This window comes from Paenibacillus alkaliterrae (assembly GCF_021532375.1).
In the GTDB taxonomy this organism is placed as follows: Bacteria; Bacillota; Bacilli; order Paenibacillales; family Paenibacillaceae; genus Pristimantibacillus; species Pristimantibacillus alkaliterrae.
The window spans coordinates 57672-115342 of record NZ_JAKGAP010000023.1 but is presented as its reverse complement, the minus strand read 5'-3'; the positions used below and the strand labels follow the sequence as shown (position 1 = coordinate 115342).

Below are 57671 nucleotides of genomic sequence, written 5' to 3'. Positions count from 1 at the left end.
GTATTCCGATCTTGGCGTTCATATGTTCACCAACGAACACCCGTTTCAAAGCATTGCAACAGAAGTCGTTCTTCCGGTCAAAGGACGCGTATTGTTGTACGATGCCTTCCGCAATGTCCTTTCAGAGTCAGGTGGTGTGGAAAGCGGGGACGGTACGAGCATGTCCTTGCGGCTCAGCCCCTACGAATCGGTGATCGTCCTGACGGGAACGGGGATGCTGGACATTCCGGCATCGAAACGGAGCGAAGAATCAATGAATGAAACGGTAATCGAGGGACCGTGGACGATTGCAACGGCGACTTCGGAGCAATATCCGTCCTTCGAAACGTGGGGGGAGGCTGAAGGACTGTCTGATATGAGTCTGCCGGGTAAATTGCCAACCTTCTCGGGAACGTTCCGGTATGAAATGAACTTCGATTGGATGCAGCAGGCGGACCGTGTCTTCCTTGATCTTGGAGAAGTCTTTGAAACCGCTGAGGTGCGGGTGAACGGACAATCGGCGGGCATTTGCATTTGTCCGCCGTACCGGTTGGACATCGGAGACTTCGTTCATACAGGAACGAATACGTTGACCATTGAGGTGACGAATACCCTGGTGAAGGAGCAGCGCGATTTCCTTTCCCATATTTCCCAACAAGAGTCGAGCGGACTTTTGGGACCCGTTCGTTTATGGAGAGGAGAAAACTAAAAGATATGGTTAAATTACCTTACTCCCCAGATGATCGACTGTTAATCTTAAACGCTGACGATTTCGGGATGTGCCATTCCACAAATCAAGCGATTAGTCATTTGTTGCGGGAAGGAGCTATTTCATCGGCCTCAATGATGATGACCTGTCCTTGGACATTGGAAGCGGCCTTGATCGCAAGCCGTAATTCTTATTTCGAGGTCGGCGTACACCTGACATTTACGAGCGAATGGGAAAACTACAAATGGGGGCCGGTCAGCCGAGGGAATGTAGATACGTTGGTAAATGATTTCGGCCATTTTCCTCCCGGTACTCTAACTGTGGAGACGAAAGCAGACTTCGAACAGGTGAAGCATGAAATCATTGCGCAAATCGAAATTGCCCGGCGTTTAGGTATAGATCCTACGAATCTGGATAATCATATGGGCTCACTTCAGGGCATTTTTACCGGAAGGCACTTTATGGAGATCGTAATGGATGTATGCGCGGAATATGGTCTTCCGTACCGATTCTCCAAGATTCCTCTTCCTTTCTTTAGCAGCGAAGAAGACGGGATAATCGTAGAGCTTGCGGAGAGAAAAGGTGTGAGAATCGTCGATGAGATCGTGGTGCTGCCTTTCATGCTTCAGGAAGGAGAAAATTATTCATCGGTCAAGCAAAACACAATTCAACTGCTTCGCGGTATAAAGGCGGGTATAACGGAGATGGTGTTTCACCCCTCATTGGATACGGATGAATTGAAAGCCATAACGGATACATGGCAGTCACGCCGTTATGAATTTGATTTATTTCAGGATGAGGATATTAAAGCAGTCATTCACGAAGAGAAAATCAAAATCATCGGGTGGCGTGAGCTTCGCGACTTACAACGAAAAGGTTGATTCAAAACATCGAGGAAGGGCCTAAACCATCTGCTCCAGACTCCGGTACGCTCCGGGCGCCATTTCGTACTTCTTTTTGAATACCCTATGGAAATACGGATAAGCGCCGAAGCCACAGCTTTCGGCAATCTGGTCGAGCGTCATCGAAGTATATTTCATCTGCTCTACTGCGGCGGACAACCGGATCATGCGCACATTCCATACAATGACCATGAATGTTGGGAAGACGTCTCCAGTGATACTGTTAGCGCAGTAACACGATTTTTGGAGGCGTCTTTTCCTTTCCCAGATTAACATCATGGTCATTATATCGGTCAATTGTTGGACATCTGAACCGTCAACTTACGACTAAATTAAATTGGCAGAAACACTAATTTCACATGCCTTAATGGAGCAGGGATTAAATACGGTAGTAGTAGAGAAGCAAGAAGTTGGGAGTGGAAGTACATATTCTGGCGCGAGATTGTTACAATTTCAGAATGATAAATCGCTGACGTCTTGATATGAAGACTTTTGGCAAAGAGAAGATAGGCTATAGCTAAAAAACTATCAATATATTATATTTTCTATTTAATAGTGGTATATTTTATAGAGGGACAAGACGGAAGGATAAGCTTGGTTGTACGAAGTATCGAACAACGTCACGAAGGAGGCGATTAAAGATGCTTGTGAGGCTTTCGATAAATTTTTCCAGAAGAAAGCCGGCTTCCCAAAGTATAAGAGCAGGAAGAAGTCTAAACCTGCATTCTATAATGATACGGAGAAGCTCAAAATCAACAAAGATCTTGTCCTCATCGAAAAGGTGGGATGGATGCCATGCAGTGAACCGCTGCCTATGAACACGAAGTATAGAGAATTGAACGCTGCAATCTTAGATTTTATGTAACGGAACGGTTGGCTACGATTAAAGATATAGCTGAGAAAGCAAAAGTGTCTATTGCGACGGTGTCACGGGTGCTTAACTACGACCCCGGTATTTCGGTTGCAGATGAGACACGCAAACGTATATTTGAAATTGCGCAAGAATTGAATTATAAAACGCTGCGTCAGCGAAATGGTCAAGCTGTGAAGGAGCGTTACAGGGTTGGGCTCGTGAACTGGTATTCTGATCAGGAGGAAATGCTCGATCCTTGGTCCGGTGAAACGCTCGACGGCGTGATTGCGATCGGCCGATTCGAGAAAGATGATTTGGAGCGTTTTCCCGAAGGCTTTGACAACATTGTCTTTGTCGATTCATCTCCTGACGACAATCGGTTCGATTCCGTTGTCATCAATTTGCGAAAGTCGGTTTCCGAACTGATCGATTATCTCATTGGCCTCGGCCATACGGCGATCGGTTATATCGGCGGGCATAATATCGTCAATAACAAGCGGGTGCAGGATGAGCGCGAGCTTGTATTTATGGAGCGTCTGTCTGCTCACGGGCTATACGATGCAGGGCTTGTTTTCACGGGAGATAATCTATATTCCGAGGACGGCTATAAACTGATGAAGACGGCGATTAGCGGAGAAAAGCTGCCAACGGCGTTTTTTATCGAAAATGATTCCAAGGCGGTCAGCGCGCTGCGTGCGCTGCATGAAGTGAAGCTGCGGGTGCCGAACGACGTTTCCATCGTCGGCTATAGCGACATCGCGATTTCTGAATTTTTGCAGCCGCCGCTTACAACCGTGAAAGTTCATATGGAGCATATAGGCGAGACGGCTGTTGAGCTGCTCGCGGATCGCATGGCGGCCAAACGGGAAATTGCCAAGAAGATCGTATTGCCGACCCGTCTGCAAGAGCGCGAGAGCAGCGGGAAGCCAGTGTAGAAATAAACAAGCCATTGCTATTGCGGAGAGCTGAAGTATTCAAGTGGAGCGTTAGTATACGCACGGAGGTGGCAAACTTGTCGTTATTATTGAACGGGCAAAACGTATTGCCGGCTGTGCATAAGGTTAAGGATGTGGAGGCGGTGCTGACCTCCCCTTTTTCATATATGGTGCTGCTCGGCGGGCATTTGGGTCAGCTGAAGAACATCGTGGACTTAGCCGGTCAGCATGGCAAAAAGGTGCTGCTTCACGCGGATCTGATCGACGGCTTGAAAAATGACGAATACGCGGCTGAGTTTCTATGCCAATCGATTCGGCCTGCGGGCATTATTTCTACCCGCGCCAGCGTGATCGGAAGAACGAAGCAGAACGGACTTATCGCCATCCAGCGCTTGTTTCTGATTGACTCGGATGCGCTGGAGAGAAGCTACACGGTTCTGGACAAGAACCGTCCCGATTATATCGAGGTGCTTCCGGGCGTTATCCCGGACATCATACGGGAGGTAAAGGAACGGAGCGGAATTCCGATTATCGCGGGAGGACTCATTCGGACGCAGGACCACGTCAGACAGGCGCTCGATGCGGGAGCTTCGGCCATCACGACATCGCGCAAGGAGTTGTGGCTGTCTTAGCATTTACAGATGGAAGAGGGGGAAATGATGGACACATACATGTTAGCGTTAGACCAAGGTACGACGAGCACAAGGGCACTGCTCGTTGATCGCAGCGGCTCGATTGTCGATATGGTTCGCGAGGAGCTGCCGCTGTACTATCCGCATTCGGGCTGGGTCGAAGCGGACGCGCTGTTTATTTGGGAATCGGCGAAGAAGGTGATCGCGGAGCTGCTTACGAAAACAGGCGTCACGGCGAAGCAGATTGCCGGCATCGGCATTACGAATCAACGCGAAACGACGGTTGTATGGGATAAGGCGACGGGCGCGCCGATTCACCCCGCGATCGTCTGGCAGTCTCGCCAAACGGCCGATATTTGCGAACGTCTTAAAGCCGGCGGCTATGAGCAAACGTTCCATGAACGCACGGGTCTGCTGATCGACGCTTATTTTTCGGGAACGAAAGTCAATTGGCTGCTGGAGCATGTCGACGGCGCGCGAGCGAGAGCGGAGCAGGGTGAGCTTCTGTTCGGCACGATCGATACGTGGCTCATCTGGAAGCTGACGGGCGGCCTGGTCCATGTGACCGACGTGACGAATGCATCCCGGACGCTTATGTTTAATATTCACGAGCGAAAGTGGGACGATGAGCTGCTGCGGATTTTGGACGTTCCCAAAGCCATGCTCCCGGAGGTTCGTTCCTCTTCGGAAGTATATGGCGAGCTTGATCCGGAGCTGTTCGGCTGCTGCATACCGGTGGCAGGCGCGGCTGGCGATCAGCAGGCGGCGCTTTTCGGCCAAAATGCGTTCCAAGAGGGAAGCACCAAAAATACGTACGGTACGGGCTGCTTTATGCTGATGAATACGGGTACGAAAGCGATCGTATCGGAAAAAGGGCTGCTCACGACGATAGCGTGGGAGGTTGACGGCAAGCTCGAGTACGCATTGGAAGGAAGCGTGTTTGTAGCGGGCGCCGCTATTCAATGGCTTCGCGACGGTATCCAGCTGATTGAAACCGCGGCGGAGACAGAGGTTTTGGCTGCAGAGATCGAGTCCACGGATGGCGTATATGTCGTTCCGGCATTCGTCGGGCTAGGCACGCCATATTGGAACAGCGACGTTCGAGGCGCGGTATTCGGCCTAACAAGAGGCACGTCGAAAGCCCATTTCGTACGGGCGGTTCTGGAATCGCTGGCGTATCAGACGAAGGATGTATTGTCGGTCATGGAGGAGGAGTCGGGACTGCCGCTGCAATCGTTGTCCGTGGACGGCGGAGCTGTGGCGAATGATTTGCTTATGCAATTCCAAAGCGATCTGCTCGGCGTACCGGTCGAGCGGCCGGTCGTGGGTGAATCGACGGCGCTGGGCGCGGCCTTTCTGGCGGGACTCGCCGTCGGCTTCTGGTCAAGTCGTGACGAGCTAGCCAAGCTGAGAAAGATAGATCGCGTATTTGCGCCATCCATGGAAACGGAAAAACGAGACGTTTTGTACGGCGGCTGGCATCGAGCGGTTAAAGCGGCTATGGCTTTCGCGCACTAATTATGATATACTGACGACAAGTTAATAACGGTTGGAGATTAGGAGAAACCACGAAGACCGCTTTCGATCCCGATTTGGGGAGAAGGAAGCGGTTTGAGTGGTTTTTTGTATATTATGATGAATAGAGGGCTGGGAGGCTATAAATATGACAGGGAATATAAGGAGAGAAGTTATGGGGTTTGGAGCTGGAAATCGGGTGGAGCTGCTTGCCGCGATGCAGATTTCGCCGATAGATGTATTAGTCATCGGGGGTGGAATTACGGGGGCGGGTATCGCTTTGGATGCCGCATCGCGCGGGATGAAGGTTGGGCTCGTGGAGATGCAGGATTTTGCCGCGGGGACTTCAAGCCGTTCGACGAAGCTTGTACACGGCGGCCTGCGTTATTTGAAGCAGCTTGAAATCGGCGTCGTTGCAGAGGTCGGCAAAGAGCGGGCGATCGTTTATGAGAATGGACCGCATGTCACGACGCCGGAATGGATGTTGCTTCCGCTTTATAAGGGGGGTACTTTCGGAAAGTTTTCGACTTCGATTGGCTTGCGGGTGTACGACTTTTTGGCAGGGGTGAAAAGAAAAGAACGGCGCAAAATGCTGAGCGTGGCAGATACGCTAACGAAAGAGCCATTATTGAAGCGCGAGGGACTTAAGGGGGGCGGCTACTATGTTGAATATCGGACGGACGATGCCAGGCTGACCATTGAAGTCATGAAGAAGGCGGTGGAAACGGGAGCGCTCGCCGTCAACTATGCCAAGGTGGAAACGCTGCGTTACGATGAGAACGGTAAGATTATGGGCGCTCTCGTTCGGGATATGATTAGCGGATCGGAATATGAGATTAAGGCGGCAAAAATCATTAATGCGACAGGTCCATGGGTGGACGAGCTGCGCAAGATGGACGGCTCCCAAAAAGGCAAAACGCTGAGGCTGACGAAGGGCGTTCACCTTGTGTTTGACCAAATCAGGTTCCCGCTGCGCCAAGCCGTTTATTTCGATACGCCGGACGGGCGCATGGTATTCGCGATTCCACGCGAAGGCAAAACCTATTTCGGTACGACTGATACGAATTATAACGGGGACACGGTCAATCCGGTTATGACGCTGGAGGATCGCACTTATTTGCTGAAGTCAGTTAACTTCATGTTCCCTGAGCTGAGGCTTGCCGAAGGCGATGTGGAATCGAGCTGGGCCGGACTTCGGCCGCTTATTCAGCAGGAAGGCAAGTCGCCTTCGGAAGTTTCGCGCCGGGACGAAATTTTTGTATCGCAATCCGGACTTATTTCCATTGCAGGCGGCAAGCTGACGGGCTATCGAAAAATGGCGGAGACCGTTATCGATAAAGTGGACGATTTACTGCAGCAAGGCGGATCGGGTGTTCGTTACGCTAACAGCAGCACAAAAACCATTCCGATGTCGGGTGGAGATGTCGGCGGGTCAGGTGCGTTTGAAGCGTTCGTGCAGAAGAGGACGGCCGAAGGCGTTCGCTTAGGCTTTACGAAAGAAGATGCGGCTTTTCTTGCAAGGCGGTATGGCTCTAACGCAGATAAGCTGTTCGCGCTTGCGGAGAGCGGATCGGAATGGACTGCAGCATTTGGATTGCCGCTTGTGGCGGCGGTACAGCTTCAATATTCGATTGAGAATGAAATGACTGTGAAGCCGGCAGACTTCTTCATCCGCAGGACCGGCGATTTGTTCTTCCGCATTGCGGAGGTACAGCGGTGGAAAGCCCCGGTCATCGCAGCTATGGCAAGCAAGCTCGCCTGGAGCGAAGAGCAGCGGACTGCTTATGCGGCGGAGCTCGAACAGAAGCTGGCGGAGGCGGTTGAGCCGCTAAGAGGCTAGAATTATAAAGAAGGACATCGTTTACTGAATTGCGCTTGCGTCAGTGAACGATGTCCTATTTTTTACGTTTAACCGATTGATAAGTATTGCCCTGAAGGGGTCCATAACAACGGTCACGAATCAACAATAAAGATGGTAAAATTAACTTGACACAAACAGGATTCGGTCATAAAATAAACAACAAACAACAAAATTGGTCATAAAATTCAACAATAAAGGTGGTGGCTGTGATGTCGCTGACGTTCGAGGAACGGAAAAAAACGATTTTGGAGCGGCTCGCCCGGGAGGAGAGGGTACAGGTTGTCGCCTTGTCCACGGATCTGAACGTATCTCCGGAAACGATCCGGCGCGATTTGGACCGGCTGGAAAAGGAAGGGCGCCTCAAAAAGGTGTACGGCGGCGCCGTTTCGGCGGGCATGGACAGCTCGGAGCCGCCTTTTTTGCATAGGACGCAAATGAATCCGGCGGAAAAGTCGTCCATCGGCCAGTTGGCCGCTTCGCTTGTGAAGGACGGCGAGACGATTATGATCGATAACGGGACGACGACGGTGGAAGTGATTCGTTATTTGCGCGACCGCAGCGATATTACGATCGTTACCCACTCCGTTCCTGCGCTGCTGCTCGCGATGGAAGTTTTCAAAGGCCGGATTATTTTTGCCGGAGGAGAGGTCAATTCGATTCAGCAGTCCACAACGGGCACGCTGGCGGAAAGCATGTTGCAGCAGTTCAAGGTGCACAAAGTTTTCATTTCCGTGGGCGGTATTTCCCTTGTAGAAGGCATTACGGACTACGATCTGAACGAAGCGGGCATGTCGCGCAAAATGATGGAGCGGGCGGAGGAAGCGATCGTGCTGGCGGATCACTCGAAATTCGGCAAAACGACGTTTGCCCGCATTTCTTCTCTGCAGGATGTGTCGATGATCATTTCGGACCGAGGCTGTCCGGCGGAATGGGTCGAACATTTAAAAGAGAGAGAGATTGAGCTGTTAATAGCCGAGTAGGAGGAGAAACACAACATGAAAGTCGATTTTCATTTTCATTTGGAAGAGGGACCGTATTCGACCGGATGGCTGCAGCGTACGGCCCGGGCTTTGGAGAACGTTCATCGCGGCAGCGGCAGGCTGGACCGGTCTTCCCATTCGCTGGAGTGGATCGGTCAGTTGACTGAGCTGCTGCGGGAGCGGGTGGAAAGAGGATGTTTTAGCCCGGAATGGCTGGCGTACTACTTCGAGCTTGGCAAGGAACGGGGGATCGGGCATTTCGGCATGGTCGACCACTTGTACCGGTTTACGGAATTCCGCCCTTATTATGAAAAACATATGATTTTGAACGAGTCGCCGTTAGGACGCATGCAGCAGTATTGGCTTGACCGGGTATGCGTGACGTCGATTGAGCCTTTCATTCAAGCGGTGCGCAAAGCGCAGCAGGACGGCTATCCGGTCTCACTCGGCGTGGAAGCGGATTATTTCCCGGGCGGCGAAGAGGAGCTGGGCGAGCTTTTGTCGCGCTATGAGCTCGATTATGTAATCGGCTCCGTACATTTTCTGGACGGTTGGGGCTTCGATAATCCGGAAACGCAGCATTTGTTCGCAGAGAAAGATTTGCCCGCTTTATACAATCAGTTGTTTGAAACGGTGAAAGGCGCGGCAGCGAGCGGTTTGTTCGATATGATCGCCCATCTGGACAATTTGAAGGTGTTCAATTACCGTCCGGACGAGAGCGTCCTTCTGCCGATGTACGAAGACGCAGCCGCAGCTTTGAAAAAGGCGGATGTGGCTACAGAACTGAACACGGGGCTTGCTTACCGGTACCCGGTAAAAGAAGCCTGCCCGAGCCCGGCCTTTTTGCAAGTGCTGCAGCGGCATGGCGTACCGATCACGCTCAGCTCCGATTCCCATTTTCCCGACGATATCGGAACGATGCTGGATGATGCGGCTGCTCTTCTTGACCGCGCAGGCTATACGGAGATTGTTTACTTTAAGGAAGGCCGGCGAATGACTACTCCTTTGAAAGATTGAGGTGGATCCCGTTATTATGAAACAGACATTGACTTTTCGTCCGGATCATACATTTACGATCGTACAGTTTACCGATGTTCACTTTATTGAAGGAAATGAGAAAGATCTGCGTACCCGCGACTTGATCGTACGTGTAATGGAAATGGAAAAACCTGATCTCATCGTATTTACCGGCGACGTTGTGGAAGCGAACCGCTGCCCCGACCCGATCGCCGCATTTCGTGAAATTGCCGCGGCCGTAGAGCAGAGTGGAATTCCGTGGGCTGTCGTGTACGGCAATCACGATACCGAAGAAAAGATTACGAGACAAGAACTGATGCAAGCGGTGACCGAATGCAAGAACGTGCTGGCAGAGAGCGGTCCTGCAAATATCGGCGGTGCCGGCAATTATGTGCTGAAGGTGGCCGACGCAAACGGTCGGACTGCCGCTGCTCTATATTTCCTTGATTCGGGCAGCGTGTCGACGCTCCCGCATGTGAATGGATACGGCTGGATCGAACGCGGCCAGATTAACTGGTACATGCAGCAATCCCGCGAGCTCACTGAGCAGAACGGAGGAAATCCGCTGCCGGCGCTTGCCTTCTTCCACATACCGCTTCCGGAATACGACGAAGTATGGCAGCGCGAAGTTTGCTGCGGCAACAAGCTGGAAGACGTATGCTGCCCGAAAATCAACACCGGCTTTTTCTCGGCTATGGTTGAGATGGGCGACGTTATAGGGACGTTTGCGGGACATGATCACGTGAACGATTACTGCGGCACTCTGCATGGCATTAAACTGTGCTACGGGCGGGCAACCGGGTACAACACGTACGGCCGGGATGAGTTCCCGCGCGGGGCCCGAGTCATCCGTATGCATGCCGGAGAGCGGGAGTTCGAGTCGTGGCTGCGTCTAGATGACGGCTCGGTCGTTACGGAGCAGCCGGTGCATCAGCCGGAACAAGGCGGCAAGTAATCGGGTGCTTCTTTGATAGGCAGGTTAGAATTCAATAAGTCGTTGCAAGAAGGTGGTATTTTACATATAATACATATGAGCATGTATTCATATATATTCAGATATAGAATAATGTCCAACGCATTATGGGTGATTATTAATTTGGAGGTTTCGAACTGGGGGAGATTTGGATGAGTAAATCAGGGCGTAAGCAAGACGCTGAGCATGATAATACTGAACATTCGCACGGGCATTCCGGATCGTGCGGCCATGGGGATAATAAGGGCAAACACTCCCACAGCCACCATCATGGTCATTCCCATGGACATCATGGACACCATCACCATCATGGGCCGAATAATAAAGCGGGCTTGCTAATTGCCCTTATCATCACGACAGGCATTATGTTCTTGGAATTTGTCGGAGGGTTAATGACGAATTCATTGGCGCTGCTGTCGGACTCCGGTCACATGCTTAGCGATGCGGCCGCTCTGGCGTTAAGCTTAGTCGCGATGTGGATCGCCGTAAGGCCGGCTTCATCTATTAGAACCTACGGCTTTCATCGCTTTGAAATTTTGGCCGCATTACTGAATGGAGTTACGTTATTCGTAATTGCTGCTTTTATTATAGTCGAGGCAGCCAAACGATTTATGGAGCCGCCGACAGTGGCAAGCGGAACGATGATAATCATTGCGCTTATAGGGCTGTTCGCGAATCTCGCGAGTGCGTGGTTTCTTATACGGAAAGCCGATGTGAAGGATAACCTGAACGTTCGCAGCGCGTATCTCCATGTTCTCGGCGATGCATTAGGCTCCGTGGGCGCGATCATTGCGGGGATTCTGATGTCCTTATTTTCTTGGTATATTGCTGATCCAATTATTAGTGTTGTCGTCGCGCTGCTAATTTTAAAAAGCGCATGGGGTATTATCAAATCGACGGTACACATTCTGATGGAAGGTACTCCGCCGAGCGTGGATGCCGAACAAGTAAAAACAGTGCTGCTTCGAATCGAAGGGGTAAAGGATGTGCATGACCTTCATATCTGGACCATTACGTCAGGGCTCGATTCCTTAAGCTGCCATCTTATTGTGGAGGATCGTGCAGATTGCCAGGCGGTGCTACAGGAAGCGATCCGGCAAATCTCCACCGATTTTCATATCGAGCATTCAACGATCCAGATCGAGAAATCGGAGCTCAAGCATGCGGAGTTGAAGGTATAAAGGAGTTGTTATGGTCGTGGGGCGGATACTGCGGCAGCACGGCGAAGTGGAAATTAGCTTTTAAAATTCAAAAGGTCTAAGCGGGTAAGTTAATCTGCGCCGATGCGGAGCCTTCTGCACGAAGTTACTAGGGAGCTCGGAGCTTGAATCCTAGAGACAGCTCTAATGCTGGACTCACAAAAAAAAGACGTCTGATATCCGTATGCAGACGTCTTTGAATTTATTTATTGTTCGCTTCAGTCAGCTTAGCACGAGGACGCCGTAGCCCTCGAGGTCTACGGTACCGCTAAGCTTCTTGCCGGTGAGGAGATCGGTTTTCTCTTCGCTGAGCGTGATTAGCGCCGGCTGCTCGCTGTAGTTGAGCAGGAAGTGGAGCGGACCGGAAGCATCCTGACGGATGCTGAGCTCGACCTGCTCCGGCAGTGCGAGCCAGTCAGCTGCCGGCGAGACAAGGCCGAGCCGCTCGATGATTTGTCCGGCTGAAGACTCGTTGAACACGGCGCCGAAATACCAAGCTTCTCCTTCGCCGAACTTGTTCTTCGTAACGGCAGGCTTGCCGGCATAATAGTCAGAGGCGTAATGAGCGACGACTACGACCGAATCGCTCTCCGGCAGCAGGACGTCATTAAACGAATCCGCGCCTGTCAGCGCTTCCTTGCCGCCGCTCCATTTCATGGAAACAGCCTCCCGCGTTCCTTTCACCATCGTGAACTCTTCGACGGAAATGCCGGTCAGCGCAGCCGCTGCACCCGGGAATGGACGCATGTAGCAATGTCCGCGCTCGTCCTTATAGCCGGTACGGCATCCGAAGATTATGATGCCGCCTTCTCGCGTGTATTGCTCCAGAAGCGCAGCCGTTTCATCGCGCATAATGGCAGGATGCGGATAGATAAGCACTTTATAGCGCTTCAAATCCTCGATGGTCGTACCAGTGCGAACATAGACAGTATCGCTGGGAATGTGCCTTCGAGTCAGCGCCTTGAACCATGCCTTGCCGCTTTGCCGCGAGAACGGGCCATGCCATACATCATATTCCCCGTCCCACTCATTATCGTAATCACGCAGCATTGCGATGTCCGCAGTATAACGGGTCGAAGCAATACGGCTTCCCGCTTGAGCAAGCTCTGCACCGATTCGACCGGCCTCGTGAACGCGGCGGTTCAGCTTATTGTGATAGTCGTTAATCCCATGCCAATAAATTTCGTTGCCGAAGGTTGCCGTTCTCCAGCGGAAATACACCACCATATTCGCGCCGTGCGCGATCGATTGGTACGTCCACAGCCTCATTTGTCCAGGCTTAGGCGATGGCATATCCATTCGGTTCACCCAGCCGCCAGGCCCTGCTTGCTGCTCCATGATGCAGAAGTTAGGAGAGATCGAGCGAACCGCGCTGAGCGTTTGGCTCCAGCCTCTATCTGCGAGCGGGTTTTCCTCGTTCTTGTCATAATATATCGTTGAAAACTGCGGATACGAATCATAGCTGAAGAAATCCAGCAAATCGTCCTGCATGCGGTGGCTGTCCAAATGGCCGAACAGCCCGTTAGTCGTTAGCCACTGATGAGGAGCGACCTCCCGCAAAATATCGGTCTGAACCTTCGCGTAAGATATGGTGTTGTCGGATATAAACCGCTTCTCGTCCAGCGCCTGATGCGGATTGGGCTGCTTTTTGCCGGGCGTGGGACGCGGCAAGCATACTTGCTCCCACTCGGAATAGGTCTGACTCCAAAAAACGGTGCCCCATGCTTCGTTCAGCTTGTCCAGCGTGCCGTATTTCGTTATGCACCATTCACGGAATGCATCATGATCGGCAGGTGCGTAAAACTCGTTGATTTCACAGTTGAACTCATTGTCGATTTGCCAGCCGATAACGGCAGGATGATCCTTATAGTGCTCAGCCATCCGGCGGGTGATGATAGCGGAAAGCTCGCGGTACTTTTGACTGCTATAATTATAGTGGCGGCGGAGGCCATGGTGCAGCGTTACTCCTTCTTGCGTAACATTCAGCACTTCGGGATACTTATGGGTGAGCCAAGCTGGAGGCGTTGCGGTCGGCGTGCCGATAATGACCTTTAGTCCATGCTTATGCGCAAGCTCAAGCGCGCGGTCGAACAGTCCGAACTGAAACACGCCCTCCGTCGGTTCGAATATCGACCATGCAAATTCGGCTACGCGAACGACCGAGAAGCCGAGCTCCCGCATGCGGCGGAAATCATCGTCCCATAGCTCCTAATGCTCCGGATAATAACAGACGCCAAGGCGAAATGGTTTGAGCGCATCCGTATGTTTCATTGTATGTTCCTCCTAATGGGTTTTAGCTTTAAAATATAAATATATTGCGAATAAGAATGAGCTTTCTTTATTTTAAAATCTATAGGTGTTGACGTAAATGACAATATCCTGCGATTTATGATACAATATTGCGAACTTGATTCAGGAGGCTGCACAAGATGCGCCAGCACTATATTGTACCGAAACCATCATTTTCCCAGTATGTATGCTACCCGGATTTATTCGGCCGATACAAAGATTTTCCGCAGCATGCCGAGCGGAGAGAGCGCGGGCAGCTGAAGCATTATAATCTTCATCTTATTTTTGAGGGCAGCGGTTACGTGATGAATGGCATTGGAGGGGAGAAATTGCAACTGAAGGCTGGAGACGGCTTTCTGTTTCCGAAGCATGCCTATCAGCAATATAGCTCGAGTGAGCATTATCCGTGGGATGTGCGGTGGATCCATTTTGAGACGCAGATCCCGCTTCCGATGCTTCGGGAGGCCGATGATTTCGGATGCTGGCTGTTTACTTTCGCTAATCGGGAGCGTTTTATGGAGCTGACGGAGGAGATGTATGCGCTATGCAGCCCGTTCGAGACGAGTAACGAGCCCAAGCTGTCCGCGCTGCTGTATGAAATATTAGCGGAGCTGGTGCAGCATTCGGAACGGCTGGAGGGATCGTCTGCGCTGGAGAAGCAAAATGCGATTCGGATGGCTGCCGACCAAATTCGGCTTCGCTGCGAGGAGGCATGGAGCCTCTCGCGAATGGCAGCACTTGCCGGCTATAGCAGCTATCACTTTCTGAGGCTGTTTCAGCAAGTTATGGGGAAAACGCCGAATCACTATGTCACGGAATGCCGAATCGTAGCGGCCAAGCTGATGCTAGCGACAACGGCATTATCCGTGACAGAGGTGGCGGCTCGGTGCGGGTTCGCGCAAGCGAGTTATTTTATAAAGGTATTTCGTTCCGTGGAAGGCGTATCGCCGAAAATGTATCGAACCATCTACGGTCATGGTGCGCAGCTTGATTAAGCGGCTCCCACGGCGAGACGGATGGCAATCCCGGAAGGATCATGAATAACGTACGCGCTGTCTTGTTCGGCGGATGAAATCCCTTCGCTGCGCAAATGGGCAAGAACCGATTCACGCGCGGCCGCGGCAGGGAACACAATCGTGAAGCAGGAAAGTCCGACCGTATTCGCCGGAGGCAGAGTCGCGCCTGCTCCCGCCCAAATGTTCATGCCGATGTGGTGGTGATATCCGCCTGCGGATACGAACACAGCAGACATTTGCGCATAATCGCCGACAACGTCAAAGCCGAGCTTCCCTTCGTAGAAGGCTCTCGACAGCCTTAAATCGCCGACATGCAAATGGATATGTCCAATGACGGATTCCTCCGGAAGGCCGCTCCATTTCGCGCCCTCGCTTTCCGCAAGCAAGCTCTCCCATGCAAGCGGGTCGGATGCCATCACGTAGCTGCCGGCAGCATCGCGTCTCCACTGCTCCCGCGGACGGTCGGCATAGATTTCTATTCCGTTATTGTCCGGGTCGGCAATATAGAGCGCTTCGCTGACCAGATGATCGGCTTGCCCGATATGGATGCCCGACCGAATCAAATTATGCAAAGCAAGCGAGAGGGAACGGCGGTCAGGGAGCAATTTCGCAAAATGGTAAAGCCCCGCATAGGACTGTCTTTGCGGCACGGCCGCATTCGGTATTTCCTCCAGGACGAGCAGCGGTTGCCGGCCATCCGCGGTAAATGAAGCAACGCGCTTCTCCGCATCATGACGCAGCAGCCTCAGCCCGACAACCTCTTCATAGAACTTAATCGATCTGTCCAACTGACTAACCTTCAATTTAACTTCGCCCAGCGTTATATTCTCATCCAAAAAAGATGACATCGCGATCACTTCCTCTCCTATAATGAAGACACATGCACGTTGAAAGTTATACACCCAAAGGGTGCCCTTTTTGAGCGGTTGAAAACGCCGCTCGCCTGTGGCTTTCTTTCATGCTTATTTTAGCGCATTAGCAATAAAAAATAAAGCAGATAATTAAAAGTAAGCATAAATTTTCCCCGTTGTACCTTACAGACAAACGGGCTTCCGCTTGTTATGATAGGTACATTATGTTCACCATGCTGGAAGGCATGACGCAGGAAAGGGGGATGGCTCTCATGTGGTTGACGTACTCGGTATTTGCTGCTCTATGCTTCGGCTTACGCGGAATTCTGTATCATTGGACGAGTCAAAAGCCGATAAACCGCAATTTGCTGCTTTGCGGCACATTTAGTATGGGCGCAATTGTTAACGGGCTATGCGCGCTGGCCTTCTCCTCGAATTGGACGCTTTCTGCGCTGATCGGTATCCAGATGGGATTGTTTTCATTCGGAGCGAATGCAAGCATGTTCAAAGGGTTTGCTGTCGGCAAGGCTTCGCTGGTTGCGATCCTTACGGCACTGCCTTCGGTAGTTGTCGTTATTATCGCCTACGGACTGTGGGGAGAGAAGCTGCATGCGATGCAGCTCGTCGCATTTCTTGTCATTGTTGGAGGGGCTTTGCTTGTCCGGCTTTCCAATGACATTTCGCTGCAAAACCTGCAAGGCGCACAGTGGGGCTTGATCGCGATGCTGCTGTTCGCGGCCAATGACCTTTCGGGGAAGTGGTCGACGATTAAGGAGGCGGAGTTGTTTCCGACGATGTTTTTTATGTTCGTGACGGGAGCAATCTGCTTCGGAGTCTGGTGGTTGAGGGACCTGCAGAAGGAGCTCGCGAAGCGAGTGGCAGCTGCCGCCGGCCAAGCAGGCGGGGAAGTGCTGGTTTCCTTGCATTCAACTGATGTCGAGGGGAGAGCGGGCGCGGTATGGAGCGCGAAGCGTACCTTCCTCGCAGGTCTTGCCATCGGTACGACAAACGCGTTTGGCATGATGCTGATCGTGACCGCCTTCGACCTTGGCAAAGCCGGACTAGTATCCGCCGTCACAGCGCTTAACGTACTGATCGTGCTGCTTTACACACGCTTTGTGGTGAAGGAGAAGTTTACGAAAATCGAGATAACGGGCATTGCGCTGGCATTTATCGGAATATTGCTTATGCGTTTGTTTGGAGGCTAATCGTTATTGTGTTAACGAATGGACTGAAGCTGAAGACAATGGCAAACACCATCGGAGTAGGGCTAGATCGGTTTATTTTACTGATGATGGAATAGCGAAGGCTAAAGAGATGGCAATGAAATACCTTTCCGTAACCGAATGAAGTTGATGTACAAATCCATTATAGCGCGCCAAAACAGGGCTTGGAACGAGCTGCATAAGTCATGATTTCTAGAGTTACGAAACATATAGGGGAGGGTGTTTAAATTTGCGGGATGAAAACAATAAACTCATCATCTATCTTATCTCTGGTCCGCTCGGTGTGGGGAAATCGACAGCTTCGAAAGAACTTGCGCAAAAAATTAAGCAATGCGTTCTGATTGAGGGCGATGATCTGCTTCATATGTTTAAGGGCGAATCTCAGCCTTCATGGGAGGAACGTTTGAGCTTAACATGGAATAACATCCTTGCTTTAACGAGAAATTTCATTCAACATGACTTAAATGTAGTCATTGATTTTGTAGTGGAAGATGAGCTCGATTGGTTTTGTAAACATATTTCAGATTTAAATGTCAGTCTAAAATATGTGGTATTAAGGGCCGATAAAGATAAAATAATCGAACGTCTACGTATAAGAGGCGATATTCATTCTTTAGAACGTTCATTGTTTTTAATGAGCAAGATGGAAGCGTCTCCATCAAATGAACGATATATCTATGACAATACTCTAAAACAACCAGCTGAGACCGTAAAAGACATTATCGATGACTCTGTGTATTTTATTTTCTGCCAAAGTACTTAATAAGCGGTGTTTATCATTCGTTTCGCAATGTCAAATAAGTCGTGTTTTTTCATTGATAAACATGTATTTAGGATCAGTAGCGTTGCATTAAACCTAACATAGGTTTGAAGCGAATTAGATGAAGTTAAATTGTGCTAAATATGTAAAATTTGTGTTGTTGGCTGTAGAAAAAAATCTCCTGGCGGAGCGGATTAATCGGTCGATTCGATCCGTAGATGGTGGTTCTAATTTCAATTCACGAAACCGATTATGAACAAACGTCTCGATATGTGTTGGATCTTGATCGTGATAAAGGACATACTCACTTAACCACTGGGTCATCTCTTCCACATCTTGGACCGTTATTTCCCGAAAACCAAAGAATTCGCGAATCTGGACTCGGTGTCGTTTAATAGAACGGCCTTCCCAATCATATTTGGCATATAAATTCGGGTCTAACGAAAGTTGTTTGGCAATGTAGGCAAGTATGGTTCTGGGGATTTCGAATTTTTGCTTAGGAAACCGAGCTTCATGCTGGAAAAATTTAAGCAAAGCAGCAAAGCCGAGTCGGGTTTCATCGAATTTGTTCTCGATTAGCTCTATTAAATGATAAGAATCAAATGCTAGACTTGCCGTATTAGAGCTTCAAACTCTATAAATTCAAGTTAAGTACAACCTTATCCAGATCATCTTGAGTGATCCCGATATATGCCAAAGTGACGCGGGGTGATGAATGGTTAAGCAGCTTCTGAATGATCGTAATATCCACACTTTGTTGAAAGGCATGATACCCAAAAGTCTTTCGAAGTGTATGCGTCCCAATCTTATCTTTGATCCCAACCGCACGCGCTGCTGCATTGATGACGGTGTAAGCTTGCCATCTCTGTAACGGTGCTAGACCATTTGTTGCCTTTCGAGAAAGAAACAATGGTTCGTTTTGATTGAAGCTTCCTCGCTTGGCCAAATATTCCTTGATAGCCTTTGCCGCGACATTACTGATTGGAAAGTCCTTCGTTTTACCCGTTTTTTGTTCACGAATGGAAATTCGATCCAAGACCTTTCCTTTTTCGTCGATCACATCACTAATGAATAAGCCCAGCAGATCACTAATCCGAAGTCCGCAATTAATTCCCAACGTGAACAAACAAAAGTCACGAACACTTGTCGCTTTCAAAATCTTTTTCATGGCATCAATCTGTTTTTTGTCACGTATCGGTTGTACAAATTCCATAAAACATCATCCTTTATGTATAATACTTAAATTTATTTTATCCTATAATATGTGTGATTGATAGAGGTACGCCCATCTCTTAAAAAATAAATATCTTTAAAAGTCCAGCAGTGGCGCGGGTTTTCGCCATTTTACCAATCATACACAATGTAATTGTGTGTGATTGGATTCATTTGTGATAAAACCTAAGAAGATTAGACGATTTGAGTTTTTGTATGATATAATTTGTTTATATACGAAGTGTCAAGGAGATGGTCAGTATGGATTATGTTTTCAAATCTGAAAGCGAAATTCGCACGAGATATCAGATAACAATACCCGAAGAAATAAGAACGAGGGCAAAACTTAATGTTGGCGATTCATTACTCTGGCAGTACGATGAAATTCGTCAAGAAATCATTGTTATGCCGAAACCAAAATCTTTCTCTGACAAACTATGGGGTCTTGGCAAAGACATCTGGGAACAGGAAACAGCGGACGATTACATTCGGAAGGAGCGTACTGAATGGTAGCGCCAAACTTTCTTCATGGTAGTAAGAAAATCGCGTTAGATACGAATCTGTTCATTTATGTATTTGAACAACATCCAGATTTTGGTGAGAAAGCTAAAGCGATTTTGGAACAGATAGAAGATGGACTTGTCGCCGCGGTGGCTTCTTCCGTCTCTCTGACTGAAATCTTGGTTAAACCAATACGTGAAGGAAACCTGACTCTGGAGAAGCAATACAAATTGCTTTTCGCTCACTTTCCCAATCTTACCATCTTACCAATCGATAACGTGGTCGCCGAACGGGCTGCCTATCTTCGAGGAAAATACAATATCAAAACACCAGATGCATTGATAGTAGCCACGGCGCTTGTAGCCAATGCGGATTTGTTTATAACAAACGATCAACGACTCGAAATTCTCAAAGAAATAAAATGCGTATCATTGTACCAATTTTAATTCAAGTGTTCGATGAAAATAAAGACTGAAAAAACTGCATGTTTTCTGGTAGCCAAAAGGTTTTTGCCATAACAAATAGCATGCAACAGTAGCGTTGCATTAAACCTAACATAGGTTTGAAGCGAATTAGATGAAGTTAAATTGTGCTAAATATGTAAAATTTGTGTTGTTCGCTGTAGAAAAAAATCTCCTAAAATTAGAGGTACAGGTAGTCCCTGTCCAAATCCCTAATTAGGAGATCACACATGGACAAGGATACTCTACTTACGTCATTTGGTAAATGGGTTGCACCAATAAATTCAGAAATTATTCAAGATTGGCAGAACTTCAGCACGCTCGACCGCTACACGAAAAAACTGAGCACGATGGTATTTTTGCTCCTGTTCGTGGAAGCCCAACTTCAGAAACGCAAAGGGCTACGATCGATTATGAGAGAGATTCAGGCCGACGAGGAGTTTCAGCAAGCGATTGGCATCAACTCGATAAGCGCCGCTCAGCTTTCACGGAAAAACAACAAGCTGGATCCCGAAGTGTTGCAAAACATTCTGTGCGATCTCATCTCGCAACTGCATCGCCTTCAGACCCCAGCAACTGCTCGCGTAGGTCCGGTGAAAGTGATCGACTCCACCACCATCAGCCTTTGTCTAAACAAGTATAAGTGGGCGACGTTCCGCAAAACAAAAGCCGGTGTGAAACTACATCTTCGTGTTACGTTTGCGGAGCCAGGCATGGTTTATCCGGACAAAGCGGTCATTACTCCTGCAAAGCCAGCGGATCATACACAGATGGACGTGCTGATTGACGAAGCGGACGCTACTTATTTAATGGATCGCGGTTACCTTGACTACACGAAGTACGATGATTATTGTGTGCGCGGCATTCCTTTCGTATCTCGGCTTAAGAACAACGCCATTATCGAGGAAGTAAGTGAGTTTCCTGTACTTGAAGACTCGAAAATTACTCGCGATATGAAAGTCATCTTAGGCAAAGGCAATAAGCGTATGAAGAATGCGCTTCGCATGATTGAGATAACGGGTAGCAAGGGCAATCCGGTTCGGATCATCACGAACCGCTTTGAAATCACAGCCGAAGAGCTAGGTGACTTGTATCGGAGTCGCTGGCAAATCGAGATTTTCTTCCGGTGGGTCAAACAGAATTTGAAATTAACCTGCATTACGGCACAGAAGAGAATGCTGTCATGAATCAAATCTGGATTTGTCTGATCGCTTACTGCTTGTTGCTCCTGATGAAACTTGAGATCGCTGGAAATAAATCGCTGACGGAACTGATGGATAACCTGAGAACACTGTTGTGGACATCTTGGATAAAGCTTAAAGCGAGCTAGAGGCCCCTTGAGTTTTTGGCCGTTGTCCTTGACTGTTTATATTCAGATAATTCAGAAAAAAACACGTGTTAGTGTTTATGCAACGCTACTGATTTAGGATATAAACGCGTGTACATTCCAACTGTGATATCAAATTTGTCCAGTTTTTATTCGAGATCATCCATTGAGATCGGCTCGTTCGTGCGACATAATAGGAGCATGCAAGTCTATTAACAAACAGAGAGGATGATCCTTATTCGTAAAATTAAGATCGGAATCATTGGAGCGGGCGTGATCAGCAATATTTATTTGAAAAACTGCACGGGAATGTTCGATAACATTCTGGAGGTCACGGCGGTTGCCGACCTGGTTCCGGAGCTCGCCCGGAAGCGGGCAGAGGAGTATAACATCCCGAATGTGTACACGGTGGACGAACTTCTGGGCGATCCGGAAATTGAAATCGTTCTCAATCTGACCGCGCCGGCGGCGCACGCGCCGCTAAATTTGAAAGCGCTGCACGCAGGCAAGCACGTTTATACGGAGAAACCGTTCGCGCTGACCCGAGCGGATGCTGAAGAGGTGCTCGCTCTGGCCGAGCAGAAGGGTTTGCTTGTGGGCTGCGCTCCCGATACATTCCTTGGCGCAGGAATTCAGACATGCATTAAGCTGATCGACGACGGCTGGATTGGCACGCCGTACGCAGCCAGCGGTACGATCATCATGGGCAACGCGTCGGGCGGCATGCATCCGAACTTTCAGAACTTCTTGAAGCTCGGCGGCGATCCCGTTATGGATATGGGGCCATATTACCTGACCGCGCTGGTCGCACTTCTTGGTCCGGTTCGCCGCGTCACCGGTTCTGCCCAGCAGCTGAACAAGGAAATTACGATCAATAATCCGAAGTCGCACGCTTACGGTCAGACCGTTCCGGTGGAAGCGCCGACGAACGTAACGGCCGTGCTGGATTTCGCAAATGGTGCCGTAGCGAGCCTGCAGGCGGCCAAGGAAAGTTTCGGTTATGCGCCTCGCCTTGAGGTGTACGGCACCGAGGGCAACTTAATCGTACCGGATCCGAACTTTTTCGGCGGCGCGATATCGATCAAGTTTGCCAGCGGCGAGATGAAGGATATTCCGCATTCTCATCCTTTCGCCGAGGAATGCCGAGGCATGGGCGTTGCCGATATGGCCTATGCCATCCAGTCCGGCCGCTCAAACCGCGCAAGCGGACGACTTGCATGCCATGTGCTCGACATTTCGCTCGGCATTTTCGAAGCTTCCGAGACGGAGAAGCACGTTCATCTTCATTCCACCGTCGACCGCCCGAAGCCGCTCCCGCTTGGCCTCAAATACAACATGCTTGACGCGTAACCGTAAGCCGGTAAAGCCCTAATATATAGCTGCGAAACGCAGTATCATTTTATTGAAAGGGTCGGGTGAATCCATCTATGAAACAATTTCCGGTTGCTGTGCAGCCCTATACGATTCGCGAGGCGCTGTCTCAGGATTATGAGGGCGCGCTGGAGAGGGTAGCCGCGATCGGCTACAAAGGGATCGAGCTTGGCCGTCCGCCACAAGGCATTACGGTTGCGCGCCAGAAAGCGCTGCTCGATCGGCTGGGACTGAAAGTTGTCGGCACGCATGCCGGTTTCGATACGTTCGACTTCGACGCCAATGCGATTGCCGATTACATTGACGAAGTAGATGGCGGACGTTTCGTCGCCATCTCTCTGCGCTTCTCCTCCCTCGAGGACGTTCTGGAGAAGGCGAAGAAAATGAACGCGGTCGGCGAGGTGTTCAAGGGACGGGGTATTGCCTTCCTGTACCATAATCATGATTGGGAGTTCGAGAAATTCGGCGGCGAATATGCACTTGATATCCTGCTTCGCGAAACGGATCCGGAATGGGTACAGACCGAGCTCGACACCTATTGGATCAAGAAGGGCGGCGAAGATCCGGCAGCCTACCTTCGGAAGCTTAAAGGCCGTGCGCCGATGCTGCACATCAAGGATGTGGAGAAGGGGGAAGAGCAATTTTTTGCCGAGATCGGCGAGGGTGTGCTCGACTTCAGGGAGATCGCCGCCGCGGCGGAGGAGATCGGCGTTCAATGGCTCGTCGTGGAGCAGGACCAGTGCAGGCGCGATCCGTTCGAAAGCCTGCGGATCAGCTATGAGAATCTGATGAAGCTCGGCATCATGCGGCCGTAGCCACGGACAGGGAGGACGGTTCCCGTGAATTCCAATGATCATTTGCCGATTATCCACGTTGCTGGTGATGTCGTGAAGAAACCCGGGACCGGACTCGGTCCGCGGATTCTCGACGATTACGAGCTGCTGTTTTTTCCGGAAGGGTCGGGGAGCGTTTACCGCGTGGAGGACGAGGCATATGTCCTGCGCAACCCCAGCTTCATCATTACCCGTCCTGGCGAGCGGCATCACTACGAATACGATCCGTATCAGCCGGCCAGGCATCTGTTCCTGCATTTCGGATTTGAGCGGAGCCCGGCCAGGATGCCCGATCTGGGCATTCTTAAGCAAGGCGGACCGTCGTGCGTGTCCGAGTGCAGCGAGCTGCTGGCCGGCATGATGAAGCAGATTCTATACATAGCGTATTCAATGCCGGACCGGACGCAGCAGAGGGGGAGCATGCTTCTTCTTGCGCTTCTGCATGAGATCAACGGTCTAGTCGTGGACAGTCCGCCGGCTTCGCAGACGAGCCGGATTCCGCCGCAGCTGGTGAAGGCGCTCGATTATATCGAGAAGTACCTGGATGAGCCGCTTTCTGTGGAGACGCTGGCGCAGACGGTCGGCTGGACGCACGAGCATTTCTCGCGATCATTTGTGAAGCATCTTGGACGGACGCCGCGCGAAGCGATTAATCAGAGGAGGATCGACCGCGCATGATCTGCAAAGATCTCAATCCAGTCAGTGACGGCGATTCGCAGTACCCGCCGAACCGAATTTTGTTTAATTTCTGGGCGCATTGAGGGATGAGGTCTATGAATCATATAGAAGCAGTGCGGAAGGGGATTGTAAACTCATGGAAAAAGCAATCAACGTCGGGCTGATCGGTTACGGCTTCGCCGGCCGCACCTTTCATGCGCCTGTCATCGCTTCGGTGCCGGAGCTGAAGCTTGCCGCCGTCGTGCAGCGAAAAGGGGATACCGCAAAGGAACGGTATCCTTGGGTGCGGATCCTCCGGGATACGGAGGCGCTCTATGCCGATCCGTCGATCGACCTTGTTGTCGTTACGACGCCCAGTACGGACCATTATTCATTCGCTAAGGCCGCGCTGCTGGCCGGCAAACACGTTGTTGTCGAGAAGCCGTTCACGACGACGACTGCCGAAGCGGATGAGCTTATTGAGCTGGCCCGCGAGAAAAGGCTTGTGCTCAGCGTCTTTCACAACCGCCGCTGGGATGGCGACTTTCTCACGCTGAGTCAGGTTGTCCGGCAGGGCATTCTTGGTCGGCTGACTGACGCTGAATTCCGTTGGGAACGGTTCAGTCCGATAGCTGACCCGGAGCGCTGGCGCGAAGGCGGCGGCCCGGGTACAGGCGTATTTTATGATCTAGGCGTACATCTCCTTGACCAGTCGCTCTCTTTGTTTGGAACGCCCCGTTCAATCAAGGCGGATATTCGTACGATTCGCAACGGTGCCTTATCCGACGACGCCTTCGATGTAACGTTGACCTATGAGAACGGCTTGCGGCTGGCACTTCGTTCGATGCTGCTGGCAAGGCAGCCGGGACCGCGTTATACGCTGCACGGCACCAACGGTACGTTCGTGAAATTCGGCGAGGATCCGCAGGAAAATGCACTGAAAGCCGGACTCACGCCGGGAATATCGGGATGGGGCGCTGAGCCGGAGAACAGCTGGGGCACGCTCGAAGCGGCGATAGGCGGCTTGCACTTCAGCGGCCGGATTCAGACGGTTCCCGGCAATTATCAGGAATATTTCCGTAACGTAGCTGGAGCGATCGCCGGGACGGCGGAGCTTGCGGTGAAGCCGGAGGATGCACGAATGGCCGTACGGCTCATCGAGCTCGGCTTGCAGAGCGCGAGGGAGCAGCGTACGGTAGAGGTGACGTCTTAACGGCGGGCGGTGCCCCTCGCCGACAGCTTGTTCTTGCCGGCTATCCTGTCAGGTTTCATGCGACGCTAGCGCATAAAATCCAATTGTGACTAGGATATCCAGGCCGTTATGCCCACTTGCTCCAGGCAGCAGCTCCTTCCCAATGAAAGAGGCTGTCCCTAAAACTGTCATTCAAATGCAATTTATTATAGAGAGAAGGCGTTCAATCATGACATTTCCATTCAAGCTGTCCCTCAACGCCTCGACGCTGTTTCCTTATAAGCTTGGCGTCGAGGAACAAATCGCTGTCGCGGCGGAAGCGGGCTATGCCGGCATAGAGCTATGGGTGCGCGACATCGACGCTTATCTGGCTGGCGGCGGCAAGCTGCCGGAGCTGCGGCGCCATATCGAAGCTTCTGGCATCGCTGTGGTGAACGCGATCGCCTTCTGGAGCTGGGCCGACTCGGAAGAGGCCGCCCGCCGCAAGGGCTTCGAGCATGCCAAGCGAGAGCTGGAGCTGCTCGCCGAGCTCGGCTGCGCTGCCGCTGCCGCTCCGCCGTTCGGCAGCGTTGCGGGCGTATCGCTTGACGATATGGCCGAACAGTTCGCGAAGCTGGCGAAGCTGTCACGAGGGATCGGCCTCGAGCCGTATCTCGAGTTCTGGGGCCGGGCCAGCAAGCTGAACCGGCTGAGCGAAGCGGTCTATGTCGCTATGCAAAGCGGCGTCAAAGACGCCAGGCTGCTGCTAGATCCGTTTCACATGTACACCGGCGAAAGCGAAATCGAAGGGATAGGCTTCCTCCGGGGCGACCGGATCGGGATCGTACACGTTAACGATTATCCGGCCGAGCCGGCGCGCGCCATGATCGCCGACGAGGACCGCGTATTCCCGGGCGACGGCATCGCCCCGTCCGCCCGCATTGCACAGCTTCTGCACGCTTCAGGCTATGACGGCTATTTGTCTCTGGAGCTGTTCACCCCGGATTTCAACGGCCGCACCGCGCTTGAAATAGCGAAGCATGGGCTGGAGAAAGCCAAAGCCTCCTACTCGGTCACCGCTGCCGGTTAAGCCTATGACGACAGAGAGCAGGATGACCCCAAAATTATCTCTTTTTGCGCTGACCTGGCCGATCTTCGTTGAATCGGCGCTGCAGATGTTCCTGCGCAACTCTGACACGCTTCCTCCGTATCGCTGGTGCCGGGCTCGTCATTCAGGGCGTACTGACTGCCGTAACAACGATCATCCAGTCACACGGGTTTACAAGACACACGATGATGGTCACGATCGGCATGAATATGCTGAACTTATGCGGCAATTATAAGGTATGCAATGTCCGTCTTACCTGGCCATTTCGATTGGGAGGGGCGGGCAGATCATCATCGGCCATATGGTCGGCGCCGGGGAACGGGAGACAGCCTATCGGACCGACCGCTTGTTTAAGCGCGTTTGACCAACTCTCCGGATTTTTGTTTTCTAGAAATACCTGGCCTCCAATTGGCAATGCTGTAAAAAGGATTGACAGCGATTTCATGCATTGTGTATGATGTAACCATAAACACGCGTTTACGAAAGAGGCTGAGCAGCAAGTGAAGAAGGCAGATATGAATAGTATAGAGATCGCCCGTCTGGCCGGCGTATCCAGAAGTACGGTCAGCAGAGTCATCAACAATTACGCCAACGTTCCGCCTAAGACGCGTGAGAAAGTCATGAAAGTCATCCAGCAGTATAATTATTTCCCTAACGTTTCTGCGCAGGTGCTTGCAGGGAAACGGGCGCGTACAATCGGGCTGTTCCTGATTGCGCCGGGACATGTATCCAGCGATATTCTGACAAACATGCTGATCGTAAGTGTCATTGAAGATGCATCCGCTTATGGTTACTACGTGCTGACACATATCATTCGCGACGCAAACGATACTGAAACGATCAACAACGTAAAGGAGATTTTTTTCCAGCGCCGGATTGACGGGGGAATTTTCATTGGAGCTGCCAAACATGAGCCTATCATCGAGGAGCTTATTTCCGAAGGCTTCATCGTTGGCGTCGTGGATCAGGAACAACCGGAGATTCAGCAATTTAACCGGATTGTCGCCAATTTTAACAACGATTCCGGAATGAAGCAGGCTGTAGCTTATTTGGCGGGACTTGGCCACTCCAAGATCGGTGTTATTAACGGGGATATGAACCGCCTATCCGGCCCGACAAAATATGAGGGCTTCTTGAAGGCCATGCAATTGTGCGGCTTACACGTCAATCAAGATTGGGTGCTAGCGGGCAGCTTTCATGAAGAAAGCGGGTATGAGGCGATCTATTCTTTTCTTCGCACGCAAGGAGAACGACCTACGGCAATCATAGCTGCCAACGATAGCGTGGCGTTCGGTGCGATTCGGGCATTGAAGGAACATGGACTGCAGGTACCGGCAGACATGTCCATCATCGGATTTGATGATCATCCGCTCAGTGATAAACACCATCCCGCCCTGACGACAATCCGGGTCGATTTCAGCGGCATGCTTAAGCGGCTGACCTCTATCCTAATCGCCAAAATCGAGCAGCCGACTGCCGATGTAAAACAAATCACGCTTGATTGCAGTCTTGTGGTCCGGGAATCGTGTAGAAGGGTATAAATTTTTTTATCCAATTATAAACACGTGTTCATGAATATGTAATTTGATAATGCTGATATATAAGGTTTTTTTAGAATAATAAATACGTGTTCATTATTGCATTGAAAGGGGTGGGGATATGTAGTTCACACCGGGGTTCAAAAAAGAGATTTACGAATACAGCTATGGCGGATGGGGGAATTCGAAACGAAGAACCCGGGTTATAAGATCAAAGCCACTTATGTGCCGCCGGATGGCGGCCTGTCCAATGGCAAGCTCGTATCTGTTATATCCGGCAAGAATCCACCCGATGTTGTTATCAGTAACGAGTATGCAAGCGCTTACTCATTAGCGGCACAAGGAGCGCTCGAACCGATGGATGAATATCTTGCTGCAATGGACTTCAATGAGTCTGACGTTCTACCGTCTTTCATGCCGCTAATGAAACATAAAGACAAAACGTACCTGTACCCGCAAGATTCCAATGTCAACCTGCTCTATTACAATGTGGCTATGTTTAAAGAAGCCGGTTTGGATCCGGATAACCCGCCTAAGACGATCGAAGAGCTCGATGCCGCAGCCGAGAAGCTTACGAAGATAAACGGTAACAACGTTGAGCGTTTGGGCTTCATTCCGTGGATCGATGCCGGCGATGATGCGTTTTTGTGGGGCTGGATTTTCGGAGCCAATTTCATTGATGATGAATCAGGCGCCGTAAAGCTTAATGACGATCACCTGGTTAATATGTACAAGTGGATGAACAAGTACGCCCAGAAGTACAACCCGGAGAATATCAAATCGTTTACGTCCGGATTTGGAGGCGCTTTCTCCCCGGATCACCCATTCTTCACGGGTAAAGTTACTATGACCGTGAATGGTAACTGGTTCGCCAATGCCCTTAAAATTTATGCGCCAAACCAGGAATACCGCGTAGCGGCCATCCCGTTCCCGGCAGGCGGACGCGAGAAAGCTACGACGTTTGGCACCAATGTCTTCATGATTCCAAAAGGCGGCATTGGACAAAAAGAAATAAGTTTGACATGAAGGCTGTGCGATCCCGTACTCGCCGTTAGGGATCGCTAGAGCTTCTCTCAGCCCTCGTTCGTAAATATACAAGGTGGTGAATGTACTTGATTAATTCTACTTCAACCCTGAAGACGTCACCGGTTGTGCCTGCGAAGCACCGGTCCAAGAAGCTGATGGAACGATTGGAGCTGGCTGCCGTCTATGTCATTCTGGGACTGACAGCGCTGGCTTTTATCCTGCCATTTCTATGGCTGCTGTCCGGTTCACTAAAGAGCAGTACGGAATTGTTCGCCAATCCGCCGGTTTGGATTCCAAGTAAACCGCAGTGGTCCAACTTTGCGACAGCCTTCGGTGAGTTTCCATTTCTGCTTTATTTGCGCAACACACTGACCATTGCAGGCTTCGGCATTATAGGTGCCGTTATATCCAACACGTTAATTGCCTATGGTTTTTCGCGTGTGGACTGGAAGGGCCGGGACGGTGTTTTCGTCCTAGTGCTGGCTACGATGATGCTGCCGTTTCAGGTTACGATGATTCCGCTCTTTCTCATGTTCCAGAAGCTGGGCTGGATCGGAACGTTTCTGCCGCTCATTGTTCCCGTATTTTTTGGAAATCCATTCTTTATCTTTCTGTTGCGCCAATTTCTCGTAGGCATTCCCAAGGAGCTGTCCCAATCCGCAAAGGTCGATGGGGCAAGCGAGTTTCGGATTTATTGGCAGATCATACTGCCATTATCTTTGCCGGTCATCACCACGGTCATGATCTTCTCCTTCATTTACTCCTGGGGAGATTTCATCGGGCCGCTTGTGTTCTTGAGCGATAACAAGCTTTATACGCTATCGCTTGGCATTCAGCAGATCATGTCCGTAAATGACCCGCGCTGGCCGCTGCTGATGGCAATAGGCGTCAGCATGACACTGCCGGTATTGATTATCTTCTTTATCCTCCAGAAGTATTTCATTCAAGGGATCGCCTTTTCGGGGATCAAAGGTTAGGGGTGTACGCAGATGAATATGGCCAGAAAAGATTTACTAAACGGATTGCTCTTTATTTCTCCTTGGATTGTCGGATTTCTATGCTTTACTCTATACCCTCTTGTCAGCTCGTTTTATTATTCGCTAACTGACTATGATATCATCAATCCACCGGTATTTGTCGGATTGGAGAACTATAAAACACTCTTTACCGGTGATAATCTGTTCTATAAAGTGCTGAAGAACACCCTGTTTATGGTTTTTGTCGGCCTCACCGTCATTACGGCCTGTACCGTGTTTATCTCGATTCTCCTTAACAACAAGAAAATAAAAGGCATGGCTTTCTTCCGTGTCGTCTTCTTTCTGCCGACACTGGTTCCGTTCGTCATTCTTTCGATTCTATGGGTTTGGGTACTGCAGCCGGATTCCGGTATTGTGAACACTATACTCGGCTGGATCGGCATAGATGGCCCCGGATGGTTCTCCAGTCCGGTGTGGGCGAAACCCGCTTTTATTCTCATGGCACTATGGGGTGCCGGCGGTTCGATTATTATTTATCTCGCAGGGTTGCAGGGTATACCGGAATCTTTGTATGAAGCTGCTTCGATCGACGGAGCAAATTCGCTGCAGAAAATGTTCTCCATCACACTGCCCATGCTGCGTCCGGTCATTCTGTTTAATGTGATCACCGGCATCATCGGCACCTTTCAATCATTCGCGGAGTCGTTCATCATTACGCAGGGCGGACCGGACGGGTCGACCATGTTTTATTCCCTGTACCTGTACCAGAATGCCTTCCAATACGCGAAGATGGGCTATGCCTCGGCCATGGCCTGGGTACTGCTGCTCATCGCGCTTATCTTCACATTGATTCTGTTCAAGGTTTCGGGCCGCTGGGGCAACAACGACTAATATATAAAGGCTATAAGCCGAAAGGATGTTATCAACTATGACAGGTCTATTAAACAATAACTTCATCACGCAAATCGGGATACTCGTCAACGATATCGACAAAGTAAGCCAGGCATACGCGGATTTCTTCGGCGTCGCCAAGCCGGAAGCGATTATCACCGATACGGTTGACAAAGCGCAAACCGAATATAACGGTGCTGCCAGCGAAGCCCGCGCGAAGCTCGCATTCTTCAATATGGGTTCGCTGCAGCTGGAGCTGATTGAGCCTGACCAGCATCCAAGCACTTGGCGTGATTATCTGAACGAGCATGGCGAAGGGCCGCATCATATTGCGTTCGTCATTGAAGGCATGAAGGAGAAGATTACCCTGCTGGAGAGCAAAGGGTTCCCGCTGCAGCAGAAAGGCGAATATACCGGTGGCCGGTACGCTTATATCGATACTTTTAAAGAGTTGAAGGTTCTGATTGAACTGCTCGAAAACGACAACAAATAAATCGATTAACAAAGGACGTGGACTTATGAATCATATTGATAATGCTAACCTGACTAAAATTGGGCTCATCGTTGACAACATCGAAGAAGCGGCCAAACGTTATTGTGCCATGTTCAACCTGCCGATGCCGGAAATTCAGGTGCCAACGCTTGATGATCCGCCGTCGCAGCAAACGGATGACAATTATACTTGGTACCGCGGTGAGCGCCGTGACACCCGGACGAAATTTGCAAATTTGCAGATGGGCCCCGTGACGGTAGAACTGCTGGAACCGCTTGATGAGCCCAGTCCCTGGAGCGAATTTAAGCAGAAGCATGGGCAGGGCGTGCACTTTATCACGTTTACGGTTAATGGCTTTGAGCAGCATATCGATTTCGCGGAGCAGCAGGGGCTTCCGCTTATTCACAAAGGAGAGTACGGCTCGGGACGCTATAGCTATTTTGACTCGGAGCAGGCGCTGGGCGTTATCTTGGGGCTTCAGGAACTCGGTCCAAAACAGGACTGAACCATTCGTTGATCCCTACCCATAAAAGGAGGAAACATCATGAACCTGCTCATAACAGGCGCCAATCGAGGGCTAGGCTATGAGATAACCGCCGAAGCGCTTGAACGCGGTAATGCCGTAATCGCCGGTGTGCGTAATCCGGGAAAAGCGAATGATAGGCTTAATCTCTATGGGCCAATGCGCGTGGTCAAGCATTTTCTGCCGCTGTTAACGGAGAAGGATGCTGCGCCGACCGATCCGCGCAGCAGCGCCCGCGGCATCGTCGACCAGATCGAACGCAGAATCGTTCCGGAGGTATTGCCCACAATGCCATACGTGTTACAGATATGGAAAAATCCCTGCACTTCTACTGCGACATCGCAGGACTGACCAAAGCATTCGACATTCATGATGATAACGATAAGCCATGGATTGTTTATTTAAAGGTGTCGGATGGGCAGTTTCTGGAATTGTTTCACGACGGGGTCAAAGTGCCGGAGAACCGGTACGCGCCCGACCTCATCGGGTATCACCACTTCTGCTTCGAGACCGATAACATTGAGGAGCTTGCCAAGCGGTTTCACGCGAACGGGCTCATGACGGATGACAAACCTGGCCATGGCAAGGACTTGAACTATAATTGCTGGATTCATGATCCCGATGGCAATGCCGTAGAATTAGGCAAAGACCTCAATTACCAGTGCTGGACAAAGGATCCCGACGGCTTTCCGATCGAATTCATGCAGCTCGATCCGCGCTCGCCACAAGTAAACAGTTAAAGGACGGTAGATAAATGAATACCCTACAAGAACCGCGAACGATTGAAAATCGGAACGTTATCAGCTTCCTTGAAACGGTGGATGTAAATACCGGCGAACGCAGCGTTCTGGCCGAGTTCGACTGTTTGATCGAGGCGCCAAACTGGACCAAAGACGGGAAACGTCTCATTTATAACAGCGGGGGTCTCCTATATTCCTTTGATCTTGTCACTCGGGAAAGCACAGTGATCGGCTCGGGATACGCAAACCAATGCAATAATGACCATGTGCTGTCTCCGGACAATACGCAGATCGCGGTCAGCCACCACACGCATGAGGACGGCCAGTCACGAATCTATGTATTTCCGCTCGCAGGAGGACAACCGATCTTGATTACGGCGCTGGCGCCCAGCTATCTTCACGGCTGGTCGCCGGATGGCGGTACATTGTCCTATTGCGCGGAACGGAACGGACAGTACAACATTTACACCATTCCGGTTGACGGCGGGGTTGAGACGCAGTTGACCGATTCGCCGGGTCTGGACGACGGGCCGGAATACTCGCCGGCCGGCGGGCATATTTGGTTCAACTCGACGAGAACGGGCTTGATGCAGGTTTGGCGGATGAACGCCGACGGCAGTGAACAGACACAAATGACATTCGATGAGAGCAATAATTGGTTCCCGCATGTGTCCCCGGATGGGGAAGCGATCGCATATCTCACCTATCGCAAGGGAGATGTCACCCCAAACGACCATCCCGCGAATAAGGACGTCGAAATTCGTCTGATGGCAAGCAATGGCGGCCAATATCGGACTTTGGCCAAGCTGTTTGGGGGTCAAGGCACGATTAACGTCAATTCCTGGTCGCCCGACAGCCGTCAGCTGGCTTTTGTCAGCTATAAGTTGAAGAACTAGATTGAAAAAAAGTAGATTAAAAAGAGAGCTTATCATGGTAATCGTAAGAAGATGAGCGTGTCTGAGACCAATTAGCTGGCGTTTTTACTGTTCATGCTGCTGGTGCAGCCGCGATCTCGCGTGATTGATTAGTTCAATCAGCAGCCGTTTGAAATACATAAAGGCTATCCGTAAGGCAGAAAGCCTTCCCGATAGCCCTTTTTGCGCTGAACGTCTAATTACTCATTACCAGGACGAGTGCGTACGACTCCGATGTCTGAAGCGTTGACAGCAATTGCATTGCCGCCAAAAAAGACGAATGCATTAGCTTTTTGTTTTACGTTTACGCGGGTTTTACTGTTTTTCCATTTGACAGCGTTGGATTTTTTGGAATGTTTGCCGAAATTGTAATGTTTACGTGCCATAATCTCACCCCCTTCAAGCGTACTCGTACTTCAGGACTGATGCGCGTATGGGGAAAAGGTTAGCGGCGGTTGGATTTCTTGAAAATTTGCACGGTGGCCGCGTTGCTTGCCAGCACGTTACCCTGTAAGGTGCTTGCCTCTGACGATTGGTAAATGTTAATGACCAGGTATTTGTTTTTGCCGACGCGGTACTTTAAAGTTTTGACGTTTGAACGTACCATTGTGAACCTCCCTTGCTAGCAAGTTTGTCTTTGCTATATAGCATATGAGAGATTCATAGAGTCTGTATCCGCAAATGATATCCGGCAATTCTATCAATTTATTCGCTTTTCTTGTAATGCGCGGGGGTTATGCCGGTCAGCTTCTTGAACATGCGGTGAAAATGGGGCAGGCTCTCGAAGCCGCATCGCTCGGCGATGTCCGCGATATTGGTATCGGTTTCGATAAGCAGCTCCTTCGCGCGAATGATCCGTTTGGTCGTAACGTATTCGGTGACGTTCAGGCCGGTCAGCTTTTTGAAGACGCGGGAGAAGTGGGCGGGCGTGACGGAAGCTAGCTTCGCAAGCTGGGATAGGCCCAGAGGATTGCCTGGATGCTCGTCGATATAGGTCAGTATGCTGGTCATCCATCCGGGAAGGGCGGCCGGGACCGCTTGCGCAGACTCCGTTGGATGGACTGTACGGCCTAGAAGCAGTAAAATTTGCTGCAAATGAAGAAGCACAGCTTGACGATAGCCCGGCTGCTTGTCAATTTCCTCCGCATGGATGCGTTCGATCAAGGCTATGAGCTGCTGCTTCTCGGCTTCGGTCGCCGACAGCTTGTACGCTTTCCGGCGCTTCGCTTGTTCAAAGCAGCGCAAATACGAGAACGAGTCGCCAAGCGGCGGGCTGTGAACGAGAGAGGCGCTGAAGAAAAGAGCCGTCGACGTCTTCGGATCGTCCGGATCGGGAAACGAACGATGAATCGTGTTGCCTGGAATCATGAAGACGTCGCCGGGTGCGGCGGCATAAATCGTCTGATCGATGAAAAAAGTACCTTTTCCGCTATATAAATAGACAAGCTCATACCAATCATGCAGATGGTCGGGCAGCTCGTTTTGCGCGCTTTTCGTATCACGGTAGACACACTCGAACGGAAAAACGGTCTGAGCATCGAATCTTTTGCGATAGGGATTCATAAGCTGCACCTCATTTTCGAAGTTAGTCAGCCTGATTGTAGCAAATATCAAAAAAGAGTACAAATAAGCCGCTATTGATTATTTCAGGCATCGATATTGTTTTTTATAATGAAGAGGATAAGTTATCTGCCAGGAAAGAGGCGATCGAGATGAGACTGGATGCGCATCAGCATTATTGGAGCATTGAACGGGGAGACTACGGCTGGATTACGCCGGATATTCCGGTGCTGTATCGGGATTTTTTGCCTGGGGATTTGAAGGTTCATTTGGATAAACATAAGCTGGATGGCTCGATCGTCGTGCAAGCGGCGGCGACGCAGGCGGAAACCGATTATTTGTTAAAGCTAAGCGAGAATGAACCGTCGATTAAAGGCGTTGTAGCATGGCTTGATCTGGCCGATCCATATTACCGGATTCAGTATGAGCGGTTCGCGAAGCATCCGAAGCTTGTCGGCTTTCGCGTCATGATTCAAGAGATGCCGGATGCGAACGCGGTGCTGGGGCCGGCCTTCGTGGAAGCGCTCACTTATTTTGCGGATCAGGGCACGCCCGTCGATTTGCTCGTCGTGTCCCATCAGCTTGAGACGGTGATAGAGCTGCTTGACAGGGTGCCTGACTTGCATGCGGTTATCGATCATATTGCGAAGCCGCGCATTCGGGACGGGGTGATGGAACCTTGGAAAAGCCAAATGAGCCTCATCGCGGCGCATCCCCATATCTATTGCAAGCTCTCTGGAATGGTGACAGAGGCGGAGCATGACAGCTGGAAGCGTTCGGACTTCGTCGCCTATATCCGGCATATGATTTCGGTCTTTGGACCGGGACGCGTTATGTTCGGCAGCGACTGGCCGGTATGTCTGCTCGCAGCCAGCTATGATGAGGTCGTTGATATATTGGAGAGCGCACTGCCTGAAACATGGACGGAGACGGACCGTGAACGATTATTCGGACTTAACGCGAAGGAGTTTTATAAACTATGACCACACTGAATCGCAGTCAATTAAATGAAAAGCAGCTTCGCTATTATGAAGAAATGAAGCAGGCGCCCGTCACGGTGCTGCAGATTGGCGAGGGCAACTTCCTGCGCGGCTTCTTCGATTGGATGCTTCATGAATGCCGCAAGCAGGGACTATATAAGGGCAGTATAGCGGTGACGCAGCCACGGCAGGGCGGCAAGCCGAAGATCGATGCGCTGGCAAGCCAGGACGGCTTGTATACGCTGGTTATAAGAGGTTTGGAAAATGGCGAAAGCGTGCAGCGGACGGAGGTTATTTCGGTTTTCGGAGAGGCGTTCGATCCTTATTCGAATTGGGAGGCTTATCTGGCACTGGCCGAAAACCCGGATTTGCAGGTCGTCGTATCCAATACGACGGAAGCGGGCCTTGTGTATCGGCCGGAGGCGCTGGCAGAGGGCCAGCCGATTCAGTCGTTTCCCGGCAAGCTGACTCAGCTGCTTTATCGCAGGTTTACGTTTTTTGAAGGGGATCCGAAGCGCGGGCTCGTGTGCTTGCCATGCGAGCTGCTCGAGCGCAATGGCGACGAGCTTCGCAGCTGCGTGCTGCAATACAGCGAGGATTGGGGTTTCCCTGAGGCATTTAAGCAGTGGGTTGTGGAACATAACCGGTTTCTCAATTCGCTCGTAGACCGGATCGTTACGGGCTATCCGGATGCGGAGCAGGCCGAGGCGTGGTTCGGCGAATGGGGCTATTCCGATCCGATGCTGAGTACGGCGGAGCCATACCATCTGTGGGCGATTGAGGGGGAGCCGGAGCTCGAGGCTGTTCTGCCGCTGCGCAGCGCGGGCATGAATGTGCATTGGGTTAACGATTTAAAGCCGTTTCAGCTGCGGAAGGTGCGCATCTTGAACGGAGCGCACACGCTGATGACGCCGCTCGGTCTGCTGCACGGGATCGAGCAAGTACGGGAAGCGATGGAGCATCCGGCATTAGGGCGACTGGTGAGAGATACGGTGGAGAAGGAGATTATTCCTTCACTTCCGATCGCCGATCAGGAGCTGCGGGAGTATGCAGGCGATGTATACGAGCGATTCTTGAACCCGTTCATTCGTCACCGTTTAGCAGACATAGCGATGAACAGCTTGAGTAAATTCAAGGTGCGGCTGCTGCCGTCGCTGCTTCATTATGCTGAGAGCTATGTGGCAGTGCCGGCAGGATTGGCGCAGGGCTTTGCAGGGCTTCTGCGGTATTACAAGGTGAAGCGTACAGAAGCCGGATATGAAGGCATGACGCTTCGCGGCGCATCGTACTTGGTTCGCGACGACGCAGGAATGCTGGAAATGATGGCTGCCGTTTGGTCGGAGGCGGAGGAGCGGCAATGGCCGCTTGAAAAAACGGTGAAGAAGCTGCTTGGCCTGGAGGCCGTCTGGGGTCTAGATTTGGCAGCGGAGCGGCCGGTATTAGCGGCCGCGCTCAGCGCAAGCATAGCGGAAATGGAGCGCGGGACGAATGAATAGCTGGGTCAGATTGCATGAGGATGATCACGTCATTATCGCGTTGCAGCCTTTTGCCAAAGGGGAAAAGCTGTTGCTTGAGGCGGATGGCGTGAATGAGCTGGAGCTGCTGGACGACGTGCCGAAGGGGCACAAAATTTTAACGCGTAAGGTTTGCGCAGGCGAGCATGTCCTGAAGTTCGGCTATTCGATCGGCGTGGCGAAGGAGGACCTTGCGCCCGGCAGTTGGGTGCATACGCATAATATGGGCACGGGGCTTAAGGGCTTTCTCGATTATTCGTACGAGCCTGGCAAGCAGGAGCGGCGGGAAACAAGAGCTGCAAGGGATGAAGCCCGCACCTTTCAAGGCTTCGTCCGCGACAATGGCGAGGTCGGCATCCGCAACGAAATTTGGATCATTAACACGGTTGGCTGCATTAACAAAACATGCGAAATCGTAGCGAGAAAAGCACATGCCTTATATGAGGGCCGCGTCGACGGCGTCTACCATTTCGCGCATCCGTTCGGCTGCTCGCAGCTTGGCGATGATCTTGTTCATACGCAGAAGCTGCTGGCTTCGCTCGTCAATCATCCGAATGCGGCAGGCGTGCTCGTCATTGGCCTTGGCTGCGAGAACAATCAGATCGATGCGTTCAAGCGGGCAATCGGCGAGCATAGCCCGGAGCGGATCAAGTTTCTGAAGTCGCAGGAGGCCGAGGACGAGATCGAAGAAGCGCTGGAGCTGATCGGTGAGCTTGTCGGCTATGCGGAGCGGTTTAAGCGAGAGCCGGTGCCGGTGTCGAAGCTGAAGCTCGGGCTTAAGTGCGGAGGATCGGACGGCTTGTCCGGCATTACGGCAAATCCGCTGGTTGGCGCGGTATCCGACCGGTTGATCGCGGCTGGCGGAACGGCTATTTTGACCGAGGTGCCGGAAATGTTCGGAGCGGAGACGATTCTGATGAATCGTGCGGCGGATGAGCAGGTTTTCGGTAAAATCGTGAGTCTTATCAATGATTTCAAGCAATATTTTATCAAGCATGATCAGGAGATATATGAGAATCCATCGCCGGGCAATAAGGCGGGCGGCATTAGTACGCTGGAGGAAAAGTCGCTCGGCTGTACGCAGAAGGGCGGCCATGCGATCGTGCAGGACGTCGTTCCTTACGGGGAGCGGATTACGAGCAGCGGGCTGAATTTGCTTGAGGCGCCGGGCAATGATCTCGTTTCGGTAACGGCGCTGTCTGCAGGCGGAGCACATATCGTGTTATTCACTACGGGCCGGGGAACGCCGTTCGGAGGGCCTGTTCCGACGGTCAAGATCGCGACGAACAGCGAGCTGGCAGACCGCAAGAAAAACTGGATCGACTTCAACGCCGGGCAGCTGCTCGAGGACAAAAGCATGGAGACGCTGACGGATGAGCTGTGGGAGCAGCTGATCAGCCTCGCCTCCGGCGAGACGCGGACGAACAATGAGCGCAACGGCTTCAAGGAGATCGCGATTTTCAAGGACGGCGTTATTTTGTAAGAATGCGGGCAATCGTTGAGCTATGGATTTTGAGAATCAACAAATAGGAGTGGTCGCAAGGTGAAATACCGGAAGCTTGGAAAGACGGGATTGGATGTGTCGGCGCTCAGCTTTGGCGCGTCGTCGCTTGGCTCGGTATTCCGGGAGACGGACGAGGCGGAGAGCGTGAGAACGGTGCACTCGGCGGTCGATATGGGGATAAATCTGATCGATGTGTCGCCGTATTACGGCTTAACGAAGGCAGAGACGGTGCTGGGCAAGGCGATTGCAGGGATGCCTAGGGAAAAGTTTATTTTATCGACGAAGGCTGGCCGATATGGCGCGGATGAGTTCGATTTCTCCGAGCAGCGCATTTTGCGGAGCGTGGACGAAAGTTTGCAGCGGCTGAAAACGGACTATATCGATTTATTATTTTTGCATGATATTGAATTTGTTCCTTTCGAGCAGGTGGCTGAGGGCGCATTTCCTGCTCTGGATAAGCTGAAGCAGCAAGGGAAAATCCGCTTCTCCGGCGTTTCCGGGCTTCCACTCGCGGTGTTTGAGAGGTCGCTGGCGTACCGGGAGCTGGATGTCGTCTTGTCCTACTGTCACTACTCGTTAAACGATACGTCCTTGCTCGACATTGTACCGCTGCTGGAGCAGAAGCAGGTCGGGCTGGTAAGCGCTTCGCCGCTCTCCATGGGACTGCTGAGCACGCGTCCCGCTGCGGATTGGCACCCTGCCGGTGCCGGGATCCGGGCCATCTGCAAGAAGGCTGCCGAGCATTGCGCCGCGAAGGGCGCGGACATTACGAAGCTTGCGGTTCAATACGCGACAGCGAATGAGCGGATTCCGACGACCCTCGTCAGTACGGCAAATCCGGCTAATATTCGTAAAAACATCGAATGGACGGATGAATCGCTTGACGAAGAGCTGCTGGGCGAAGTGCTGGCTATATTGGAGCCGATTCATAATCGGAGCTGGGAGAGCGGAAGGCCGGAGTATAATGAGAATATTATCGTCTAGAGAGTACTCGGAAGAGAAGCATCGTTAGGATGTTATTAATGTTATCGTTACAAGGAGGAACTGCAGAGTGAAAACAATCGTTTGTGAGCAAGCCGATCAGCTTCGGCTGATTGAGCAGGAGGAGCCAGCTCTTCAGCCGGAGACGGCTGTCGTCCGAATACGCAGAATCGGCATCTGCGGCACCGATTTGCATGCGTATAAGGGAAATCAGCCGTTTTTCTCCTATCCGCGGGTGCTCGGACATGAGCTCGCCGGTATTGTGGAGCAGGTGAATGATTCTTCTAGCCCTATCCGGATTGGCGATCAGGTGAGCATCATTCCTTATATGCATTGCGGCGATTGCATCGCCTGCCGACACGGGAAGACCAATTGCTGCACGGACATGAAGGTGCTTGGAGTTCATATTGACGGCGGCATGCGGGAGCTGCTGGCTGTACCCGTCACGCATCTGCTTGTGACGAACGGGCTTACTTTAGATCAAGCGGCTGTGCTGGAGCCGCTGAGCATCGGAGCGCATGCGGTACGCCGCGCCGAGCTTCGCGCGGGTGAGACGGCGCTCGTCATCGGCTCGGGACCGATCGGGCTTGGAGTCATGGCGTTCGCCAAGCATCGCGGCGCGCGCGTTATCGCGATGGATATACAAGAGGAGCGCCTCGTCTTTTGCCGGCAGTGGGCGAAGGTTGATGAGACGGTCCATGCGCTGAATGGCGCGAAGGAGAGACTAGCCGAACTGACGAACGGCGAGTTTCCGACGGTCGTGTTCGATGCGACGGGCAATGCCCGGTCCATGACGGATGCCTTTGGTCTCGTCGCGCATGGCGGCAGGCTTGTTTATGTCGGCTTGGTCAAAGCCGATTTGTCCTTCAATGACCCCGAGTTCCACAAACGGGAAATGACGCTGATGGGAAGCCGCAACGCGACAATCGCGGATTTTGCCGCCGTTCAGGCGGCCGTGCAAAGCGGAAGCATCGATGTGGACAGCTTCATTACGCACCGCGTTCCGTTTACGGAGATGATCGGCCATTTTGACAGCTGGCTTAAACCGGAATCGAAGGTCATTAAGGCTATGGTGGAATTATAGTCCAGTATTATTTTTCGGGATGGAAAGCCCTGTTACAAGGCAGATGCTGCTTTGTGGCAGGGCTGTTTTTCTGGAGTAATCCAAGATAGCGTCTCAATTAAGTGCCGCAGGAGCAAAGTTAGTGGAGAAATCCATTATAGAGCAGCATTAGGGCCGCGGGAGTAGATAGTTAGTGGAGAACTCCAATATAGAGAAGCATTTAGGCCTCGGGAGTAGAAAGTTAGTGTAGAAATCCATTATAGTGCAATAAAGGCATCACAGAGGGTACTATCGTTTATCTTAACCCGCAAATATGACCTATCCAGTGGTGGCAGATCGTTTGTTTTATTTTGTCAGGTAAAGCAAAAAAGATATAATGGAGGAATAGAGGGACGGAGGCCGATACGTGAGCCCTAATTCACTTTTACCAGCTCTGCTGCGATTACATGTATTTTTTTAAGTCTGTTCAGCTATAAGCTATGGTTTACGAAAAATTTACGAATGATAAACATGGAGGATCAATGATGGGTGAACAATGGAATGTATATAAAAGCGGAGCTGCGCTTGTGAAGCAAATCGAACAGACTGATTTGCCGGAGCAAGCTTTGGCGCTATGGGCTTTGGGGCAAGAGGGCTTTCTCGTGAAATGGAAAAGGAAGACATTCCTATTCGATCCCTATTTGACGAACTGGGTATACGAGCTGGCCGGGGCTCCATGGTCGAGAGCTTTCGAATCGCCGCTGCAGCCTTCGGATTGCCTGGACGTCGATTATGTCGTATGCTCGCATCATCATGAGGACCATATGGATAAGCAGACGCTGCAATCCATCGGACAATCGTCCAAAACTCGCTTTATTGTGCCGCGGGCGCATTTCCCCTTAATGAAGGAATGGGGGTTTCGCGATGAGCAGCTAATCGGTATTTCACACGGGCAGTCGCTGGAGCTGGATGACGGCATTAAGCTTGAGGCGTTTGCGGCTAAGCATGAGCAGTTCGAGCAGGATGAGGCGGGCGAGCATAAGTTTCTTGGCTATGCCGCGAACTTCGGCGACATTCATTTGTACCACGCGGGAGACACAATCGGCTTCCCTGAGCTCGTCATCTGGCTGCAAAGCAGGCAAATCGATATTGCGATGCTGCCTATTAACGGGCGGGATTTTGCGCGGAATGAACAGGGCATCGTAGGCAACACCAATTACCGCGAAGCTGTTGAAATTGCCGTACAAATAAACGCCGATCTGCTTATCCCGATGCATTACGGCTTATTTCCGCATAACGATGAGAACCCGGCATATTTCGTTGATTATTTATACCGCCATCATCCGGCAAAGAAGTTCCATATGTTCGCCCCCGGAGAGAGATTCGTTTATATGAAATGAGCAGCGTTGTATTAGAGATCACATATAGAGTTATCTGATTTGGCTAGGCTTATATAAATTAGCAATCGAGAAGAAATCGCTTTACAGGTTGCATGTTAAAATAGGAATCAGCTAAAAATACGCCAAGGAGAGATATAAAGGAGTATGGGATTTGAAAGATGAGAGGAGAAGGAATGTGGAACAGCATAACGCATCAAAGCAGAACGGAGGGACATTTGGAAGCAAAGGCAACTTTTCAGTCATTATGGTCATGATATTGGGTGTGTTCGTAGCCATTTTGAATGAAACGCTCCTTAATGTAGCCTTGTCGAAAATTATGGCAGACATCGGGATCGCGCCAAGCACCGCGCAGTGGCTGACAACCGGATATCTGCTGGTCATTGGGGTTCTTATACCAATCACAGCTTTTTTAATGCAGCGGTTCACAACAAGAAGCTTGTTCCTGGCGGCCATGATCTTGTTTACGGCAGGTACTTTCATAGCGGCTGTAGCACCAGGGTTCGCCGTGCTTTTAATCGGAAGGGTGCTTCAGGCAGCGGGAACCGGTCTTCTCTTTCCTTTGATGACCAATGTGATTTTCGCCATTGTATCGATTGAAAAACGAGGCTCGGCTATGGGGACAATTGGCATCGTAATCACCTTTGCGCCCGCGATCGGACCTACTTTGTCCGGGATTATCGTGGAACACTTGAGCTGGCGGTTTCTCTTTTACAGCGTTTTGCCGATCGCTCTGTTTGTTATTATTTTTGCCTTCTATAAGCTTAAAAATGTGACAGAAACGACGAACCCTAAAATTGACCTGATTTCGCTTCTTCTATCGACCTGTGGATTCGGCGGAATCGTATATGGCTTCAGCAGTGCCGGTGAAGGACATGGAGGCTGGTCGAGCGTCGATGTCCTTGTTCCCACTGCTATTGGCGTCGTTGCGCTAGGGCTGTTTACATGGAGGCAATTAACGATATCGCAGCCGTTGCTGGATCTAAGAACGTTTAAATATAACGTGTTCAGGCTGTCGACGCTGATTATGATGATCGTCATGATGGCGATGTTCTCCGCTATGATGCTGCTGCCGATTTTTCTCCAGAACGCTTTAAGCTACAGTCCGTTGGAGGCAGGGCTTGTCATGCTGCCCGGCGGTATCGTAATGGGGATTATGTCGCCGATTACAGGCCGCTTATTTGATAAATTTGGCGCCAAGTGGCTTGCCGTTATCGGATTAGGGCTGATGGGCAATACGCTGTGGCAATTTGCTTATATTACATTGTCCACGTCGTACAGCACGATTATGATTTTGAATACGCTTTTGATGCTGGGCATTTCGATGCTGATGATGCCTGTCATGACCAACGCATTGAACGAGCTTCCGCCTCGGTTATATGCGCACGGCACGGCCATAATCAGCACGCTTCAGCAGGTGGCGGGTGCCGTCGGGACAGCACTCCTTGTGACCATCATGACAAACAGCTCGAGACGTTTTTTAGAAAATGCGGCTGGTACGAACGATGAGTCAACTCTTCAAATACTATCTCTGATTGCGGGAATGAAAAGCGCGTTCCTGTTGGCTTTCGGGCTGGTAGCTATTGCATGGGCGGCTTCGTTTTTGCTTAAACGGTCGGTTCCGCCGGAAACGGAAAGCGGATTGGCAAGCAAGCGAGTGTCTGCGCACTAAATCGGCTAACGGCATGATTTTTGTAACGAGTGGGCAAAATGACGGGAGAGTGATAACGGGAGGTTGAGCTGTTGTGGCAAACAGAGGACTGGGTACGGCACTAACGGCCGTAGCTGCGGCGCAACTGCTGAAGCTGCCCATGCATTATGCAAATACGGGGAGATGGGATTTCCGCAAAATAATCGGGTCAGGCGGTATGCCAAGCTCGCATTCGAGCGGGGTATCGGCACTTGCCGTGTATACCGCAACCAAATACGGCGTGAAGACGCCGGAATTTGCGATTTCGGCCATGCTTGGCATTATTGTCATGTACGATGCGATGAATATCCGCAGGCATGCAGGCGAAATTGCCATACAGGTCAATAATTTGGATGAGGATGTCGAGAGGCTGTCAGGCGAGCATCCCGGCATCTATCACAAGCGGAGGCGCGAGAAGCTGAAAGAAAGCTTGGGCCACCAACCGCGTGAAGTTATTGCAGGCTCGCTGCTCGGCGCTTGCTTAGGCTTCATCGGAGCGCTTACGGCAAAGCGATAAATGCGGCCTGCGCGATTTGCAGCATAATCAATATCGTATAGAAAAATGTAATTAAGTGCACAATAATTATTGGTCAATTAAGGACTAAAAAATAATTTTTGGAGGATCGCCTTATGGTTAATCGAAATCTGCAACAGATAGCTGCTAATGTTCAGGAAAATCAACAATTACTACAAGCGCAGCAAGACGTTCTAAATGCACATCAACTGTTACAAGTAGAAAATCAAGAATTATTAGAAGCAGAACAACAGTTGCAAACGAATATCCAACAAGTACTGCAAGCACAACAACAAGTTAGGAAGGAACAACATGATGTTCAACAGGCACAACAAAAACTTCAACAGGCACAAGCTAGTGCAATGACTTATCAAAACAATCCTCTTCAATAAACTATTTTGGTTCTTAAGGGATAAATGAGCTGAAATGTAAATGGAATAAGTGAAGCCAATAAGAGCCCCGGATCACTCCGCAGGCTCTTTTTGGTATTGAAAACATTCAAGTCCATTATTTTCTCCAAACGGCTATAGCTATATAATGGGGAAAGATACGCATTTATATTCAGCTTTTAAAGGGGGAAAAGAAGCATGAGTGAGTTTTTGTTATGGCCTGCCGGAGCGCCCTATGCCAAGGGGGATTCGGAGGAGGATTGTCCGGCTATTACGCCGTACCTCGTGGATGGGGGTGACCGTCCGGCAGTAATCGTATGTCCTGGAGGCGGGTATGGGACACGCGCGTTTCATGAAGGGGAGCCGATTGCCCAGTGGTTGAACAGGTTAGGCATTTCTGCGTTTGTTCTCCGTTATCGGGTAGCGCCGTATCAATATCCGTGCGCGCTGATTGATGTGCAGAGAGCGATTCGTACGGTTCGGCATGAAGCCAAAACATTCGGAATCGATCCGGCTAAATTGGGCTTGCTCGGATTTTCGGCTGGCGGACATTTGACGGCGAATGCGGGGACAAGCTATGACAAAGGAAACAAGGAGGCCGAGGATGAGGTAGAACGCCATTCGAGCCGACCGGATCTGCTCGTGCTGTGTTATCCCGTCATTACGCTGACTGACCCGTTTGCGCATGCAGGTTCGCGCGAAAACTTGTTAGGCAAGGAACCGGAGCTGCGGAAGGTAGAGCAGCTCAGCAACGAGTTGAACGTGACGGAGGATACGCCGCCAACGTTTCTGTGGCATACATCGGACGACGCAGCCGTGTCGGTGGAGAACAGCCTGATATTTGCATCAGCGCTTAGCAAACATAACGTATTGTTTGATCTTCATGTCTATGCGAAGGGCCGTCACGGCTTGGGACTCGCCGAGGATGAAGCGCACACGAATAGCTGGATAAGCGCATGCGCGTCCTGGCTTGCCCTGAACGGGTTTAAATAATCGCAGCTCCCGCTGCGATTATGAGCAAACTAGAATTTGTCTTTTGAAATTGCCCTTTCTGGTCGTACAGCGGTCTTGGATCGTGAAACCCGCGCTTGCGAGCATGTCGTCCATTGGATCAACCGCGATGATGACGACTTTGCTTGCGATGCGGCGGGCGTGCTGAATTAAAGACAGCTGTTCTTCGGGCGTCGTTCTCGAGAAGTGGTTATAAGGCATATCGAGAATCGCTACATCGTAATGGCCGGAGACGTCGGCAATATCTCCGCATACCACCTCGGTTTCCAGGTCGAAATGTTTGATGTTCTCCCGGGCTCCCCGGGTAATAAAAGGATTAATATCGCGGCCGACGATGTCGATGCCCATAGAAAGCGCTTCGACGAGCACGGTCCCGATGCCGCAGCACGGATCAATTGCTTTCACGCCGCTTAGGCCCGGAACGGCGATGTTTGCCGCTGCGCGGGCTACTCTCGTGCTAAGCGCTATGGAATAGCTGCGCGGTTTTTCGGAATGCTTCAGCCAAACGGCTTTGCTTTTGATATAATGGCCAAAATACCAGCGGCCGCCGAGCGTAATGATCCCAAACACGAAATCGGGATTTCGCACATCGGCTTCACCCTCGATATATTCCCCAATATCCCGTTCGATAGCGCGTGCCGTGTCGAAATCAATTTTATGATCCGGAGTCAAATCATTGGTTTTCACGAAAATCACTTTAAAGGTCGCATCGTCTAACTGAACCTGCTTTACTTGTTCCCAAATTTCGTTCAAGGTATCGCCAACGTAAAGGACCTCCAGTCTTTCCCTCATGAATGGGCTGCGGTCAGGATGAATGGCCGCTTCGCTTATCATGATATTGGAGGGGGAATCCACGCCGAAAAAAGAACGCATTTCGAGGCGGCAAAGTTCAGCCTCCTCCTCGCGGCAGCCATAGGTATAAATATATAATGGTATGTTCATTGTTGTTTTCATAATTAAAAGGGTAACATAGTTTTATGACTGGGGAAAGCACGTGAGGCTCGGAGGTTATTGCGCAGAGGTGTTAGGGTGCGATAAGGATGTCTGTGAAAAAAACCGGATGCCGGCAAAAACAGGCTGCCGGAAGATCCGACAGCCTGAAAGCTTCATCCCATGTATGAATGCTAACCAATTAATGCGATTGCTTGCTGCTCGGCATGGAGGAGCTGATCGCGTACACGAACGACTTCTCCGATAATGATGAGCGCCGGGTTGCTGAGCTTCATCGTGACGGCAAGCGTATGGATGTCCGCGAGCGTACCGACGATGGTCCGCTGCCGCGAGGTCGTGCCGCGCTCGATGAGGGCAACCGGCGTCGCAGCGGCTTTGCCGTGTTGCAGCAGCTCTTCGCGAATAGCAGGAAGCTGGCTGACGCCCATGTAAATGGCCAATGTATCGACGCTGTGGGCAAGCAAATCCCATCGTATCGGCGAATTGTCGCCATGGCAGCGATTGCCGGTCACGCAGGCGAAGGAAGCGGCGTAATTACGATGAGTAAGTGGGATGCCCGCGGCGGCAGCTGCGCCGATTGCCGATGTAATGCCCGGTACAATCTCGTAAGGTATTCCCCAGGCTGCAAGCTCTAACGCTTCCTCGCCGCCTCTACCGAAGACGAAGGGGTCGCCGCCCTTCAAGCGGACGACCAGCTTTCCTTCCAGAGCATAATCGACGAGCGCTTTATTGATAAGGTGCTGTGGCATGGCATGAGCGCCAGGCGCTTTGCCGCAGTAGACCAGCTCTGCGTCTGAGCGGGCATAGCCGAGTAATTCTTCGCTTACAAGCCGGTCGTACAAAATGACGTCGGCGAGCTGAATGCGGCGCATCGCTTTAACCGTGATAAGCTCGGGATCTCCCGGGCCTGCTCCGACAATATAGACCATACCTGTCGCTGATTTTCTCATTGGCTGCTCCCTTCGGCGGTCATGGCCACCTTTATTATCGTCAAACTCCAGCGAAACTTTAAATCGTTAAATAGATGGAACCGCTGGCGCGGTCGATCTCGGTTTCGAAGGTCGTTACGCAGCCATCGTCAGGCTCATGTACGCGGCCGCTGCGCAGATCGATCTTCCAATCATGGAGAGGGCAGTGTACGGCTGTGCCGCACACCATTCCTTCCGATAGGGAGCCTCCCTTATGAGGACAGCGGTTTTCAACGGCAAGCACGCTGTCATCCGATAAGCGGAATACCGCGATTTCGATATCTTTTACTATGATGCGGCGCGAGCCCTTTACATCAATATCTGATAGGTTGGCTACAAGCAGCTTAGTTGTCATAGGTGGACCCCTCCTGAAAAGGTTTGTGGAAAATTTGCTTCGTAAGCATAAGCTCTATAGTTGCACGGGCTGGGCACCGGACAATTGCTCGAAATTTTTGCGTAATTCGTCCTTCTCTACAATTTGCTTCCATGGATCAGTTGTAAGACTGAGCGTTTTCTCGATGCGTCCCATTAGCGCAAGACGATCCTCGCGGTTCTCCAAAGCTTTCTTAACGGATTCCAGTCCGACCCGTTCAACCCACTGAGCGGTACGCTCGTTCCATTGCGCGTTCTCGCGATAATATTGCAGGAAGGCCGAAGACCATTCCATCACCTCGTCCTCGGTTTTGACGATGCACAGCAGGTCGGTTGCGCGAACCTTTACGCCGCCGTTACCGGCCACATGAAGCTCCCAGCCTCCGTCAATGGCTACCACGCCGAAGTCCTTGATTGTCGCTTCCGCACAGTTACGCGGACATCCGGATACGGCAAGCTTTACTTTGGCAGGTGTATTGAGACGTTCGAACGCTTTCTCCATCCGAATGCCCATGCCGATCGAATCCTGCGTGCCGAAGCGGCAGAACGTATTGCCGACGCAGGTTTTAACGGTTCTCAGCGTTTTTCCATACGCATGGCCGGAAGGCATGTCGAGCTCTTCCCAAATTTTCGGAAGATCCTCTTTCTTCACGCCAAGCAGGTCGAGACGCTGACCTCCTGTGAATTTAACCATAGGAACTTCGAATTTCTCGGCAACCTCGGCGATTTTTTTCAAATCGGCAGGGGAGGTTACGCCGCCGTATATACGGGGCACAACAGAAAACGTGCCGTCCTTCTGAATATTCGCATGGTAACGCTCGTTGGTGATACGGGATTCGTTCTCGTCTACATACTCCTCCGGATAAAGCATGCCGAGGTAGTAGTTAAGCGCAGGACGGCATTTGGAGCAGCCCTCCGGATTGCTCCAGTCGAGTACGTTCATAACCTCTTTGGTGCTCATAAGCTTCATGCGCGTTATTTCTGCGACGATTTCATCTCTGCTTAACGTCGTACAGCCGCAGATGCCTTCTTTCACGTCGCCTACCGCATCGCCTGCATATAGGTGAAGCAGGCCTTCGACTTGAGGCTTGCAGCCGCCGCAGGATGCGGATGCTTTCGTACAGGACTTGATAGCGCCTACCGTATTGCAGCCTTTATTCTGAATGGCATCGGCAATCGTGCCTTTCGATACGCCGTTACAGCCGCAAATGATCTCGTCATCCGCCATCGATTCGAGACGGCTGCTGCCGCCGCCGGATTGACCGAGCAGGTCGGACGAAATGCCGAGCAATATTTCCTTCTCGCGTCCGGCAACGGATTCGCCTTTCTTAATGGAAGCGAACAATTCCGAGCCGTCTGATGTGTCTCCAAACAATACTGCGCCAATCAGCTTGCCGTCCTGAACCACAATTTTCTTGTACGTACCCGCCATATCGTCCTGAATCTTGAGCGCGCGCGTTCCTGGAGCTTCGTCGAAGCGTCCGGCCGAGAACACGTCTACGCCGGATACCTTCAGCTTCGTGGAGGTGACCGATCCTGCGTAGCCTGCCGTTTCGACGCCGGCCAAATGCTTTGCCAGCACCGCACCTTGCTCGTATAGCGGTGCCACGAGGCCGTATGCGATACCGCGATGCTCGGCGCATTCACCGACGGCATAAACGCCAGGAACGCTCGTCTGCATGAAATCGTCGACGACGATACCGCGGTTTACTTCGATGCCGGATGCTTTCGCAAGTTCAATGTTTGGCTTTATGCCGACGGCCATAACAATCAAATCGCCATCAACTTCGCTGCCATCGGCGAAGACCAGACCGGCTGCGCGGCGTTTGCCCTTAATGGAAGAAGTACTCTTCTGTAACAGAAATTGCATGCCTTGCGCTTCCAGTTCGCGCTGCAGCATCTTCGCCGCCTGTTCGTCCAATTGCCGTTCCATTAAGTAGTTGAAAATATGGACGACGTTTACTTCCATGCCCAGGTGGAGAAGACCTCTAGCGGCTTCCAGGCCGAGCAAGCCGCCGCCGATAACGACGGCCTTCTTATACTTCTTGGAGGCATCGATCATGACTTCGCAATCGTGGATGTCGCGGAAGGCGATGACGCCTTCCTTGTCCGCTCCTGGAAGCGGCAGCATAAACGGATTAGAGCCGGTCGCGATAATGACTGCATCGTAATCGACTTCAATGCCCAAATGCGAAGTAACTTTTTTGCTCTCTGTATCGATTTTCGTTACTTTGTGGCCTACATGCAGCGTAATGTTATTTTCTTTGTACCAGTTCCAGTCGTTAATCACGATTTCTTGCATATCTGCGCCGCCCGCCAGGACGGATGAGAGCATGATTCGGTTATAGTTGGGATGAGGCTCGGCGCCGAAGATGGTAATGTCGTAGCTGTCGGGAGAAAGCTTTAGAAGATGCTCAACCGCACGAACCCCCGCCATGCCGTTCCCGATTAGGACTAACTTCTTTTTAGATGTAGTCATTGTATTGCTCTCCTCTCAAACTCTGTCTGTGGGAAAATAATAAAAGCCTGCTTCGCTTCAGGGGAAAACGTACATCTCCCGCGCAAGCAAAAGCAGGCTTCTTTGCCGCTTCGAACGAACACACCGTTGTATCCGTGAAATAATATAATGATTGTTAAGGTAACTATACAATGAATTTTGAACTCATGTCAATATACTTGACATCAAAATGGGTGAAAAAACTTAGATAGTGACAATTTCGCTGTTTTTATGTTATATATAGTAACAAGGGTATCGACTTGTGTTGTGGTTTCTCAAAAGTCGAATAGGAGGGGGGAGCTTCTATATGCGTTCTATGTTAGTAGTCGATCATCGGGCGGATAAGGCAGCAATCGCGGACCCTCGGTCGGAGCAGCTTTCAAAGAAAGAGACACCAAAGTATATTCTTGAGACTTACGGTTATCAGGTTCTTCGCGCTAAAGATGAGAAGACGGCTGAGCTGCAAATGAGCAGCGCCGATGCGGTCATCTTTCATGTCCCGTTAAATGAAGTTAAAGGTCTGGCAACGAGGCTTCTCAAGCAGAAGACGGCTCCGATGATTTGGTGGTGCAGTGCGTCGGCCGCTTCTTTATCAGCTGCTTTCTGTGAAGATGATGTGCCGATCGATGGCATTTTGACGCCTTCCATGAGTGAACAGGAGCTTCATTGGGCGCTGCATTTCGCATCCAAGCAGTGCTTTCAGAGACAGCAATGGCTGAATGAGCGCAAGCAGCTGGAGGGCAGGCTCGAGGAGCGGAAATGGATCGATATGGCGAAGGGGATTTTGTGCAAAATTAAAAATATATCCGAGGCGGAAGCCTACGACCTGCTCCGCAAGCAAGCCATGAACGAACGCAAGCGCATGGTCGATGTCGCGACATCGATTGTTAAGGTGTATCAGATCCTTCAGGAGCAAAAATAAGGGGGCCTTACGATGATTACGAACCTATTGAAGGAAGTCGGCCGTGGTAAACGCGGGGCTCGCGACCTGAGTTATGATGAAGCGCTGCTGGCAGCGGATGCTATTCTGGAATTAAAAGCTACCCCGGCACAAATAGGCGCTTTTTTCATTGCGGAACGAATAAAAATGGAAAGCGCCGAGGAGCTTGAAGCATTCGTGGCCGTTTGCCGCAAGCATGCATACCGGGCGCCCATACATCAAGGGCTGGACTGCGCAGGACCGTATGACGGCCGGAAAAAATCATTTTTCGCAACATTTCCGACGTCGTTTCTTCTTGCGGCCGCAGGTTTGCCGGTCACGCTCCACGGAGCGGCGTCGCTGCCTCCGAAATGGGGCGTATCGCTGCAGGATTTGCTGCATCAGGCAGGCATTTCCGCCCATCTTCTGACGCGCGGGCAAATCATCAAGGCGGCAACGGATACGGGCGTGCTGTATGTACCAGCTGAGGAATGGTGCCCGCCTCTCAAGGCGCTGCGCTCCATACGGACGGAGCTGGGCATGCGGACGGTGCTTAACACTGCCGAGAAGCTAATCGATTATTCTCATTCGCCGTATTTGATATTCGGCGTGTATCATAATACCGTTTTTGAACGCATGGCGAAATTGGCCGATCGTCTGCAGTATCGGAAGGCATTGATCGTTCAGGGAACGGAGGGCTCCGAGGATTTATTTATCGAACGGCCGACCCGCACCTATATCGTGGAGGAGGGGGAATCCCGGCTCCATATCATTGATCCGGACACCTATGGCCTGGAAATGCCAGTACCTGAAATGGAGTGGACGCCTTCCGAGCAATTGCGGGTATCGGAGGCCGTTCTGCAGGGTCGGGGACATCTCGCGTTCGTTAATCAATTACTCTTGAATGCCGCGGTTAGGCTGCGGCTGGCGGAGAAGGTCGATTCCATCGAGGAGGGGCTGTACACGTGCAAAGACATGCTCGATAGCGGCGCTCCGTGGGAGCTCTACCGCAAATGGCAAAACGTCATGCGAAGCGAAGGCGTGCTGTCTTGCCCCAACTAGCCGGGTACGGAATATATAAACTTTGGAGGCTGTCGAGCGATGCTCGGCGGCTTTTTGTCGTTTTTGAATAGTTGTCCAGTAATATCTCCCTCGCAGCCTGTATAAATCCACTATAGCGCGCCAAACAGGGTTTGAGAGGAGCTTGACAGGTTATGTTAATATAAATGCTAATAATGCAGACCGCTTATGCGAAAGAGGGGACAAGCTATGTTTTATTCGCTCAAAAGCCGCTTGATTACCGTATTTATTCTATTGTTTGTCTTGTCATTCGGCGCAATGTCCGTCGTTTTGTTCAATGAATCCCGATCGATTATCCGTTCTTATATCGAGTCCTCAGCTTTGGAGAAAATGGAGGAGTACGGTGCTTATGTGGATATGGTTCAGATGCAGATATACGATCTCGCATCCCTTGTATTCAACAGCGAAACGACCAAAGGCTGGGACAGGGCCGTTTCTGATCCCGATCTTCCAGCCGGGGAGAAGATGCTTTCGCATATTAAGCTAAGCAGCTTTCTTACCCAGGCGACGAACAGCTATACTAGTGTATCAAGGGTGACAATTTATCGGGAGAACGGCCTGTGGATCAGCGGAGATAATCAGGTGATTACAGATCCCTCCTTCCTCGACAAACAGTGGTATAAAGACTTTAAAACATTGGGTAAGCACTGGATGTCCAGTCATAAGGATCCGGTTGAGGAGAGATACAACAATTCTCATTCTGTAATTAGCATGCTTATGCCGATCGGTACATTCGAGCCTACGCATGCAAGGACGGTCATGAAGGTTAATGTAAGCAGCGATTACTTCCTCCAGCCTCTTAATCGGATTCATCTCGGCCAGAGCGGGACGATTTATTTGCTGGATCAGGAGGGTGAGCCGCTGCTGTCGCAATCTGAATACGACTTGCGAGCAGGCCGTATGCCTGCGGTGGAGCAAATCCGCGGCGATTGGCGAAAGCAGGGGGTCATCTATTTGGAAAATGAAAGAGGAATGACGGATATCGTAGTATTCAAGAAGCTCCAGAGGACGAACTGGATGCTGGTCGGATTTGTCTCTGAGGAGGACTTATACTCGGAGCTCTTCCAATTGCGCAGGAGCATTGTTGCGTTCGCGTCATTGCTGCTGGTCCTGTCCGTTTTGCTGGCAATCTGGCTGTCGCATAGCATTTCGAAACCGCTGTCGAGGCTTGTATCAGCGATGCGGCAAGTGCAGAGGGGGGATTTCAGCCAAGCGGAAATGCGTCTGCCTCCCCGGAGCAGCTTGCGCAACGAGGTTGCTTTTGTAACCGATACCTTCCGCAACATGGTCAGGCAGCTAAGGCAGCATATTAAGAATGAGTTCGAGCTGAAGCTGCTGCGGCAGCAGGCGGAATACAAGGCGCTGCTGATGCAAATCAATCCGCATTTCCTATTCAATACCTTGGAGCTGATGAGCAGTCTTGCCATGCAGAAGAGGACGGACGATACAGTAAAGGTTATTGAATCGCTCGGGAAAATGATGCGGTTTTCCCTTAAAATGAGCGATGATCTGGTCCCTCTGGAGGAAGAGCTCAAGTATGTGAAGGATTATATGTCCATCTTGCAGGTCCGCTTCGGCGACCGGCTTCACATCTCTTTGCGGCAGGAGGGAAAGCTGGAGCATGTGACGATAATTAAATTTATTTTGCAGCCATTGATCGAAAATGCCGTCAAATACAGCTTTCTGCATCAAGCAGAGGCATGCGTGGATATTTCCGTTAGACGAATGGAAGGGCGTATCCATCTTCGTATTGCGGATAACGGTCCGGGTATAGCGGAGGATATAAGAAGGCAGCTGTTGGAGCGTTCCTCATCCGCCCGGATGGATGATATATTGACAAGCCGGAGCCGGCAAATCGGCCTGAGCAATGTGATGGCGCGATGCCGTCTGTATTATGGGGATTTATTCGAAATTCAAATCAAAGCAAGTGAATGCGGCGGAACGATGATCAAGCTCATATTGCCTGCGCAGGAGGAGAGGGAGCATGTACAAAGTATTGATCGTGGATGATGAGCCGGAAATTCGTCAAGGACTTCGGCTGAAGGCGGATTGGGATGAGCTGGGGCTTCGGATAGCAGGAGAAGCTTCAAACGGAATGGAAGCTATGGAGCAACTGGAGAATGAAGCGTTTGATATTGTGATTACAGATATGAATATGCCGGTCATGGATGGGATGTCGTTTCTTAATGAGTGCCGAAAGCTTTATCCGGAACTGAGGCTTATCGTTATAACGGGCTATGAGGATTTTGGGTACGCGCATGCGGCGGTCCGCCATCAAGCGCGAGACTATTTGTTAAAACCGGTTGCGAGGGATGAACTGACGGAAGCGCTTTTTAAGGTGAAGAGCGAGCTGGATAAGGAATTTGAAAGCTATAAGCAGGCAGAGGATATCAAATGGCGGCTTTCCCAGTACTACAAGGAGATGAAGGAGCATTTTCTCGTGCGTGCGGTCAAGGGGGAAATGGAGCGTGAGGATATCTTCAGCGAGCGGGCGAGACTGTTCCAGTTGGAGGAGTTGAATACGCAAAGTGTTCGCTTTATAACAGCTGGACTTCGTGAGCGAGAGAACAGCATCGAAAGATCACCCGATAAATTCAGATTGCCCTTTGAATTAATTTGCCGTGAGCTGGCGGGAGACTTTCCCGGCTCGCCTCAGGCGTTTCGCGATGCGGCCTATCCAGGACTGATGCACATAGTGCTGCAGGATGCGGATGCAAAGCCTGAGGAGTTTGAACGCAAATTGCAGAGCATAGTCAAAGAGAATATCGGTTTCGAGCCTTCGATTGGGATCGGTCAGTCTGTTACGGGGTTTAATCATTGGAAGGATGGATATATGTCCTCCTTGCTTGCTTGGAATATTGAGGAGGCAAATTTCCGGCAGGGAGATCGAATAGGAGAGGAACCATCCTTGCTGCCTGAGGATACCGGAAAATTGATACACCGTCTGTTACAGCGGGGAGAAATGGAGCAGCTTGCTCAGACGATTGAGCGTGAGCTGCAGGAAGCCTTTGCCGTATCCCGCATTCGATTCGTCAAAACTATCTTTCAATTCAATTTGATGCTAGAGGAGCTTGCCTACGAATCAAATGTTTCACTTGAGGGCGGGGAGCAGCTATGGGTCCGTCCGGAGACGGCATTAGACCTGAGCACAGTGGCGAAGGCCAGCCGCTATCTGCTCAGTCTTGCGGTCAAGATTCATGACAAGCTTCAAAGTGGAGCGGAGGATACAGATTATTCCTCCATACAGGCGTCACAGCAATACATAGACGTGAACTATATGTATGATATAAATTTGACGATGCTCGCTGAAAAATTTAACTATAACCCCTCTTATTTCTCGGAGCTGTTCAAAGCAAAGGTAGGCAAAACCTTCATTCAATACTTGACTGAGGTTAGAATGGCGCACGCAACCCATTTGCTCCGAAGCACGGCGCTCAGCTTATGGGATATTTCTGGGCTCACAGGCTTCTCTAATGCAAGCTATTTCAGCTCGAAATTCAAGCGAATGTATGGGATGACGCCTTCAGACTACCGACTGCGTCAACCTGAAAAAAATGATAGCGAATTCCCGAAGAAATGATATTTTCGCCTTCATTCATCCTGCGTATGATAAGTGTACAAGAACCAAACGATATAGGAGCGGCAGATCAGGAGGGGCTCGGCGCATGCGGCAATGAGCGGCATACCGTGCGTCTCGGCTTCCGACAGGATAGGGATCGTTTGTGCAGACAACATTCATAAGGAGGGATATTTGCTATGGGAACATCACGCAGATCATTGGCCCGGGAGCAGAATCAAACCGCATATCTCTTTTTGCTGCCGTGGCTGATCGGCTTTTTCTTCTTAACAGCCGGTCCGATGCTCGGCTCATTGTATTTGTCATTAACCAAATACAACCTGCTTTCCCCGCCGACTTGGATCGGATTGGATAATTACGTTCAAATATTAACCAATGACAGCACGTTCAGCGGCTCGTTATTGCTTACCTTTAAGTATGTATTCATTTCTGTCCCGCTGAGACTGGCCTTTGCGCTGCTGGTAGCCGTAGTTCTCAATAAAGGGATACGTGCTTTGGGTATTTATCGAACGATTTATTATATCCCTTCCTTGCTTGGCGGAAGCGTTGCCATTGCGATCGTATGGCGGCAAATTTTTGACAGTACAGGCGCCGTTAACAAAGTTTTGTCCTGGCTGGGAATTCAGGGTCCTTCCTGGATTTCGCATCCGGATTATATCGTATATACGATCATTACTCTATCAATCTGGCAGTTCGGCTCGGCGATGGTTATCTTCCTGGCAGGACTAAAGCAAATTCCGGCTGATTTGTATGAAGCGGCTCAGGTGGACGGCGCGCGGAAGTGGAATCAGTTTTTTAGTATCACGCTGCCTATGTTATCTCCAGTCATTTTCTTTAATCTAATTATGAGCATTATCCATTCGTTTCAGGCGTTTACGCCGGCATTTGTTATCGGAGACGGCCGCGGCGGTCCTCTGGATGCCACAATGTTCTACACGCTTTACTTATATTTGAAGGGCTTCTCCTTCTTCGATATGGGCTATGCTTCAGCGTTAGCGTGGATTATGCTGTTAATTATTGGGGGTTTCACTGCAATCGTCTTTGTAACCTCCAAGTACTGGGTGTTCTACGGTGACAATAAGGAAGGGAGGTAGTTGTGGATAATGGTAATTAATGCAAGGTATGGACAAGCTCTTAAGCATGTGCCGATTATTCTGTTGGGCCTTCTGATGATATATCCTGTCCTTTGGCTGATCAGCAGCTCCTTCAAGCCGAATCAGCTTATCTTCTCGGATCCGAGTCTATGGCCAAGAACATTCACGCTGGAGAACTACGTAAACGGTTG

The 57671-nt window shown here is 50.9% G+C and carries 57 protein-coding genes and 3 pseudogenes (2 of these 60 cut by a window edge); 47 read left to right on the top strand and 13 right to left on the bottom strand.

Features of this window, described 5'->3' with window-relative positions; all coding sequences use genetic code 11:
* Together L1N85_RS12165 and L1N85_RS12160 are read left to right on the top strand one after the other, a co-directional pair.
* On the top strand, positions 1 to 688 hold the end of the coding sequence (locus L1N85_RS12165; protein ID WP_235238190.1) for a glycosylhydrolase-like jelly roll fold domain-containing protein. It extends 1949 nt beyond the left edge of the window; 688 of the gene's 2637 nt are visible here — the last part of the coding sequence; its start codon lies off the left edge, out of view; it ends in the stop codon at positions 686 to 688.
* Between the two features lie 5 nt (positions 689 to 693).
* Positions 694 to 1569 (top strand): polysaccharide deacetylase family protein, encoded by an 876-nt coding sequence (locus tag L1N85_RS12160; protein WP_235238187.1) that lies wholly within the window; start codon positions 694 to 696, stop codon positions 1567 to 1569.
* Positions 1570 to 1590: 21 nt separating this feature from the next.
* Here L1N85_RS12160 and L1N85_RS12155 read toward each other — a convergent pair.
* Positions 1591 to 1755, bottom strand: a pseudogene (locus tag L1N85_RS12155) (helix-turn-helix domain-containing protein); the annotation flags it as partial.
* A gap of 427 nt (positions 1756 to 2182) precedes the next feature.
* On the opposite strand from L1N85_RS12155, the pseudogene L1N85_RS12150 reads away from it, so the two are divergent.
* From L1N85_RS12150 to L1N85_RS12110, 9 genes and pseudogenes are all read left to right on the top strand, one after another.
* Positions 2183 to 2419 (top strand): annotated as a pseudogene (locus L1N85_RS12150) (RNA-guided endonuclease InsQ/TnpB family protein); the annotation flags it as partial.
* Between the two features lie 44 nt (positions 2420 to 2463).
* A complete protein-coding gene (locus L1N85_RS12145) occupies positions 2464 to 3378 on the top strand; it encodes a LacI family DNA-binding transcriptional regulator (protein WP_235238185.1) in 915 nt (304 codons plus the stop codon).
* A gap of 77 nt (positions 3379 to 3455) precedes the next feature.
* On the top strand, positions 3456 to 4010 hold the full coding sequence (locus tag L1N85_RS12140) for a glycerol-3-phosphate responsive antiterminator (RefSeq protein ID WP_235238184.1): 555 nt from the start codon (positions 3456 to 3458) through the stop codon (positions 4008 to 4010).
* 27 nt (positions 4011 to 4037) lie between these two features.
* Entirely contained in the window at positions 4038 to 5528 is a 1491-nt protein-coding gene (glpK, locus tag L1N85_RS12135; RefSeq protein ID WP_235238202.1) for a glycerol kinase GlpK, read from the top strand.
* Between the two features lie 145 nt (positions 5529 to 5673).
* On the top strand, positions 5674 to 7365 hold the full coding sequence (locus L1N85_RS12130) for a glycerol-3-phosphate dehydrogenase/oxidase (RefSeq protein WP_407946368.1): 1692 nt from the start codon (positions 5674 to 5676) through the stop codon (positions 7363 to 7365).
* A gap of 230 nt (positions 7366 to 7595) precedes the next feature.
* On the top strand, positions 7596 to 8366 hold the full coding sequence (locus tag L1N85_RS12125) for a DeoR/GlpR family DNA-binding transcription regulator (RefSeq protein ID WP_235238183.1): 771 nt from the start codon (positions 7596 to 7598) through the stop codon (positions 8364 to 8366).
* A 15-nt stretch (positions 8367 to 8381) separates the two neighbouring features.
* Entirely contained in the window at positions 8382 to 9383 is a 1002-nt protein-coding gene (locus L1N85_RS12120) for a PHP domain-containing protein (RefSeq protein WP_235238181.1), read from the top strand.
* Positions 9384 to 9399: 16 nt separating this feature from the next.
* Complete coding sequence (locus L1N85_RS12115) at positions 9400 to 10338, top strand: metallophosphoesterase family protein (RefSeq protein WP_235238179.1); 939 nt, start codon at positions 9400 to 9402, stop codon at positions 10336 to 10338.
* Between the two features lie 170 nt (positions 10339 to 10508).
* On the top strand, positions 10509 to 11537 hold the full coding sequence (locus tag L1N85_RS12110; RefSeq protein ID WP_235238177.1) for a cation diffusion facilitator family transporter: 1029 nt from the start codon (positions 10509 to 10511) through the stop codon (positions 11535 to 11537).
* A 240-nt stretch (positions 11538 to 11777) separates the two neighbouring features.
* Here L1N85_RS12110 and L1N85_RS27590 read toward each other — a convergent pair whose 3' ends face one another.
* Both L1N85_RS27590 and L1N85_RS27585 read right to left on the bottom strand, forming a co-directional pair.
* On the bottom strand, positions 11778 to 12605 hold the full coding sequence (locus tag L1N85_RS27590; RefSeq protein WP_328285201.1) for a beta-galactosidase trimerization domain-containing protein: 828 nt from the start codon (positions 12603 to 12605) through the stop codon (positions 11778 to 11780).
* Positions 12606 to 12662: 57 nt separating this feature from the next.
* A pseudogene (locus L1N85_RS27585) lies at positions 12663 to 13751 on the bottom strand (beta-galactosidase); the annotation flags it as partial.
* Positions 13752 to 13984: 233 nt separating this feature from the next.
* On the opposite strand from L1N85_RS27585, the gene L1N85_RS12100 reads away from it, so the two are divergent.
* The gene (locus L1N85_RS12100) at positions 13985 to 14839 is read left to right on the top strand and encodes an AraC family transcriptional regulator (protein ID WP_235238176.1); all 855 of its coding nucleotides are present in this window, start codon (positions 13985 to 13987) and stop codon (positions 14837 to 14839) included.
* Here L1N85_RS12100 and L1N85_RS12095 read toward each other — a convergent pair.
* Positions 14836 to 15708 (bottom strand): VOC family protein, encoded by an 873-nt coding sequence (locus L1N85_RS12095; protein ID WP_235238175.1) that lies wholly within the window; start codon positions 15706 to 15708, stop codon positions 14836 to 14838. The two genes, L1N85_RS12100 and L1N85_RS12095, sit on opposite strands and share 4 nt — an antisense overlap.
* Before the next feature lie 275 nt (positions 15709 to 15983).
* Between L1N85_RS12095 and L1N85_RS12090 the strand changes: the two genes are divergently transcribed.
* Together L1N85_RS12090 and L1N85_RS12085 are read left to right on the top strand one after the other, a co-directional pair.
* Entirely contained in the window at positions 15984 to 16919 is a 936-nt protein-coding gene (locus tag L1N85_RS12090; RefSeq protein ID WP_235238174.1) for an EamA family transporter, read from the top strand.
* Positions 16920 to 17166: 247 nt separating this feature from the next.
* Positions 17167 to 17700 (top strand): AAA family ATPase, encoded by a 534-nt coding sequence (locus tag L1N85_RS12085; protein WP_235238172.1) that lies wholly within the window; start codon positions 17167 to 17169, stop codon positions 17698 to 17700.
* Between the two features lie 114 nt (positions 17701 to 17814).
* Here the strand turns inward: L1N85_RS12085 and L1N85_RS27900 are convergent, their stop codons facing one another.
* Both L1N85_RS27900 and L1N85_RS12080 read right to left on the bottom strand, forming a co-directional pair.
* Complete coding sequence (locus tag L1N85_RS27900) at positions 17815 to 18273, bottom strand: DUF4158 domain-containing protein (RefSeq protein WP_407946369.1); 459 nt, start codon at positions 18271 to 18273, stop codon at positions 17815 to 17817.
* Between the two features lie 58 nt (positions 18274 to 18331).
* A complete protein-coding gene (locus tag L1N85_RS12080) occupies positions 18332 to 18910 on the bottom strand; it encodes a site-specific integrase (RefSeq protein ID WP_235238171.1) in 579 nt (192 codons plus the stop codon).
* 260 nt (positions 18911 to 19170) lie between these two features.
* Here L1N85_RS12080 and L1N85_RS12075 point away from each other — a divergent pair, with 260 nt between their 5' ends.
* The 17 genes from L1N85_RS12075 (at position 19171) to L1N85_RS11995 (ending at position 33422) form a co-directional block, all read left to right on the top strand.
* Positions 19171 to 19422: an AbrB/MazE/SpoVT family DNA-binding domain-containing protein gene (locus tag L1N85_RS12075; protein WP_235238170.1), complete on the top strand. Its 252-nt coding sequence runs from the start codon at positions 19171 to 19173 to the stop codon at positions 19420 to 19422.
* Positions 19416 to 19856, top strand: a complete 441-nt coding sequence (locus tag L1N85_RS12070; protein ID WP_235238168.1) for a type II toxin-antitoxin system VapC family toxin — start codon at positions 19416 to 19418, stop codon at positions 19854 to 19856. The genes L1N85_RS12075 and L1N85_RS12070 overlap by 7 nt, the downstream gene beginning before the upstream one ends.
* A 245-nt stretch (positions 19857 to 20101) precedes the next feature.
* Positions 20102 to 21058, top strand: coding sequence for an IS4 family transposase (locus L1N85_RS12065; RefSeq protein ID WP_235238167.1), 957 nt, complete (start codon positions 20102 to 20104; stop codon positions 21056 to 21058).
* A 368-nt stretch (positions 21059 to 21426) separates the two neighbouring features.
* The gene (locus tag L1N85_RS12060; protein WP_235238166.1) at positions 21427 to 22548 is read left to right on the top strand and encodes a Gfo/Idh/MocA family protein; all 1122 of its coding nucleotides are present in this window, start codon (positions 21427 to 21429) and stop codon (positions 22546 to 22548) included.
* A 77-nt stretch (positions 22549 to 22625) separates the two neighbouring features.
* A complete protein-coding gene (locus tag L1N85_RS12055) occupies positions 22626 to 23384 on the top strand; it encodes a sugar phosphate isomerase/epimerase family protein (protein WP_235238165.1) in 759 nt (252 codons plus the stop codon).
* Between the two features lie 24 nt (positions 23385 to 23408).
* A complete protein-coding gene (locus L1N85_RS12050; RefSeq protein WP_235238163.1) occupies positions 23409 to 24080 on the top strand; it encodes an AraC family transcriptional regulator in 672 nt (223 codons plus the stop codon).
* Between the two features lie 136 nt (positions 24081 to 24216).
* Positions 24217 to 25272 carry an oxidoreductase gene (locus L1N85_RS12045; protein WP_235238162.1) on the top strand — a complete coding sequence of 352 codons (1056 nt, stop codon included), beginning with the start codon at positions 24217 to 24219 and terminating at the stop codon, positions 25270 to 25272.
* A 142-nt stretch (positions 25273 to 25414) separates the two neighbouring features.
* The gene (locus tag L1N85_RS12040) at positions 25415 to 26320 is read left to right on the top strand and encodes a sugar phosphate isomerase/epimerase family protein (RefSeq protein WP_235238160.1); all 906 of its coding nucleotides are present in this window, start codon (positions 25415 to 25417) and stop codon (positions 26318 to 26320) included.
* Between the two features lie 518 nt (positions 26321 to 26838).
* Positions 26839 to 27879, top strand: a complete 1041-nt coding sequence (locus tag L1N85_RS12035) for a LacI family DNA-binding transcriptional regulator (protein ID WP_235238156.1) — start codon at positions 26839 to 26841, stop codon at positions 27877 to 27879.
* 171 nt (positions 27880 to 28050) lie between these two features.
* Positions 28051 to 28902: an extracellular solute-binding protein gene (locus tag L1N85_RS12030; protein ID WP_235238154.1), complete on the top strand. Its 852-nt coding sequence runs from the start codon at positions 28051 to 28053 to the stop codon at positions 28900 to 28902.
* Between the two features lie 86 nt (positions 28903 to 28988).
* Complete coding sequence (locus L1N85_RS12025; RefSeq protein WP_235238153.1) at positions 28989 to 29879, top strand: carbohydrate ABC transporter permease; 891 nt, start codon at positions 28989 to 28991, stop codon at positions 29877 to 29879.
* Positions 29880 to 29891: 12 nt separating this feature from the next.
* Positions 29892 to 30770: a carbohydrate ABC transporter permease gene (locus L1N85_RS12020; RefSeq protein ID WP_235238152.1), complete on the top strand. Its 879-nt coding sequence runs from the start codon at positions 29892 to 29894 to the stop codon at positions 30768 to 30770.
* 37 nt (positions 30771 to 30807) lie between these two features.
* Entirely contained in the window at positions 30808 to 31263 is a 456-nt protein-coding gene (locus L1N85_RS12015; protein WP_235238148.1) for a VOC family protein, read from the top strand.
* Between the two features lie 25 nt (positions 31264 to 31288).
* Positions 31289 to 31768 (top strand): VOC family protein, encoded by a 480-nt coding sequence (locus L1N85_RS12010; RefSeq protein WP_235238143.1) that lies wholly within the window; start codon positions 31289 to 31291, stop codon positions 31766 to 31768.
* Between the two features lie 39 nt (positions 31769 to 31807).
* A complete protein-coding gene (locus tag L1N85_RS12005; RefSeq protein ID WP_235238139.1) occupies positions 31808 to 32137 on the top strand; it encodes a dTDP-4-dehydrorhamnose reductase family protein in 330 nt (109 codons plus the stop codon).
* Positions 32095 to 32526: a VOC family protein gene (locus tag L1N85_RS12000; protein WP_235238138.1), complete on the top strand. Its 432-nt coding sequence runs from the start codon at positions 32095 to 32097 to the stop codon at positions 32524 to 32526. The genes L1N85_RS12005 and L1N85_RS12000 overlap by 43 nt, the downstream gene beginning before the upstream one ends.
* Positions 32527 to 32540: 14 nt before the next feature.
* Positions 32541 to 33422, top strand: a complete 882-nt coding sequence (locus tag L1N85_RS11995) for a TolB family protein (protein ID WP_235238137.1) — start codon at positions 32541 to 32543, stop codon at positions 33420 to 33422.
* A gap of 218 nt (positions 33423 to 33640) precedes the next feature.
* Here L1N85_RS11995 and L1N85_RS11990 read toward each other — a convergent pair whose 3' ends face one another.
* The 3 genes from L1N85_RS11990 to L1N85_RS11980 all read right to left on the bottom strand — a co-directional run bounded on the left by L1N85_RS11990 (position 33641) and on the right by L1N85_RS11980 (position 35003).
* Positions 33641 to 33826, bottom strand: a complete 186-nt coding sequence (locus L1N85_RS11990; RefSeq protein ID WP_235238136.1) for a hypothetical protein — start codon at positions 33824 to 33826, stop codon at positions 33641 to 33643.
* A gap of 59 nt (positions 33827 to 33885) precedes the next feature.
* The gene (locus L1N85_RS11985; protein WP_235238135.1) at positions 33886 to 34047 is read right to left on the bottom strand and encodes a hypothetical protein; all 162 of its coding nucleotides are present in this window, start codon (positions 34045 to 34047) and stop codon (positions 33886 to 33888) included.
* 98 nt (positions 34048 to 34145) lie between these two features.
* Positions 34146 to 35003, bottom strand: coding sequence for an AraC family transcriptional regulator (locus L1N85_RS11980; protein WP_235238134.1), 858 nt, complete (start codon positions 35001 to 35003; stop codon positions 34146 to 34148).
* Between the two features lie 149 nt (positions 35004 to 35152).
* Between L1N85_RS11980 and L1N85_RS11975 the strand changes: the two genes are divergently transcribed.
* The 10 genes from L1N85_RS11975 to L1N85_RS11930 all read left to right on the top strand — a co-directional run bounded on the left by L1N85_RS11975 (position 35153) and on the right by L1N85_RS11930 (position 46004).
* A complete protein-coding gene (locus L1N85_RS11975; protein ID WP_235238133.1) occupies positions 35153 to 35983 on the top strand; it encodes an amidohydrolase family protein in 831 nt (276 codons plus the stop codon).
* Positions 35980 to 37476: a tagaturonate reductase gene (locus tag L1N85_RS11970; RefSeq protein ID WP_235238130.1), complete on the top strand. Its 1497-nt coding sequence runs from the start codon at positions 35980 to 35982 to the stop codon at positions 37474 to 37476. The genes L1N85_RS11975 and L1N85_RS11970 overlap by 4 nt, the downstream gene beginning before the upstream one ends.
* A complete protein-coding gene (locus tag L1N85_RS11965; RefSeq protein WP_235238127.1) occupies positions 37469 to 38977 on the top strand; it encodes a UxaA family hydrolase in 1509 nt (502 codons plus the stop codon). The genes L1N85_RS11970 and L1N85_RS11965 overlap by 8 nt, the downstream gene beginning before the upstream one ends.
* 60 nt (positions 38978 to 39037) lie before the next feature.
* Positions 39038 to 39982, top strand: coding sequence for an aldo/keto reductase (locus L1N85_RS11960; protein ID WP_235238124.1), 945 nt, complete (start codon positions 39038 to 39040; stop codon positions 39980 to 39982).
* Positions 39983 to 40049: 67 nt separating this feature from the next.
* Positions 40050 to 41063 (top strand): zinc-binding alcohol dehydrogenase family protein, encoded by a 1014-nt coding sequence (locus tag L1N85_RS11955; RefSeq protein WP_235238122.1) that lies wholly within the window; start codon positions 40050 to 40052, stop codon positions 41061 to 41063.
* 500 nt (positions 41064 to 41563) lie between these two features.
* Positions 41564 to 42421, top strand: a complete 858-nt coding sequence (locus tag L1N85_RS11950; protein ID WP_235238119.1) for an MBL fold metallo-hydrolase — start codon at positions 41564 to 41566, stop codon at positions 42419 to 42421.
* 244 nt (positions 42422 to 42665) lie between these two features.
* Entirely contained in the window at positions 42666 to 44090 is a 1425-nt protein-coding gene (locus L1N85_RS11945; protein ID WP_268818255.1) for a DHA2 family efflux MFS transporter permease subunit, read from the top strand.
* A 73-nt stretch (positions 44091 to 44163) separates the two neighbouring features.
* Positions 44164 to 44625, top strand: coding sequence for a divergent PAP2 family protein (locus tag L1N85_RS11940; RefSeq protein WP_235238111.1), 462 nt, complete (start codon positions 44164 to 44166; stop codon positions 44623 to 44625).
* 113 nt (positions 44626 to 44738) lie between these two features.
* Positions 44739 to 45014, top strand: coding sequence for a hypothetical protein (locus tag L1N85_RS11935; protein WP_235238109.1), 276 nt, complete (start codon positions 44739 to 44741; stop codon positions 45012 to 45014).
* Positions 45015 to 45209: 195 nt separating this feature from the next.
* Positions 45210 to 46004 (top strand): alpha/beta hydrolase, encoded by a 795-nt coding sequence (locus L1N85_RS11930; protein WP_235238107.1) that lies wholly within the window; start codon positions 45210 to 45212, stop codon positions 46002 to 46004.
* An 18-nt stretch (positions 46005 to 46022) separates the two neighbouring features.
* On the opposite strand, the gene L1N85_RS11925 is transcribed toward L1N85_RS11930, so the two are convergent.
* From L1N85_RS11925 to nirB, 4 genes are all read right to left on the bottom strand, one after another.
* Entirely contained in the window at positions 46023 to 46976 is a 954-nt protein-coding gene (locus L1N85_RS11925) for a TRM11 family SAM-dependent methyltransferase (protein ID WP_407946366.1), read from the bottom strand.
* Between the two features lie 170 nt (positions 46977 to 47146).
* The gene (gene cobA / locus L1N85_RS11920) at positions 47147 to 47923 is read right to left on the bottom strand and encodes a uroporphyrinogen-III C-methyltransferase (protein WP_235238104.1); all 777 of its coding nucleotides are present in this window, start codon (positions 47921 to 47923) and stop codon (positions 47147 to 47149) included.
* A gap of 58 nt (positions 47924 to 47981) precedes the next feature.
* The gene (nirD, locus tag L1N85_RS11915; RefSeq protein ID WP_235238103.1) at positions 47982 to 48296 is read right to left on the bottom strand and encodes a nitrite reductase small subunit NirD; all 315 of its coding nucleotides are present in this window, start codon (positions 48294 to 48296) and stop codon (positions 47982 to 47984) included.
* Positions 48297 to 48350: 54 nt separating this feature from the next.
* Complete coding sequence (gene nirB, locus L1N85_RS11910) at positions 48351 to 50792, bottom strand: nitrite reductase large subunit NirB (RefSeq protein ID WP_235238102.1); 2442 nt, start codon at positions 50790 to 50792, stop codon at positions 48351 to 48353.
* A gap of 325 nt (positions 50793 to 51117) precedes the next feature.
* Between nirB and L1N85_RS11905 the strand changes: the two genes are divergently transcribed.
* The 6 genes from L1N85_RS11905 to L1N85_RS11880 all read left to right on the top strand — a co-directional run.
* A complete protein-coding gene (locus tag L1N85_RS11905) occupies positions 51118 to 51732 on the top strand; it encodes an ANTAR domain-containing response regulator (RefSeq protein WP_235238100.1) in 615 nt (204 codons plus the stop codon).
* A gap of 12 nt (positions 51733 to 51744) precedes the next feature.
* On the top strand, positions 51745 to 52791 hold the full coding sequence (locus L1N85_RS11900) for an anthranilate phosphoribosyltransferase (protein ID WP_235238098.1): 1047 nt from the start codon (positions 51745 to 51747) through the stop codon (positions 52789 to 52791).
* Between the two features lie 207 nt (positions 52792 to 52998).
* Positions 52999 to 54819: a sensor histidine kinase gene (locus L1N85_RS11895; RefSeq protein WP_235238096.1), complete on the top strand. Its 1821-nt coding sequence runs from the start codon at positions 52999 to 53001 to the stop codon at positions 54817 to 54819.
* Positions 54794 to 56389 carry a response regulator transcription factor gene (locus tag L1N85_RS11890; protein ID WP_235238094.1) on the top strand — a complete coding sequence of 532 codons (1596 nt, stop codon included), beginning with the start codon at positions 54794 to 54796 and terminating at the stop codon, positions 56387 to 56389. Before L1N85_RS11895 ends, L1N85_RS11890 begins: the two co-directional genes overlap by 26 nt.
* A gap of 176 nt (positions 56390 to 56565) precedes the next feature.
* Complete coding sequence (locus tag L1N85_RS11885; protein ID WP_235238091.1) at positions 56566 to 57480, top strand: carbohydrate ABC transporter permease; 915 nt, start codon at positions 56566 to 56568, stop codon at positions 57478 to 57480.
* Positions 57481 to 57489: 9 nt separating this feature from the next.
* Positions 57490 to 57671 carry the beginning of a carbohydrate ABC transporter permease gene (locus L1N85_RS11880; RefSeq protein ID WP_235238090.1) on the top strand. It continues 658 nt past the right edge of the window, so 182 of the gene's 840 nt are visible here — the first part of the coding sequence; its start codon is at positions 57490 to 57492; its stop codon lies beyond the right edge, outside the window.

Bases quoted from the DNA above. Each gene is read 5' to 3' on its own strand.
- L1N85_RS12160 (WP_235238187.1), top strand. From the start codon at position 694: ATGGTTAAATTACCTTACTCCCCAGATGATCGACTGTTAATCTTAAAC.
- glpK (WP_235238202.1), top strand. From the start codon at position 4,038: ATGGACACATACATGTTAGCGTTAGACCAAGGTACGACGAGCACAAGG.
- L1N85_RS12130 (WP_407946368.1), top strand. From the start codon at position 5,674: ATGACAGGGAATATAAGGAGAGAAGTTATGGGGTTTGGAGCTGGAAAT.
- L1N85_RS12125 (WP_235238183.1), top strand. From the start codon at position 7,596: ATGTCGCTGACGTTCGAGGAACGGAAAAAAACGATTTTGGAGCGGCTC.
- L1N85_RS12120 (WP_235238181.1), top strand. From the start codon at position 8,382: ATGAAAGTCGATTTTCATTTTCATTTGGAAGAGGGACCGTATTCGACC.
- L1N85_RS12115 (WP_235238179.1), top strand. From the start codon at position 9,400: ATGAAACAGACATTGACTTTTCGTCCGGATCATACATTTACGATCGTA.
- L1N85_RS12110 (WP_235238177.1), top strand. From the start codon at position 10,509: ATGAGTAAATCAGGGCGTAAGCAAGACGCTGAGCATGATAATACTGAA.
- L1N85_RS27590 (WP_328285201.1), bottom strand. From the start codon at position 12,605: ATGCTGCGTGATTACGATAATGAGTGGGACGGGGAATATGATGTATGG.
- L1N85_RS12100 (WP_235238176.1), top strand. From the start codon at position 13,985: ATGCGCCAGCACTATATTGTACCGAAACCATCATTTTCCCAGTATGTA.
- L1N85_RS12095 (WP_235238175.1), bottom strand. From the start codon at position 15,708: ATGTCATCTTTTTTGGATGAGAATATAACGCTGGGCGAAGTTAAATTG.
- L1N85_RS12090 (WP_235238174.1), top strand. From the start codon at position 15,984: ATGTGGTTGACGTACTCGGTATTTGCTGCTCTATGCTTCGGCTTACGC.
- L1N85_RS12080 (WP_235238171.1), bottom strand. From the start codon at position 18,910: ATGGAATTTGTACAACCGATACGTGACAAAAAACAGATTGATGCCATG.
- L1N85_RS12075 (WP_235238170.1), top strand. From the start codon at position 19,171: ATGGATTATGTTTTCAAATCTGAAAGCGAAATTCGCACGAGATATCAG.
- L1N85_RS12070 (WP_235238168.1), top strand. From the start codon at position 19,416: ATGGTAGCGCCAAACTTTCTTCATGGTAGTAAGAAAATCGCGTTAGAT.
- L1N85_RS12065 (WP_235238167.1), top strand. From the start codon at position 20,102: ATGGACAAGGATACTCTACTTACGTCATTTGGTAAATGGGTTGCACCA.
- L1N85_RS12060 (WP_235238166.1), top strand. From the start codon at position 21,427: ATGATCCTTATTCGTAAAATTAAGATCGGAATCATTGGAGCGGGCGTG.
- L1N85_RS12055 (WP_235238165.1), top strand. From the start codon at position 22,626: ATGAAACAATTTCCGGTTGCTGTGCAGCCCTATACGATTCGCGAGGCG.
- L1N85_RS12045 (WP_235238162.1), top strand. From the start codon at position 24,217: ATGGAAAAAGCAATCAACGTCGGGCTGATCGGTTACGGCTTCGCCGGC.
- L1N85_RS12040 (WP_235238160.1), top strand. From the start codon at position 25,415: ATGAAAGAGGCTGTCCCTAAAACTGTCATTCAAATGCAATTTATTATA.
- L1N85_RS12030 (WP_235238154.1), top strand. From the start codon at position 28,051: ATGGGGGAATTCGAAACGAAGAACCCGGGTTATAAGATCAAAGCCACT.
- L1N85_RS12020 (WP_235238152.1), top strand. From the start codon at position 29,892: ATGAATATGGCCAGAAAAGATTTACTAAACGGATTGCTCTTTATTTCT.
- L1N85_RS12015 (WP_235238148.1), top strand. From the start codon at position 30,808: ATGACAGGTCTATTAAACAATAACTTCATCACGCAAATCGGGATACTC.
- L1N85_RS12010 (WP_235238143.1), top strand. From the start codon at position 31,289: ATGAATCATATTGATAATGCTAACCTGACTAAAATTGGGCTCATCGTT.
- L1N85_RS12005 (WP_235238139.1), top strand. From the start codon at position 31,808: ATGAACCTGCTCATAACAGGCGCCAATCGAGGGCTAGGCTATGAGATA.
- L1N85_RS12000 (WP_235238138.1), top strand. From the start codon at position 32,095: ATGGAAAAATCCCTGCACTTCTACTGCGACATCGCAGGACTGACCAAA.
- L1N85_RS11995 (WP_235238137.1), top strand. From the start codon at position 32,541: ATGAATACCCTACAAGAACCGCGAACGATTGAAAATCGGAACGTTATC.
- L1N85_RS11990 (WP_235238136.1), bottom strand. From the start codon at position 33,826: ATGGCACGTAAACATTACAATTTCGGCAAACATTCCAAAAAATCCAAC.
- L1N85_RS11985 (WP_235238135.1), bottom strand. From the start codon at position 34,047: ATGGTACGTTCAAACGTCAAAACTTTAAAGTACCGCGTCGGCAAAAAC.
- L1N85_RS11980 (WP_235238134.1), bottom strand. From the start codon at position 35,003: ATGAATCCCTATCGCAAAAGATTCGATGCTCAGACCGTTTTTCCGTTC.
- L1N85_RS11975 (WP_235238133.1), top strand. From the start codon at position 35,153: ATGAGACTGGATGCGCATCAGCATTATTGGAGCATTGAACGGGGAGAC.
- L1N85_RS11970 (WP_235238130.1), top strand. From the start codon at position 35,980: ATGACCACACTGAATCGCAGTCAATTAAATGAAAAGCAGCTTCGCTAT.
- L1N85_RS11965 (WP_235238127.1), top strand. From the start codon at position 37,469: ATGAATAGCTGGGTCAGATTGCATGAGGATGATCACGTCATTATCGCG.
- L1N85_RS11950 (WP_235238119.1), top strand. From the start codon at position 41,564: ATGATGGGTGAACAATGGAATGTATATAAAAGCGGAGCTGCGCTTGTG.
- L1N85_RS11945 (WP_268818255.1), top strand. From the start codon at position 42,666: ATGGTCATGATATTGGGTGTGTTCGTAGCCATTTTGAATGAAACGCTC.
- L1N85_RS11935 (WP_235238109.1), top strand. From the start codon at position 44,739: ATGGTTAATCGAAATCTGCAACAGATAGCTGCTAATGTTCAGGAAAAT.
- L1N85_RS11930 (WP_235238107.1), top strand. From the start codon at position 45,210: ATGAGTGAGTTTTTGTTATGGCCTGCCGGAGCGCCCTATGCCAAGGGG.
- L1N85_RS11925 (WP_407946366.1), bottom strand. From the start codon at position 46,976: ATGAAAACAACAATGAACATACCATTATATATTTATACCTATGGCTGC.
- cobA (WP_235238104.1), bottom strand. From the start codon at position 47,923: ATGAGAAAATCAGCGACAGGTATGGTCTATATTGTCGGAGCAGGCCCG.
- nirD (WP_235238103.1), bottom strand. From the start codon at position 48,296: ATGACAACTAAGCTGCTTGTAGCCAACCTATCAGATATTGATGTAAAG.
- nirB (WP_235238102.1), bottom strand. From the start codon at position 50,792: ATGACTACATCTAAAAAGAAGTTAGTCCTAATCGGGAACGGCATGGCG.
- L1N85_RS11905 (WP_235238100.1), top strand. From the start codon at position 51,118: ATGCGTTCTATGTTAGTAGTCGATCATCGGGCGGATAAGGCAGCAATC.
- L1N85_RS11900 (WP_235238098.1), top strand. From the start codon at position 51,745: ATGATTACGAACCTATTGAAGGAAGTCGGCCGTGGTAAACGCGGGGCT.
- L1N85_RS11895 (WP_235238096.1), top strand. From the start codon at position 52,999: ATGTTTTATTCGCTCAAAAGCCGCTTGATTACCGTATTTATTCTATTG.
- L1N85_RS11890 (WP_235238094.1), top strand. From the start codon at position 54,794: ATGTACAAAGTATTGATCGTGGATGATGAGCCGGAAATTCGTCAAGGA.
- L1N85_RS11885 (WP_235238091.1), top strand. From the start codon at position 56,566: ATGGGAACATCACGCAGATCATTGGCCCGGGAGCAGAATCAAACCGCA.